Raw genomic sequence first — 57,671 nt, 5'->3', positions numbered from 1 at the left:
GCTAACCAATTGTACGTGACCGGCGGCTCATAGTAACCGTCCGAAAATAACTTCACGTTTTCATCGGACGGTTACTGACAAGCTGTTCGCACAATTCCACTAGCTTAATTGCGAACAGCCACTTAGGAACGGAAATCAAATAGGACAACGACGTTGTTTCCTTACCGTTCCTGCAAACTGACGATGCAATTCCGTGCTTAATTCAGGGTCAGTCCTGATCTCCGCCCTCTGTAATCGGCAACGAGCCGGACCGCCGACCCGCTGCCGCTTCGCGCGATTTCAGATATACTTGCCCCAGGTGACAATGCACCCCTGACCTGGAATCATCACGCGCAACATGGACACAAAATCACTTCATACGCTGGAATTTGATAAGGTGCGGCAGCGTCTGGCGGGTTATGCCAGTTTTAGTGCCGGCATCGACCTGGCCCTCAACATCACCCCCACCGACGACAAACGGGAGGCGGAGCAGTGGCAGGCAGAAACCCGCGAAGCCGTGCAGCTATTCGATAGCCAGCGCGACATCAGCATCGGCGGCTGCCGCGACGTGCGCCGCGCCGCCAGCAACGCCCAACGCGGCTTCACCCTCCTCCCCGAAGACTTCCTGGAAATCCAAAATACCCTCATCGCTTCCCGCACCCTGCGCCGCCAACTGCTGCGCACCGCAGAAACCAACCCCTTCCTCGCCCAGATCGCCGAACTCATCGAGGAATGCCCCGGCCTGGTGCTGGCCATCAGCGCCACCCTCGACGAAAAGGGAGAAGTGCTAGACAGCGCCAGCCCCAAACTCGCCACCCTGCGCCGCGAACTGCGCGCCGCCCACGGGCGCATTCAGGATCGGTTGCAGCGCCTCCTCAACAGCAGCGACGGCCAGTACCTACAAGAGCCGATTATCACGATGCGCAGCGGGCGGTACGTGGTCCCTCTGCGCGCCGACGCCCGCGGTCGCGTCAAGGGCATCATCCACGACCAGAGCGGCAGCGGGGCCACCTTGTGGATCGAACCGCTGGGTACGGTAGAGTTAAACAACGAATACCGCAGCCTGCAGATTCAGGAAGAGCAAGAGATTGCCCGCATCTTGGCGGAGTTGTCCCGCCTGGTGGCCAAGCACGGCGATGCCCTGCAACGCATTGTGGAGCGCATGGCGGAACTGGACCTGATCTTTGCCCGTGCCCGCCTGGCCTCGGAGACCAACGCGGTGGAACCTATCTTCGTCGATTGGCGCACCTTCCCCGAACCACGCCCCCCGAAGCACGCCAACGAGCGGGAGAAGTGGACACCGCCACCGCGCAACCCACACCCCGGCTCCACCATCTGGATTCGCGCCGCGCGCCATCCGCTGCTCGACTCGGCAACCGTTGTGCCCACGGACCTGCTGCTGCATGAGGATGTGTTCCTGGTGCTGATCACGGGACCAAACACGGGCGGCAAGACGGTGAGCCTGAAGACGATGGGCTTGATGACGTTGATGGCGCAGTCGGGACTGCATGTGCCGGCAAATGAAGCGCGCCTCACGGTATTTGACAACGTATTCGCCGACATTGGCGACGAACAATCCATTGAGCAAAGCCTCTCCACCTTCTCCGGGCACATCACCAACGTCAGCCGCATCCTCAAGGAAGTGGACGACCGCTCCCTGGTGCTGCTGGACGAACTCGGCTCCGGCACCGACCCCGCCGAAGGCGCGGCCCTGGCCCAATCCATCGTCAACTACCTGCGCGACAAAGGCGCCACCACCTTCATTGCCACCCATTACCCGGAACTGAAGCTGTACGCCTCGCAGACGCGCGGCGCCACCAACGCTTCCCTCCTGTTTGACGTAGAGACCCTTTCGCCCACCTACGAAATGAGCATCGGCCTGCCCGGACGCTCCAACGCCCTCGTCATTGCCCGCCGCCTGGGGCTGGACGAATCCATCCTGGACGAAGCCATGCGCCTGCTGGGCACGGGCAACTCCCAGGCGGAAGCGATGCTCGATTCCATCTACGAAATGCGCGACAAAATTGTGGCTCAGGAGGCGGGCACGCGCCTCGCCTTACGCCAGGCGGAAATGCAGCAAGAGGCGTTAGAAGAAAGACTGGCCCAGATTGAGCGTGAACGCTTGCAAGTGCTGGCGGAGGCACGCGCGGAGGCGCAGGCGGAGTTGGCGGCCCTGCAAGAGGAAATCCGCCAGGTACGCAAGAAAGTGCGCGACGCTCAGTCCCTCAACGCCCTGAAGAAAGCGTCGCAGGAGACAAAAGCACTCGCCGAAGAACAGGAGGAGGCGGCCGCGGCGGAGCAAAAACGCGCGCCGCGCCGCCGTCGCCAGGCATTGCAGGCGGGGGATAAGGTCCATGTGAAAACGTTGAACGTAGAGGGCACGATCATGTCCGTGGATGGCGCCAACGTGGAAGTCGCCGTGGGGCGTCTGACGATGCGGGCGGATTTGGCGGACCTGGCGTTTAAGGAGCGGCCTGAGCCGGAAGCGCCCGCTCCCTCCGCCGGCGGTGTGCGCGTCCACAGCGCCGCCTCGCCGGGGATGGAGCTTGATCTGCGCGGGCAGCGGGTGGAAGAAGGCTTGAAAAATGTGGAGCAGTATCTGGATCAGGCATTCCTGGCGAATCTGCCCTGGGTGCGCATCATTCACGGGAAGGGAACGGGGCGGCTGGGGCTGGCGGTGCGCAAGCTGCTGCAAAAGAGTGCGCATGTGGTGGCCTGGGAAGAGGGAAAAGATGGGGAAGGCGGCGCGGGGGTGACGATGGTGAAGTTGAAGGGGGAGTGATGCCGGCATGACGGACGACATCCAACACAGTCAGGCCCTGGCCCTCTTCGAGCACGCCCATCGCCACCAGATGCGGCGCGAATACGCCGACGCCATCATCCTTTACAAACGCTCCATCGCTCTTTTCCCCACGGCGAAAGCGTATACCTTCCTCGGCTGGACCTACAGCCTGTTGCACCGGTACGAGGAGGCCATCGCCGCCTGCAAAGAAGCCATCACCGTCGATCCAACCTATGGCAATCCCTACAACGATATTGGCGCTTATTTGATCGAACTGGGTCAACCGGAAGAGGCCATCCCCTGGCTGCAAAACGCCATCACCGCCCCCCGTTATGATTCTCCCCAGTATGCGCACTTCAACCTGGGGCGCGTCCATGAGGCCCTGGGCAAATACGAGGCAGCTCTGACTTGCTACAACCAGGCGCTACAAATTGACCCGATGTACCTCAGCGCCGCGGCCATCAAGTATCGGCTGCTGGGCAAAATGAACTGAGCCGGCCACAGAATAGCCATTTACAGTTCCCCGAAGCGAACCGCTTGCCAAAAGTGGCGCAGTCGGCTGGCGCGTGGGCCATAGCGGGCGTCCAGCCAGGGGCGCTCCGGCCACAGGGTGCGCCAGAACAGGCGCGCCCGGTCCTGGGGGCGGTCCACCAGTCCGAAGAGGAGCCAGTAACCGCGCCATTGGCCGCGCAGTTCTTGCCCGGCCAGGACGGATTGGGGTGAGACGGTGGTTTGCAGCCAGCGATGCCGGCATTCTCCCCCCCCCTGTCGCCCCAATTCCTCATCCGGCACGCCCACCAACGCCCGCGCCAGCCGCAGCACCAGCCAGAGAACCGTCTCCACCCGCCACGCACGCGCGCGTTGCCAAACCAGCGACCAATCCACCCCCCGTCGCGCCAACATCCCCAAATCCACCAGCGCACGCAGCGCCGGACGCCCAAATTTCGGCCCCAGCGCCAGATGCAGCGCCAGATGCAGCGCCATGTCTTCACCGGACAATTGACTCGTCGCCTGCCCGCCCACCGACAATAGCTGCCGCCGCGCCCACACCCCCTCGTCGTCAACCGCCGCCGTCCGGCGCAGCCAATCCCCTTCAAATGGGGACCAGTGTAATTCTACCAGACCATTCTGCCAGCCTGGGCGTAAAAACTGAATTTCGCCCCGATTCAACATTTGCCACGCCAGCGGGCGCTGCTGGTTCAAATACGCCTGAAACCCCAGTTGCCCCATCACGCCAGCCGCGTGCGGCATATCCGCCGCCCGCACCCACAGGTCCACATCCGACATCGGGCGCAAAGCGGGGTCCGCGTAGACGGAGGACGCCAGCGCCGCTCCTTTCAAGACCACCACCGGGATGTTTGCCGCCGTTAATGCCGGCAGCACCTCCGTCAGCAAGGAGAGCAGCAGTTCATTTTCCGCCGCCGCGCGATAATAATCCCCTTGCAGCCGCACCGCCAGCGCCGGCTCCGACGCGCCATAACGGGCAAACGTCAGCGGCCCCAGGTCGCGCGCTTCGACCCAGGCAGCCAGTTGTTGCCGATCAATCGTCGGCGACAGCGGCGGCGCTTCCCCGGCGACCAGCCCGCGCAAAAATATCGCCGCCGCGTTTACGTCCGGCCACGGACCACCATCAAGGCGCATCATGCCTACTCCAACCCGCTAACGCCATCATCGCCCTTTCAGCCCCAGCGTCACCTGCACCGTCTTCAGCAGAATCGCCAGATCGAGGCGGACACCCTGGTGCTTGATGTAGTACAAATCGTATTGCACTTTCATCAAGGCGTCTTCAACGGATGCGCCATAACGATACTTGACCTGCGCCCAACCGGTGATGCCGGGCTTGACCGCGTGGCGTGCCTGATAGTAGGGAATTTGCGCCTGCAATTGCCGCACGAAAACGGGACGCTCCGGGCGCGGGCCAATCAGGCTCATCTCACCACGGAGGACGTTCCAGAACTGGGGCACTTCGTCCAGGCGGGTGCGGCGCAAGAAACGCCCGGCGGGGGTGACACGGGGATCGTTTTGCCCTGCCCACACGGCTCCCGTCTCTTTTTCCGCGTCCATCACCATGGAGCGAAACTTGATCACCCGAAAGGTGCAGCCGCCCTTCCCTACGCGCTCCTGCCGGTATAACAGGTCGCCGGGATTGGTAAGGCGATTGGCGACCCATACGGGAGGGATAAGCAGGAGCAGAAAGAGACAGCCAACAGCAGCCGCGCCAATATCCACCAGTCGCTTCAGGAGCGTGTATAGACGGTAGATTGCGGAGGGAGATGCCGGCAGAACAACCTGGATGTCATCCCCGGCGTATTCAACGGGCACGCGCCCCGTCAATCGCTCATACACGGAAGCCATCGTCGTCACCTGCGCCCCCTGTTCCCGGCAATCCAACAGCGCCTGGAACAGTTCCGCGTGGATCTCGTGGACGTCGGAAATTGCCAGCACCAGTTCGTCCGGTTGATACTGCCGATGCAGCGAAATCAGGTCATGGCGCGTGCCGATCACCGGCACATCGGCGATGCACGTGCCCTGTTTGGCCTCATCGTCATCGATGAAGCCGAGAATGCGATACCCAACGCCGCAAGGCCGGTCCGAATCAGGCTCCCGCAAAGCGCGTACCAATGCCGCCCCGCTGCATCCCGCACCAATCACCAGCGCGGTTTGCTGGAAAGCGGGCTGTGTGAACAGGGTGGCATACAACAACCGCCACAGCCCAATGCCCAACGCCGACAGCAGAGGGAGCGTCAGGATGTAAATACGCCGCGGCAACGGCAACGGCAGCGGCAGTAAGAGGACCAACCAGTACAAACCACTGACGACCAAAGCCGCGCCCGCCGCGCTCCAGGTAGCGTCATTAGGAGACGCGGCACGCACCAGATCGTATCCATCCCACAACGGAGCCGCCAGCAGCCAAAAAACGCTTAACAGGAGGAACCACGTCTGATGTTGCCATGCCCAGGCAAAGATGGGCGTTTCCGGTTGGGTAAACGCAAACAGGACAAGAAGCAACGCCACATTCAGACCTAATAAATCGACAACTATCAACAGAATGCGTCGCTCCGAGAACCTGAGGGGAAAGCGAGGGTTCAACCGCGGCAACGGCGCGACTCGCTCAATCCTATTCGAGTAGCTACTCATGGGGTCTCCTCCGAAAACACCTTGTAGGTATAGTTACAATCATGGTCCAAGAGACCTTCCCGGAAGCTGGACCACAGGCCCAAAGCGTCTCACCATTCCCGTCATCTAGCATCAAAACAACTTCCGGGAAGGGGGTCATAAATAGCCACCCATTTCTGTAAAATTCATGAAGACCTTTGAGGTTAGTGGCTGGCCGCAATCAAGGAGTGGCGATGAAATAAGATACGAAACTGTATCGTCAGTTTGCAGGAACGGTGAGGAGACAACTTCGTTGTCTTATTTGATTTCCGCTCCGTAACTATTCACGTCTCCGAGAGATTGGACCAATTTTGTAGACATCAATAAGATTCAACCAGAGCAAATTGGTCCAATCTGGGCAGATGACCTGTATAGTCACTCCGCTCCTTCGTAATCCCTTTTTTTCATCCATGATGATGCGCCGCGGTCAGGGCGGATGGGGGCGCCAATTGCCGCAAGAGGGCGGCATATTGGCGGGCGACCATGTGTGGAACGTGGTGTTGTTCGACATATCGGCGACCATTCACGCCCATTTCCGCCCGTAGCGCGGGCCGGTCGCGCAAGTTTAGGACGGCGGCGGCCAACGCGGCCGGGTCATCGGGGTCCACCCAGAGGCCACAGTTGGCCTGCTGCACAAGAAGGCGTGTCTCGGCGTCGTGGCTGACGGCGGCCAGTAAGGGACGCCCGCTGGCCATGATGGTGTAGGCTTTGGAGGGGACGCTTTCGCTGCCGATGTCACGGCTGAGGCTGACGAGGGAGACGTCGGCGGTGGCGTATAGGTCGGGCAGACTCTCGCGCGGCTGAAAAGGAAGGAATGTGACGTTATCCAGGGCCATTGCTTGCGCCTGCTGCCGCAGCGACTCTTTGGCGGCCCCGTTGCCGACAAGGAGGAAGTGTATCTGGGGATGGTTTTGCAGCAGCGCGGCGGCGGCGAGGACGTTTTGCAGGTTTTGGGAGAGGCCGATATTGCCGGCATACATCACCACAAACCGCTCCTGCCAACCATGCGCCCGCGAAAACGGATTATCCTTCTCGCCCGGACGCACAAAATCCACGTCGATGAAGTTCGGGATGACCGCCAGCTTGGTCTCCGGCACGCCCTTCTGGTGCAAATTACGCCGGAACCCATCCGACAGCACCGTCACCGCCGCCGCATGGCGATAGACAAAATCCTCCATCCAACGAAAATGGCGGATCAGGGTTGGATTGGTGAGCAACCCCAGACGAATGGCAATATCCGGGTAAATATCCTGCACGTTGTAGACATAAGGAATGCCCCGCAGGCGACTGACGAAGAAAGCGCCCATCCCATTCGTCAGCGGCGGCGATGGGGCCAGGATCACATCGTGGCGAGGCTGCCACGCCGCCACCAGCGCGGAAAGCAGATTAAACGAGAGATAGTTGAGCAATCGCCCCACGATGTTGGTTTTGTTGCCGGGCACGTAGAGGTAGGTGCGGTATACGCAAACCGGACCATGCTGCTCCCGCTGCACCAGTTTGCCGCGATAAGCGTCCCAAATGCGGTTGGTGTCGTAGTGGGGAAAGGCCGCCACCACGGTCACTTCATGACCGAGCGCGGCCAATTGCTCCGCCAGTTCCGTCATGATGACGGCATTGGCGGCGGGGTCCGGGGCAAAATAAAGCGTCAACAACAGGATACGCAATAGGCACCTCCACGAGACATAGATTAACAGCACGGCTACGCGCTTAGTAACCATCCGAAAACAACTTCACACTTTTTGCGGACGGTTACTGACAAGCTGTTCGCGCAATTCCGCCAAACTTAATTGCGAACAGCCACTTGGGACTGATGATGAAATTCGATACGGAATTGCATCGTCAGCTTGAAGGAGCGGTAAGGGAATGACTTCGTCATCTAGTTTAATTTCCGTTCCTTGGGGTCCGCTAAGAACCCTTTCAGCGCATCCGTCAATTCCTCAGCGAAGCCCTTGCTATGTTAACGGATGCGCCCTTATGAGCGTCGTTTTGATGATGCAGCACCTCATAGAAGTGCGTCGCACCTGGCTAGATACAATGACGGTCAATTGGCTGTGGCTCGACAAACATATCACCACGACAGATCAGGCTCGTAACCCAATGTTATCAGGAATTCACCAATCTGACTCTTGAAGTTTGCTACCAGATCAGGTGTAAAACAATTCTGCCAATCGCCGGAAATGCCCTTGCGATAAAAGCCCGTTTGCGCGGTTGTTTCCGCCCGTTGCCGTAGGCGGGCAAACTGATGCTGGTTGACAATCGCGGAAATGGTTGCGTTGCCGGCATCAAGGCCAAAATGGTCGGCCACCTGGCGCATGACGCCGGGCGTGTCCACCAGCATGTCCTCGTAACGAATGAACAGGCACAATTGGGGATCGCCGTTGGCCTGCCAGGAGCGCACCCAATTGGCGTAGGCGGGGAGGCGTTCGCGGGCAAAGCGGGCCAGCCCTTCGGCAACGGTCAGCGCCCGATAGTGGGGATAGTCGGGATGCCAGGGGGTCTGGCGCACGTAGAAGGTGTAGCTGACGGCCACGTCGCGCAGGTCGCGGTAGAGGACGACGTATTTCAGACCGGCATTTTGCAGCAGACGCGCGTTGTGTGGGGAGCCATGGACGTGCATTTTGGTGAGGACGAGCATCTGGCGAAAACGGTGAAAGAAGTTTGGGGGCAAATCGTAGTCGTCGCTGCCGCCGTGCCGCAGTTCGTAGGCGGCGGCCTCGGGGATGAGGAGTGGGTGGAAACCGGGATAACTGGCGAGCATCCGCTCCAGCCAGGTGGTGCCACTCTTGGGCAATCCGGCGACGAAGAGGATTGGTTGCGGGTAGTGGTGATGGAATTGTTGATAACTATGCCGGCATTTCCGCGCCTGCCACCAATAACGCGGATAAACCGCCACCTGCTTCGCCCCGCGCGCCAGCGGTGGCGGCAAATATCGCTGCGCCAGGCGTTCAAGCGCGGGCATCCGTATCCTCCAAACGACGCACCACCACGGCGGGATTGCCGGCAGCCACCACTCCCGCCGGAATCATCCCCGCCACCACGCTGCCCGCGCCAATGACACTGCCTCGACCAATATGGCTCCCCTTCAAAATCAGCACCGACATCCCCACAAACACGTCATCCTCAATCACCACGGGGCGGCTCTTGCCCGCCGTGGGCCGGGCCAGCCGCGCCGCCGCGTCCAGCGGGTGAAAATCAGTATCCACCACAGTGCAATTCGCGCCAAAACGCACGCGGTCGCCAATGGTGATGCCCGTTTCCGCGCAGAGCGTGGTTCCCGTCAGCCCCACCTGGCAACCAACCACGATAACGGCGGCGGCGGAGCGGGTGGCGAGAATGACGCGATGGTTGGGGCCGAGCGGATTGGCGGACAGCCAGCTACGCATTTGCGCCCCCGCGCCAATGGTGATGCGGCTGCCGCGCTGTCGCTGAATGAGGGGCAGGCCGTAGACGCGCCAATCCGCGCCCCAGGCGACGCCATGCGCGGCAAAATAGAGGCGGGCCAGCGGCCACAGCCCCAGGCGGCGCAGTTCGTTGCCCACTTTCCAGGGGGCGGCGCGCCCCTCATCCCACAGGCGTCTCATGCCCATTGCCGCGCCTCCGCGTAGATGGCTTCCAATCGCCCGCCGACGGCGGCCAGGGAAAAAGTGGTTTGCAACAACTGCCGCCCGCCCTGCCGATAGGCGGCGCGGCGCGTTTCATCCGCCAGCAGTTCTTGCATGGCCGTCGCCAGGGCGTCCACGTCCACGGGCACGACGGTGGCAGCGACGCCATCCAGCAGGTGGGCCATCTCGCAGGTCGCCGTGACCAGGATGGGCGCACCGGCGGCGCACGCTTCTACCAGGACCATGGGAAAGGTGTCGGTGCGGCAGGGGAGGACAAACAGGTCGGCGGCGGCCAGGGCGGCGGGCACGTCGGCGGCGGCGATCAGGCCGGGAAAACCGACGGCGTGGCCCAGGTCAAGGCGGGCGGTCAGTCCCTGCACGGCGGCCAGTTGGCCATCATCCGGTCCGGCAATGATCAGATGGGTGTGGGCGCGGATGGACGCCGGCATGCGCGCAAACGCCTCCACCAACAAATCCGCGCCCTTCTTCCGGTTAATCCGCCCCAGGAAGAGAATGAGAAACGCATCATCGGCAACGCCCAGACGGGCGCGAAAAGCGCGCACGGCAGCGGGTGACGGCGGCGTGGGATTGAGGCCATTCGCCAGCGGGCGAATGCGCGCGCGCGGTATGCCGGCAGCGGCCATTTGCTCCACTTCGCTGGTGGTGAGGGCAATGCCCACGGCGGCGCGGCGCAGCAGCGGGCGCAGCAGCAAGGCATCGTAGAGCCGCTTCAGGCGCAGCGAGGCGACGATGTATTGCAGCGTGCCGTGGGGTTGGACGACCAGCGGTTTGCGCTGCCAGCGGGCAAACCAGGCCGCCGCCAGCACGAGCATGTTGCGCGTGCCGTGGATGTGGACGATGTCCGCGTCACGCACGGCGCGCCACAAGCGGCGCAGCGCCGCCGGCGAGAGAAAGGTGGGACCGGTGGTCCCCGGCCACCAGGGGAGCAGGCGCGTGTCCAGGTAGAGGACGGGCAGGCCGTCAACCTGGCGTTGGAAGCTGCCGGGAGCGATGTGGTGGTGTTTGTCAAGCAGGTTGGAGGCGCAGATGCGCGCATCGCCGCCGCGCCGCCGCAGTTCCAGGCTGTTCTGGTGTACCACTTTGACGGGTCCGCCCCAGGAAATTGCCGGCAAAAACCCCAATGTGACGTTCAAAACACGCATTTTTCTACCACCACAACAACGAAGGCCACGCCGCCGGTCGGCCGCGGTTGGCCTGCCGCGCTCTGGCCATCTCCGCCGCCGCCAGCGCGTTCTCGGCAAAAGTCTGTGGCGAAAACGCGCTGATGTGCTCACGCCCGCGGCGTCCCATGCGCGCCCGTTCCGCCGCGGAAAGCGCGGAAAGGAGCATCATCGCATCCGCCATCGCCGCCTCACTGAATGGATCAAACGTGAAACCCGTAACCTGTGGCAGCAACAAGTCCTCCACGCAACCCACGGTTTTGCTCACCAGCACAGGCAGCGCCGCCGCCATTGCTTCATTCACCACCAGCCCCCACTGCTCCGCATGATGGCTGGGATGGATAAACGCTTCCGCCAGGGCGAAGTAGGGAACCAGTTGTTCCGTGGGTAAATAGCCAGGCAGCAAGACGCTGTCTTCCAGGCCGTGCGCGGCGACCGCCTGCCGAATCTCCGCCTCCAGCGGACCGCTCCCCGCCAGCACCAGTGACCACGGCTGCGCCACTGCCGCCCGGTAGCGGGCATATGCGCCCACGAGCCGCCGCAGGTTTTTCTTTTCCACGAAACGGTTGGCGGTCATGAAGTAGGGAGTGGTCAAGCCGAGGCGGGCGCGCCAGGTGGCGGCTTCCTGACGGGCGCGGTCTGTCTGGGTGGACCAGTACGCATTGTCTACCACATCGTATCGGTCAAAGATGGCTTGTGCCGGCATTCCCAACCCTTCCAAATAGCGTTGATGTGGCTGACCACCTACCAGCGCGGCATCAAACTGGCGCACCAACACCCCCTTGAGCGACTCACGCCAGCGTTGCCGCGCAAAATCCGCCGCGCGGCTCTCGCTCATGAGAACGGCCCCCGCGCCGTGGTGATGACACCAGCGCAGCAGCGCCCGCGCATAGCGCGTAGCATACCCCGGAATCAAGATCGCATCGGGACGAACCTCATCAGCACAGCGATAAGTCATTCGGGCTGCCTCGTGGCTGTTGGGCTGTAACGAGGCGGATGGTGCAATGAGTTTTACTTTGTCGCGCAACTGTTCATGATACCCCGATGCCGGCAGTTCAGGTGCGGCGGCGCGCAAAGACCAGAGGTGTACCTGGTGTCCCTGGGATGTGGCCGTTTGCCACAGCGCCTGGCAGCGGGCCACATGGTAATGCAAGTATTCGGTAAAAATGATAGACAGGCGCATCGAGTTTATTGTTCCTCAATGCCGGCATGGCGGCGAACCTTGCCTGCTCCCAAAGCAATCACGAAGAATCCGCCGGGAGGTCTTCCCGCGGCACTGTTTGCCAATGCAACAATCGGTACTGGTCAATGCGACGGCGCAGTTGTTGCCGCTGCCGCCGCCGCGAAATATGCGGCGCTCTGGTCAGCCACCCATGAATGAACAGGTAAGGAAGGTAGAACAGCAACAACTGGTTCAAGCCCGCCTGGAAGATGTCAATACGGCCGAGAACGGTAATCAGGGCATAGGTCGCACCGTACACGCCGTACCAGATGAGGGAGCCTCCCGCCACGGCAGCGCGACGTTCGACCCAGGCCAATACCATGCCGGTAAAGCCAAAATTGAGGATGATACCCAGCCAGCCGCCTTCACTCGCGGCATAGCCGATAGACCCTCTAACAGGACCACTCCACCAGATAGCGTCGTTGTACTCCAGACGGGGATCGTTCCCTTGCGCCAAACCCAGAACATGGCTCCAGGTGAACTCGAGGGGCACGGGCTTGCCCGGCCAGAGAAGACGCGGGATGGGTTTGATGAAGTATTGATAAACGATGTTGGCTCCATACGTTGGCGTGCGGTCCGACAACGTCGCCAGGGTGTACCAGGAACCTTCAAAGCCGGCCAGGTCCCCCAGAATGTCATCCGGCGATTGTGCCAGCGAACGCTGCGCGGCGGTCTGAAAAGAACTGCCTTTCTGCAAAAAGAAGCGATCTCCGCGCACGAGAATGACGTAAGACAGGGCGGTAGCAGCCAGGGCGAAGAGCAAGAATGATTGCCAGGAAATGCGTTTGGCCGGTTTGGGGGCAACCAGCCAGACGCCGAAAAGTCCAACGTAGAGGGCGACGATCATGTAGCGGCTCCAGCCAAAGTAAATCTGGTTGTAGGCCCAGGGAAGGGATAAGAAAAGGGCTACCCAGAGTTTGTTTGTGCCGGCATAAAACAACAAAGCCCCAGAGATAACCAGGTAGTTCGCCAGCTCCACGTAGCCCGTCGTATTGGTGTACACACTCCCCCCGCCCGTATTCAACATGCTGGTAGTGTTTTCCGCCAATCCCACGAACCCACGCCGCGCCAAAAAGAAACTGGCGTAACCAATCGCCACCAGTAACAGAGCAAAACGGGCCGTCTGTTTACGGTAATGCGCATCCGGCGTATCCGTTTCCCGCTCCCCTGCACGCCGCCCATCAGAACGAAGCGCCAGCCGGTAGCCAATGGCAAAAGCCACCATGCTAAGAACAAACGCCGTCGTCATCGGCTGCAAATTAGCCAGAATGCGCGCGGAAACGCCCGGCAGCAAATGCTCCAACGAGATCGTGCCATCCCCGGCGACAAAAGCCAACGTGGGGCGCAGCACATACGTTATAAACATGACCAGGAAGTACAATCCGCCCATGTGTCGCGGATTCAGCACACGCCGCGGACCGACGATGATGATCGCCGCTAACAGCCCCAGCACACTGGCCAATCCGTAATAAATCAATTCATCCATTTACGCCCGACCTGCCCACAGACAAACGTCCGTCCGATTTTTCAGACAGACGCTCACGTCTTTCAATCTCCGCATAGACCGCCAGCAACCCTTGCTGATAACGTTCCCACGTGAAGTGCCGCACCTGGTCACAGGCAGCCTCGGCCATCCGCCGCCGGAGCGCACGATTGTCATACAAAAGCGATAATTTCTCCACAATCGCCGTCACGGACCGCATGGGGATGACAAAGCCATCGACGCCATCGCGCACCATCTCCTTGCTGCCCACATTTTCCGTGACAATGACCGGCAGGCCACACGCCATTGCCTCCGCCACGACCAGCCCCCACGAATCAGACAGAGATGGCAGGATAAACACGGAAGCGGCATTGAACCTCTTGCGCAATTCCTGCTTGGGCACACTGCCCGGCAATTTGATCCGGGCATCATCCTTAATGACACCACGCAAATAGCGATAAAAAGCGTCGTCAATTCGTCCTAGCAAAAGCAACTCGGTGTTTGGCAGTGCAAGTTGCTGAAACGCCCGCACCAGATAATGAATACCTTTCCGTGGCACAATCTGACCGGCATACACGATGCGAAATGTTGAATCCGGTTCCGGGGCAACCGATCCATCTCGAAAAAATATCTCGTCATCAACGCCATAGGGCAGGACAAAAATGCGTTCTTCGTCAAATCCTGCTTCCACAAACGTTCGTTTGGCGTAACCAGATGGCAAGATGAAATAATCCGCCAGCGCATATTCCTGTTTGATCTTGCCATCGTACAACGAACCAGTAATCGCCGTTTTCAATCCCAGATGATGATTCTCCTCCGCCAAAATGCGGCGTTGATAATCAGGATATTCGGTTCGTCCATCACATACCACAACAGCCCCAACTGACCGGGCTTTTCTGGCGGCGTAGAGGCCGACCGAACTGACAAAGTGAAACACATCACAGGCGGTCACATGACGACGCGCCGCCAGGTCAAACAGATGGTTATTCAACCAGTTTCCACGTTCAGACGACATGACACCGAGGCGCGGAAACCCACGCTGCATGAGTTCTGGCAGCCACAGGCTGGTCGTCAGATTTCTGTCGATCCCCGAAATATCGCGCCCCCGGAGTTTGCGCCGCCAGTAGTCAGGCAGCCAGCGCAACCAGGTCGCTTCACCCCGAACGCCCACGGCGCAAATATACCGCTGCAAATGCCCCGCGGACTGGAGGGCCTGGGCGGAGTAGTAATAGTGGGGAATATTGGCAGCCAGAATCGACTTCATGTGGCATCTACCATAGGCGCGCGCATACCGACCGGCAGCACAGCTTCGGAGTACATTTGCAATCCCATGCGCTGCGCCCAAGACAGGATGCGCCGCTGATCATCTTGGGCGAAATACCGCTGCCAGGCCGATAATCTCGATTGGGTCGAGCGACCAGACGCGGCAGACGTCGTGATACTCGGCTGTTCCATCCGCCGACATAATCCTTCAGGGATGGGCAAATCAACATATGCCAAGATGCGCTGCGCCTGTAGCTCAGGAAATAAAGCGATCTCCTCATAAGTGACCATTAAATGTGGTATGCGCGCCAACTGACGGATTGCTATAAAGTTCTCCACCGCCCACCAGACGGCGTGCGCACCCACCGGATCGCGCTCCTGCTCGATTTCTCGCACCCACGGACGCAGATAATCCTCAACCAATGCCTCCTGACGCAGGATATCCTGCACATCGGCGTGCCAGGCGGCATGCAAGCGGGAAGCCACAACCGCGCAAGGATGGCGCACCAGGTAAAGAATCGTGGGTTGAAAATGCTTGTAAACGTAGCCCAGCATCAGGTTCATCCGTATTTCTTTTACCAGAAGCCGCTTGGGGAAAAAGGCGGTCCGTTCCTTTTCCGTCCAGTAGTTGCGATATTGGCCGGCGAGAATTCGCCACAACAGCGCGCGCCATGCAGGATCATGCGCCTCGGCGCGTAAATAAAAAGAACGAATGTGGGGGTCGCTGTCGTCCCAACCCGTGAGATAGCGCACCTCTCTGTTCCAGAGAGGAATCATTGGCTCAAAAATCGCCTGCACCCCCGTTTTGTACGTTAACGTCTCCGTGAGCCATGTCGTACCGCTGCGCCCCGATCCGGCGAGAAGGATCGTCGCGCCGGGGTCGGGCGTCCGCCACAGGTTTTGCGCTCGTTCCCCCAGGCGCAGCGTTTCCACGTACCCCTGATACAGCGTGCCGCCCACGCCGATTCTATTGACCAGGCGCTTGATGAGGGGGTGAACCCGATGCGTCTTCTTTCGTTCCACCGTCACTGTCGTCCGCTCCGTATCAAAATTGTTCATCAGGAAGATGGAACCGCCGCCAACGAACGCCACAAATGGTGCGCCTTGCGCCGCAGAAGGGCAAAATCATCCCGTGTCGGCACCAACAGCGTAAGCGCATGGATGCGTATCAACCGGGACACTTGCAGGAGCAGTACGCCGGTTGTCGCCAGATAACCGAGGAGAGAGGCAATCGCCGCGCCCATGATGCCCAACGGGCGCAGCAGCAGCGCCAGCGCCAGTGCTGTGAATAACAGACCCACTGCTTCCCCGGCCAGGACGGCCTTGGGGGAACCGAGGCCGAGCGCGCCTTCTTGCAGCACTATTTTGATGGCGTTGAACAGGCCGGCAGCGACGAGAACGAGGGAGACGGGAACAGACGCAACAAATGCCGGCCCAAAGAGCAGGGGAATAGCCAGAGGCGTCAACAACATCACCGGTATGGTGACGCCAACGGCCACGATGACGCCCAAATGCGCGCCCTGTACCATCGTTTCCGCCTGACGTCGCGCCGTCGTCTGTGCCGCCACGCGGGGATAGAGCACCTGCCCTATCGCCTGCACCACGGGGCCAACGGCGTTGCTCCAGGCCACGGCCACGGCGTAGAGTCCCAGCAGTTCGGGCGCGATCAGGGCGGCCATGAGCATCTGATCCAGGCGCAAATTGAGATTGCTAAAGATAGAGCCGGTCAGTGAAGGCAGGCCAAATTTAAGCAGGGGGCGGGCGGCGGCGGCGCGAGGGCGGAAGGGGCCAGTTATGCGGCGGCGCAGAACGAGCAGCCGGGGAATGGCGTGCAGGAAGAGAAAGCCGAGGTAGACGAAGGCGAACCAGGTGGCATAGGTGTGTCCCAGGAAGAGTCCCAGCAGCAGGGTGAGCAGCCAGACGACATTCGGCAGGATGCGAAAGAAGTTCCACCAAAATAGTTCGTTCATGCCGCGCAGGGTGGAGGCGGGCAGGATACTGAGCATCTGGATGGGGATGAACAGGAGGAGGTAGCGCTGGGCGGCGACGATGGTGGCGGGGTTTTGGGCGCGGAGGAGGAGGGGGAGCAGGAAGTAGGCCAGGGGCAAAATGAGTAGGGCGGCGGCGCAGTTCAGGACCATGCTGGAGAGGGTGTAGATGCCGGCATTTTCCCTCTCCCGTGCCGCATAATAAACCACCGCCGCCGGCAGCCCCAACATAATCGGAATACTCAAAAAAGGCGCCCACAACTGAATCGCCGCCAACTCCCCCCGGCCCTCCGGCCCCAAAATACGCGCCGAGAGCGGACCGGTGATCAGGATCAACATCGCCATAAACAGGTTCGTGCCCATCGTCAACAGCACGTCGCTGCTAAAAGACGTGGAATGCATCAAGGAGTGAACCAGTCGCCTGAAGTTTCTCAAAATTGACCTTTACGCGGAGCGTTTCCCACAGCACGCCCGTCAATAATCCGGCAACCGTCTCCACTCTCGAAATGCCGCCGCCGACATCCGCCGGCGAAACCGCCGGAACGCGCGTCTGTCCTGTATTCCCCGCACATGTCCCCGCGCATTATCCCAGCGGCGCGTACGCAGCAGCACGAAGAAACGCGAGACAAGAAGCCGACTGTTTTGATAAAACTGTAGCCTATCGGGAACGTACCAATCGTTCCAGAGAACATTGTTGCGCGCACCATAGAAATCCATGCGCGTCCAATTACGCCCCACCGGCGTGCGCACATGGTAGAAACGCAGCTGGGGATAGTGAAAACAGACGCACCCTTGCCGGAAACCACGCGCGGCCACATCCCGTTCTTCCATGAAATGGACCAATTCGTCACGATACCCACCCAGCCGTAAGAACTGGGCGCGGTTGATCAAAGCAGCGCAGCCAATGAACGCTTTTGTCTGGTATGGCTGCGCGGCCAGCGATTTAACCTGCTCCACACCCGCCACGGGGTCATGGACAGGAAAGGTAGCGGCGAGAGCGTTCGGCTGCGTTGTCAAAAAGGCAACTGCCTGCGCCAGCGAACCGGCCACGGGAAACGAGTCATCATCCACCTGCAAGACAAAGTCCGCATTGAGACGGCGCATAAGTTGATTGCGACGCACAATTAGCCCTTTTGCTTCTTCGTACCGTTGCAGGCTGGCGGATGGCAACAGGGCGGCTATGTCATACGGGCAGGGCTGGACTGACCCATCGTCCACAACAGCCACATCATAGGCTCCCAAACCAAACTGGCGCAATTGCGCCAGCGTCTCTGCCAGCACGGGCCAGCGGTCCCTCGTGGTTATGCTAACTTGCACTGTTCGGTTAAGCAAGGACCACTTTTCCTACGCCACGGTTACGGCAGAATGCCGGCATCTGCCCCCTCCCGCAACTGCCGCACCAACACCTCGAGTTCCGCCATGTGCGTCGCCGATGAGCGCGTACTTTGCCTGTACCAACCCAGCGCGCGGGCGAAAGCGTCCGCGGCGGCCAATGATTGCCCCTGCTCCTGCCGCACTCTGCCCAGTTCATCATACGCCAGCCCCTGGAGAAACGCCTCCTCGCCAACCAGCAACACAATCGACCGCTGCAACGCCGTCAGCGCAGCCGTCAACTGCCCATCCCGACGCAGGGCGCTGCCCAGGCGCATCCACAAAATGCCCGCGTCCGGCGCGCGCTCCACCGCGACCTGATAAACACGGGCCGCATTCGCCCAATCCCCTTCCTGCTGGTAGGCAGTCGCCACCCAGGTGTACAGGCGGGGTACTTGCGGCGGGTTCACCATGTCCATCGGTATCAGCGAATGTTCCGCCAGCAGCCGCACCGCCGCCAGGTCGCCTTGCCGCGCCAGGTTACTTGCCTGTGTAAACAGGTAAGCATTGCTGTAGGGCAAAGCCAGCCAATGTTCGAGCGCGGTTTGCCATCCACCCTGCGACCAGGCCAGTTGCCCCGCCCATTCGTGCAGCAGCGCCGCGCGTGGGCAGGCAACCTCGGCCTGGACTAACAAGGGCTGCGCCAAACCTGCTCCTTCCACGGCACAGGCGAGGCGGCTCTGCAAGAGAGGGAGGCAACTGTTGCCGGCATCTCCTCCGACAAAATCCAATCGCTGCCTTCCGCCCCCCTCTTCACCGGCGGTCATGTTCACACACAGGTCGGTGCGTGGCAAACCGGTGGGATCCGCGAGCAGCGGCAGGTGGCGCAGAACAACGGCGGCGGCGAGGTTTTGTCGGGCAAGTTGCAGCAAAGCGGCTCCAGCGGACAGGAAAAACCAGGCAGCAAGGAGAAACCCGCCTGCCCGCCGCCACCCTTTTCGTTGCGTGCTGCCGGCAATCTGGTGTGTGTTCATCTTGTCAGGGAGCGGATAATGCCGGCATCTCCTCCCCCACCTGCCGTTCATACCACGCAATCGTCTCCCGCAACCCCTCCTCAAACGGCACCTGCGCCGAAAAACCAAACAACGCCCGCGCCCGGCTCACATCCAGCTTCCGCCGCGGCTGCCCATTTGGCCGGAATGTATTCCACTCAACCAGCCCCTGAAAACCCGTCAGCGCCACAATTGTCTCCAACAAATCGCGGATACTGATCTCATAATGGCTGCCGATATTCACCGGCTCCGGCCCGTCAAACCGCTCGCTCGCCAGCAGAATCGCCTCCGCCGCATCCGCCACATACAAAAACTCGCGCGTCGGCGACCCATCTCCCCACGCCTCAATCATCGGCAATCCCTGCGCCCGCGCCTCCAGGCATTTGCGAATCAGCGCCGGAATCACATGCGACTTCTCCAGGTCAAAATTATCCCCCGGCCCATACAAATTAACCGGCACCAGAAATATCGCATTATAACCATACTGCTGTCGGTACGTCTGGCTCTGCACCAACAACATCCGCTTCGCCAGACCATACGGCGCATTCGTCTCCTCAGGATACCCATTCCATAAAGACTCCTCCCGAAACGGAATAGGCGCGAATTTGGGATACGAGCAAACCGTGCCCACGCCCACAAACTTGGGTACGCCGACCCGGTAGCTCTCATGCAAAAGCTGCACGCTCATCATCAAATTGTCATAAAAAAACTCGGCGGGCGCCGCCCGATTGGCCCCGATCCCCCCCACGTGGGCGGCCAGATGAATGATAATGTCTGCTGGCCGGCTGCCGCGCCTCGTGTCGCGCAACAACTGGACGATAGCCTCCTGCTGGCGCAAGTCATAATCCCGCCGGCGCGGCACAAAAACCTCCGCCGCGCCGCGCTCGTGGAGTTTATCCACCACATATCGCCCCAAGAAGCCGCTCCCCCCCGTCACAATCACTCGTTTATCGCGCCAAAATAGTTCACTCTCAATCCATTCTGTATTCATGGCATCTCCTGCAACGTTACATCCGACTCCAACGTCTGGCCCGGCGGGCAGCAACATAACACCCACTGTCAGACGGCGGCAAGTCTATCCCATTTCCTGTCGCCGTAACTTGCAGTTCCGGTGCAGATTTCTTCAATCCAACTTGAGTCTGGCGAAAACCACCATTGGTGATCGACGTCGAGGCTTGAGGTGGGTCAAACCCCATAGGTGGGGCGGCCCAGGCCTCCACGCCAAAAACGCCAGTGTCCTGAACCGAATCACGCCTTTTGCGCGTTGGGTGTTTTCTGGCGTTCTTGTTCGTCGGGCAGCACGGGAATCAACCGACATCATCCAACACGGCAGAAGTCAGATTACTGGACACCCGGCCATCACAAACGCACAATGCGCGGGTTGTTCGTCGGTATCGCATTGCGCGTGTCCAGAACGAGACGCGCCCAACGCGCCACCTCATCCCAGGCAATCGCATGGTGATTGGTCACGACCACAACGCAGTCGGCGGCTTGCAGGGCCATGGCATCCAGCGGAACGGATTGCAGCGCGTACCCCTCCACTCCCAGGTCCGGCACAAACGGATCGTGGTAACTAACCTGCGCCCCTTTCTCCTGCAACAAGTGAATAATGTCCAGAGCCGGGCTTTCGCGCATGTCGCTGACATTCGGTTTGTAGCTCACACCCAGAAGCAAAATGGCGCTGCCGTTGATCGCTTTACACTGGTCGTTTAACGCATCGGCAATGCGGCTGACAACATATTCCGGCATGTGCCCATTGATTTCCGCCGCCAGTTCGATGAAGCGGGCGGTGTAGTTGAGCGTGCGCAGCTTCCAACTCAGGTAATGCGGGTCAACAGGGATGCAGTGCCCGCCCAACCCGGGGCCAGGGTAGAAGGGCATGAACCCATACGGTTTGGTGGCCGCCGCGCCCACGATCTCCCACACGTTCAGATTCAGTTTGTCGCACATGAGGGCCATTTCGTTCACCAGGCCAATGTTCACGGCGCGGAAGGTGTTCTCCAGAAGTTTGACCATCTCCGCCGCGGCCGGGCTGGACACGGGCACGGGTTCGGCCACGACGGTGCCGTAGAGAGCCAGGGCCGCTTCGAGGCAGGCGGGGGTGACGCCGCCGATGACTTTGGGTGTGGTGTAGATGGTGTAATCGGTGCGCCCGGGATCAATGCGTTCGGGCGAAAAGGCCAGGAAGAAGTCTCGCCCGACTTGGAGGCCGTTGTGCCCCAGGCGGGGCAAGATGATTTCTTCGGTTGTGCCGGGATAGGTGGTGCTTTCCAGGACGATGAGTTTGCCGGCACAATCATGAACCGTGATGCTGTCCGTCGCTGCGATGATGTAGGAAATGTCTGGATCTTTGGTCTTCCGCAGCGGCGTGGGCACGCAAATAGAAATGGCATCCACGTCCGCCAGCGCCGCATAGTCTGTCGTGGGCACAAACGCGCCATTGGCGACCAGCGGGGCCAGGGTGGGCGCGGGCACATCTTCGACATAGCTCTCGCCGCGCGCCAGCGTGGCAATCTTGCGTCCGTCAACATCGACGCCCACGACGCGGAAACCCGCGGCGGCAAAAGCCACCGCCAGCGGCAACCCCACATAACCCAACCCCACGACGCCTACGCGCGCCGTACGATCTTCGATTTTTTGTAATAATTTCGATTTTTGATCCATACCGGTGGCCTGTCAGTGAAGGGGGATGCTCTCCCAAAACCCTTTATTTGATTTTTGTGATGTCGTCTTTGTTCAGGCGCACCGGTTGCGGATGCTGGCTGAGAAAAGCGAGCAGCACCTGTACTCGTTGTTTGCCATCCAGGCAAAGATCAAAGATGGCCTCGTAGCCCTCCAGCGGGCCGCGAATAACCCGAACGCGGTCGCCCTGGCGAAACGTCTCGCCGGGCAACTCTCCAGCCGCCTGAATGCGGCCCAGCCGCAGCCGCAGTTCACGCACCAATCGTTCGGGAACAACGGCTGGCTCGCCGCCAAACGTGACCAGGCCATAGACACCCGGTGTCCAGCGCAGGGCGTTGCGTCCCATTTCTCCCAGGTCTACGCGCACAAACAGGTAGCCGGGAAAGAAGGGGCGCTGCCGCGCCGCGCGCGGGTTTTTCGGTTTTACATCCAGCTTGGGAAAGAATGTCTCAATGTTTAGGGTGCGCAGATGTTTGTGGACGGTCCGTTCTTTATGAGCCTTGACGTGTAGCGCGTACCAATACATTCCCATAAGAACCTGTCTCGCTTGATCAGGGACCCCTATTTAGGACTGACGATGAAAAAAGATACGGCATTGCATCGTCAGTTTGAAGGAGTGGTAAAGAAGTGTCCAGTTGGTGACTATACAGGTCATCTGCCCAGATTGGACCAATTTGCTCTGGTTGAATCTTATTGATGTCTACAAAATTGGTCCAATCTCTCGGAGACGTGAATAGTTACCCCAGTTATTTAATTTCCGCTCCTAGCAAGCAAGGTCACCAATTCCGCGGCTTGCCGCGTGATGATGTGCGGGAAGAGGGCAAGGGCCACACCACTGAGGAGGAGCAGGACGAGGGCGAGAATGGCGGGCCAACTGACAACTTCGCGCCATGAACGGGTTAATTGTAGGGGATCTGCCGGCATTTCCGCCAGAGAACGGCCACATTTTACCAATCCCCCCACACCCGCGGCAACCGACAGCAGTACTAACCCCACCCAGCGCCAGCCACCCGCCTCCCGCGCCAATAGCGTCACCAGCCCCCATCGCGGCGCAAAACCCGGTGTCAGCGGGAACCCCGCCAGTGACAAGGCCCCATAAAGGAACGCCGCCAGCCCCAGCCACCACGACAAGGTGTGGTTTTCTTGCTGGCGGCTGCGATGGAGCACGGTGATGCCCACGCCGGCGCTGATCAGCGCGCCAAAACGGGTGAGCAGCGCGGTCAGTGCCACCCCTGCGCCGTCGGACCCCATCGTCAAAAGCATCAGCACCGCCCCCATGTCTAGCAGGAGCAGGGAACCGAGGACGCTGCCGGCATTCCGGCTCGTCAACGCCAATGCCCCCCCCAGCACCAACGTCAATAACCCGCTCCATCGCAGCAGAGACAGAAAACTGGGCACATCCGCTACCCAATTATTCTCCCGCAGCAGCGCCAGCACCATCATAAATTGGGCAAACTGCATCAGGCCAAACTGGAAGGCGGGCGTTAACGACGAAGCCGTGAGCACGATGGGACGCACCCAGACATAGAAAGGAAACCCGGCCAGCAACATGGCAAAGCCTACCAGCAGCAGCCGCCAGACGGCGCTTTGCAACGACAGTTGGCCGGAATCCAACATCCACCCCGCCACCAGGAACAGCGGGGTAGCCAGAGCAACAAAGACGAGATACCGCAAGGCGGCGTCCGAAGAACTCGGTAGATTGGCCTGGATCACGGCTGTACTCACGGCTGCCGCCGCCAGGAGAAGCAGCACGCCAAAGGAGAAGGGGCGGGCCATGATGGCCGCGGACAGCAGCGCCAGCACGGTGAGGGATGCGGGGATGAAATCGCTCCCTTGTGGCAGCCAGACGGCCAGCAGCAGCAACACCGCCAGGCCGGCGAACAGCAGCGCAAATGCCAGTCGCACGCCCTCCGTCAAGACGAGAGAGCGCCCCAACAGGGTCAGGGTGTCGCCGGCAAACAGGCCTAATGTGGGTGGTTGGTGCGGAGCCAGGGGGACGACGGCGATGAACCGCCAGAGCAGCAGAGCGCTGGCGCTGCCCACGGCGGCGGCAACGCGCGGCCAACGGCGAATGATGGCTGTCAGCAATGCCGGCAGCAGCGGCCCCAAAATCAACAGTAGTGGCGCAGGCAAACGCATCGCATCCTCGAAAACTAGTCAAACAACGCATCTGGCGCGTGGCGGATTTGCGTCAGGTAGGCAACGGTCAACGCCAGCACCAGGTTGGTGGCGGCCAACGCCGCCAACATTAACACCGACTGCTCCAGGGCGTGATAAAACAGCTCAAAACCGGCCAGGAACATGAGCAGCCCCATACCGGCCTTCAATGGCTCCGCCGTGAGGCTGACTTGCAACAAGCCCATACCGGCCAGGGCATACATCGCCAGCGTCAGGTGGGGTTGCGTCACCGCGGGCAGTTGGAACGCCGGCTGCTGCCCGATGGTCCATATGGCCAGGGCCATCATCAAAGCCAGGAAGAGGCGGAATGGAAGCGTGGTGGGCAACAGATAGGGGCCAAAACGAATTTGCCGCTCCGCCCGCGGTTGCACCGCTTCTACGGGCAAAACATCGTCGGGCAGTTGGCCCCAGGCAACCTGCCGTGCCGTCACGTAGAGGATGAGGCAGACAAACATGCCCGTGAGCAGTTTGACCACGGCCAGACGAGGGTCAATGAGTTCGACAAAGAGGAGGCCGGACACCAGGTATTGCCCCAACAGAGCCAGCAGCGAAATGCGCCAGTCGCGCACGACGACGATGATGATGGCGGTGAGGAAGACGAGATAGGCGGCGGGGAAACCTTGCAGGAATTGGAATCGGGCCAGCCAGTCAAAAATAGTAGGGAACTGAGTGAGCATAAGGTTAGTGAGCTTCCGGGAAGCTGTTGCCGGTGAGCTTCCCAGAAGGTTTGTCATCGTTAGCGCGCGAGCCAGAAGATAACGAGGAAGAGCAGCAGCCACAAGATGCCGCCTTCGCTTTCTAAAATGCCGGCAGCTTCACGCAAAGCCGCCCCGATTCCCGTCAATACCGCCCGCGCGCCGGCATTCAGGGAGTGCCAGGGAAAGCGCACCCGCAAACTCTGGCGCACAATCTGGGCCGTTTCCAGGGTGGAACCGGTATAGCGGCTGAGGAAAATGCCGGCAGCCAGCGGCAGCAACACCAGCACCCAACTCAACCAGCCCGCCTGCGCCAACCCCGCAAACGTCACCAGGGCCACTGCCGGCAGCAAGAGCCCCACCTGGCGCACGATAAAGGCGGGCCGATTCGTGGCCGGAAGGGTGAAGGAAAGGCCAGCAGCGGGTGCGCCTCGCCAGACGCCGGCCAGTGCTCCGGCCACCAGGAGCACGTGCAGCAGCGCGGTCACGAACAACAGCACCGGGCGGCCATCCCTGATCCAGGCGTCGTACAGGGCCGTTCTGCCGGCAAAACCGGCCAACAACGGACCCGCGCCCAATGCCGCCACCGCCACCGCCGCCACCAGCCGCGCCACGGGTGTTGGCGTCGCCCGATGCACTACCAGGAGCAGCCCAAACGCCAGCAGCAATACGCGCGCCTCCGCCAGCACCACGGCCCCCCCCCCCCACGATGACGCCAGCAAAATCACGCCCGCCTGGCTCATCACCAGGGCCGCCGCCAGGCGGGATGGGTCATCTAGCGCACGCCACGCCGCCAACACACCCGCCAGCAGGCTGAGCAAGCCCACACCCGTCAGGGGCAGCGAATAGGCGAGTACGGCGGCTGTGTCCACGCCAATGCGCGCCAGCAGCGCCGCACCACCGTAGGCGGGCAGGAGGAGCAGCAGCCCACTCCAGGGAGTGTGCAGCGCCGCACCGGTCGGACGCCAACCGTGTAGCGGGAACGCGCCCAACTGCACGGCTGCCGCCAGAAGCAGCCAACCTGCCGCGCCTGTCGCCGCACCCATCCCCAGGCAGAAGAGGGCAGCGCCCAGACCGGACAGCCGCCACCACAGGCGGGTTCCCACCCGCTCCGCCCGTTCGCTGCCCAGCCACAGGCCGACCGCCCAAATCAGGCCAAGCAGCGTCCAACTTGCGAGTAAAGTGCCGGCATTTTCCGCCCACAACGGCAGCAATCCCGCCACCCCCATTGCCAGCGTCAAACCCAGGGTAGAAGGGGCGCGCTCGTCCGCGTCCGGCCAGACGCTGACAACAAGGAAAAGGAACAGCAGCAGCCACAGACTCATCTGCCAGGCGAGTTGGTCCACCTGCCAGCGCCAGGCCACCCCACCCCAAACGGCATCCGTTTCCACGCCCGGCGTCGCCATCAGCAACGGCAATTGCGCCCGCGCCAGCAGCCAGACCAGCAACGAGGCCGCCACGGCCCCCCACGCAATCCAGTGCGCCCAGCCGGGCCAACGACGCGCCGAGGCCACAATCGCCCCCGCGCCCGCGAGCAAGATGAGCAAAACCAACAACAGAATATCCATGGGCACTTACTTTCCCATTAAAAACGGTAGCTACTAACGCTCTCTGGTGATTGGACCAATCTGGCCTAGCAGTTACTAAAAACGAGCCATTGTAGCCCGTACCGCCCCCATGAGCAATCCGAGAGGACGCAGGCAGGGTTTTTTCAGTAGTCTGGAATTCCGCTATGCGAGAGCGAATTGGAACGAATCGCGCTTACTTCTCACTCGTGTGGCAAATCACCGCAACTTCGGGAAAACCCGCCTTCGATGCGACTGTCGGGAAAGAGGCACTGTTGTTTCCGGCCCATGAGTTAGCCGCCGCGGTTCATGACCTCACCACTGAAAAACCCTGGGGACAAAGGGCGGGCAACGAGAGGCAGCCGAGCAACCCCTCATCCCTCATCCCTCATCCCTCGTCCCTCATCCCTCCCCCTCCCCCCTTGTCATTTACTCATGATTAGCTTATGATGGCGCGCAATAATAAGGACTGACGATGAAATAAAGTACGGAATGGCGTCGTCAGTTTGAAGGAACGGTAAGGAAACAACTTCGTTGTCTTATTCAATTTCCGTTCCTGGGTGGCAACCTGGATGTGGTCATTGGATGGTCCAACGTATGAAATTAACGAGAAGCGTTTTCCTTTTTTTACTAACCGGCACGCTTTTGCTGTGCGCGTGTAACGCGCCATCGCTGCCGACGCCAATCCCCACGGTACTCGTGCCCACGACAACCCCCACAAACGCGCCGCCGCTGCCTACCCGCGACCTGGCGCAAATTCCGGTTGCTACAGCCACGCCGCTGCCGGCATTCCCGACGCCCCTGCCCCCACATCCCACCGACACGCCCACCCCCATCGCCCCCATCATCTCCATTGGACAACCCACGGCGGACGTTTCCCTCGTGTTGGGCAGCGAACTCACGGTATCCGGGCTGGCGCAGCGCAACGAAGGGCAAACCATCTGGGTGACACTCATCACACCCGACCGCGTCCTCCTCGTCGATATGCCCGCCGAAGTCAGCCAAAGCGGCGGCAACACGGACGGCTGGCGCGCCTCCTTCACCGTGCCCGAATTCATCATCGGTCCCGCACAGATTCAGGCCACCATCCGCGACAGCCAGAATCAAATCATCACGGCGCAGGCGCTGGCCGTGAACCTGGCCCTGGATGTCAACCGCACCCCCCGTTACATCACGCTTGACCACCCACTCACCGACCAGATCGCCGTCGCCGGCTACTACTTGTTCATGGATGGACTAACGGGGCTGCCCACGGGCGGGCTGCTCACGATGAAAATTCTCATGGATGATTGCCAGACGGAGACGGCAAAGTTCAGTTTCCCCATCACCGGGGGATATGGCGGCTACTGGTACGGCTACATCGGCGTCCCCCGGAATGTGGCCGGACCGGCTTGCGCCGTTGCCACATTTGGCACACCCGGGGAGGACACCTGGCGGCAGGCACTGGTTCCCATCAACATTTTGCCGAAGACGGACGAGGCGGCTGCCGGCATCTTCATCGTCAGCCCCGCCAGCAACAGCACGGCCCTCGCCGGGAAAGGATTCGCCCTCTCCGGTCTCGCCTACAACGCCATAGACGACATGGTCCTGGTGACCATCACCCTGGATGGCGGGCAGGTGCTCAGCCAGGGCACGGCCGCCGTGGACGACTTCGGCTATTGGGAACTCACCCTCACCCTCCCCCCGGACGTTGAAGGCAGCGCCGACATCAGCGTCATCACCGGCCTCCCCGGTGACGAAGGCTACGCGGAAACGCATCTGCTGATTACTATTTTGCCGGCAGAAGGGTAGGCGAGGTATGAGTATATCGCTGGGCCACTTGCTGCTCGCCCCTCGTCTACTCGCCCACTGCCCCCACATAGCGTACAATTCGCGGCCAGATGCCTGATAACATCAAGCATTCCGCACTGCACTTGCCTGGTAAATCATGAACCTCAACCCTACAGGTCTTGGAGACCTTCAGGACTGACGATGAAAAAAGTACGGAATGGCATCGTCAGTTTGAAGGGACGGTAAAGAAACAACTTCGTTGTCTTATTTGATTTTCCGTTCCTGAGTAATCGTTCGGAATCAAGCTCGCGGAGATTGGTTCAATCTGACAGATTGAACCAATCTGCAAATCGCTAAGTTGTTTTTGAACGAGTAACTATTCACGTCTTCGAGAGATTGGACCAATTTTGTAGACATCAATAAGATTCAACCAGAGCAAATTGGTCCAATCTGGGCAGATGACCTGTATAGTCACTTGAACGATTACTTAGGGTTTGGTAAACCTGACATTCGCCCGACATGGTATTTTCGAAGGAGACTCACACATGGCGACCAAAGCTGTTCAGCCCTTAACCCCTACCGTGCATACGCGCGCGCCCTACTGGGCGGATGTACCCGATGAAGATTGGATGAGTTGGCGCTGGCAGATGGCTCACCGCCTCAACAGCGTGGCGGAATTGGGCCGCGTCATCAACCTGACCGAGTCGGAAAAGAAGGCCCTTAGCAGCAAGGGGCTTTTCCGCGTGGACATCACGCCCTATTTTGCCAGCCTCATTGACCCCGACGACCCCACCTGCCCGGTGCGCCGCCAGGTCATCCCCACCGACAAGGAGATGGTCCCCTTCCACTCCATGATGGAAGACTCGCTGGCGGAAGACAAACACTCCCCCGTTCCTGGCCTGGTCCACCGCTATCCCGACCGTGTCCTCATGCTCGTCACCACGCAGTGCGCCAGCTACTGCCGCTATTGCACCCGCAGCCGCATCGTCGGCGACCCCACGCAAACGTTCAGCCGCGCCGAATTCGACGCCCAAATTGAGTACATCGAGAATACGCCCCAGATCAGGGACGTCCTCCTCTCCGGTGGCGACCCCATGGTGCTCGCGCCGAAGCTGCTGGACATGATTCTGAGCCGCCTGCGCGCCATCCCGCACGTAGAAATCATCCGCATCGGTTCCCGCGTGCCCGTTTTCCTGCCCATGCGCGTCACAGACGAGTTCTGCCAGACGCTGTCACAGTACCATCCGTTCTGGCTAAACATCCATGTCAACCATCCCAAAGAGATCACGCCGGAACTGGCCGCCGCCTGCGACCGGCTCACACGCGCGGGCGTGCCGTTAGGCAACCAGAGCGTGCTGCTGGCAGGCGTGAACGATTCCGTCCACATTCAACGCAAGCTGGTGCATGAACTGGTGAAAATTCGCGTGCGTCCCTACTATTTATATCAATGTGACCTGGTGGAAGGCGCGGGACATTTGCGCACCTCGGTGGCGCGGGGCATCGAAATCATGGAAGGCCTGCGCGGCCACACGTCTGGCTACGCCGTGCCTACTTATGTGGTGGACGCCCCCGGCGGCGGCGGCAAAATCCCCGTCACGCCTAATTACGTTGTCTCGCAGGCCCCGGGCAAAGTGGTACTGCGCAATTTCGAGGGCTTCATCACCACCTATTCGGAGCCGCTGGACTACGATCCGCACGAAATTGAGGGGCAGGCGTCCCTGGTGGCGCGTCGCCCGGAACCGGGACAGGAAGGGGTTTTGGGTCTGTTGGAAGGGGGGCGCATGTTCATTGAGCCGGAAGGCTTCAGCCAGACGCACGCGCGCGGCGGCAAGGAGCATCGCCTGCGCAGTGGCGACCTGACGCAGAAGTGGCAACCATTGGGCGTGGGAGCGATTGAGTCGGAGGCGGCGGCGCTGGAAAGCAGAGACGTACCCCTGCTGCCGGCATCGGAGAACGGTGAAGCATCGTAGTAACCGTCTAATACAATCACGAAAAATTGACATAAAGGGTGTATTCACTTCTTCCCGAAATCTCGTTGTCGTACGAAGTATCCGTCCGGAAACGTAACTGCTGAGCCAGATGGGCAGTTATCGAGCTGCTCCAATCCGGGAAACGGGAGCAGTCTCGCAGGATTCGAGGCCTATGAATCACATGAGACATCGTTTGCCTGTTGTGTTACGCATGTTTTTGCTGCTGTGCGCGGTGGTGGTGTTGGGGCGCGCCGCGCCGGCAGCGCAGGCGCAGGAAGGGAATCTGCTGCGCAATCCCAGCTTTGAGGGGAATTACTCTGCCTGGCTGCCGCAATATGGCACGGCGCAGATGGCCGCGGACTGGACGCCGTGGTGGGTTGAGGATGGGGGGCGCGATCCGATTTGGGCACAGCCGGAGTATAAACCGGCGGAGCGGGCTATTTATCCACGGCGGGTGCTGGATGGGGAGCGGGCGCAGCAGTATTTCACGTTTTTTAAGTCGCATTATGCCGGCATGTACCAACAAGTCTTCAACGTCACCCCCGGCACAACCTACCGCTTTACCGTGTGGGTGCAGGTCTGGTCCTCCATTGACGACGACGCCAGCCGCTCCAACACCCCCGCCAACCCACGCCTGCACATCGGCATCGACCCCACCGGCGCGGCCTGGCCCGGCTTCGTCGGCGGCGCGCCGGCCACCGTCGTCTGGTCCGGGGAAGCCCCCATGGACTGCATCATCGACCAGTGGTGCCCCTTGAGCATCGACGTGACAGCGCAAAACAGCACCATCACCGTCTACATGCGCTCCTCGCCCGACTTCGCCAACAAGCACAACGACCTCTACTTCGACAACGCCAGTCTGGTCGCCATCGGGCCGCCACCACCGCCCACCCTGCCCCCTACGCGCACGCCAGACCCCAACGCGCCCACAGCGACATCCATTCCGCCCACGGCCACACCCGTTCCGCCGACGGAGACACCTGTTCCGCCGACGGAGACACCCGTTCCGCCCACGGAGACGCCAATTCCGCCCACGGAGACGCCAATTCCGCCCACGGAGACGCCCATTCCACCGACGGAGACGCCCATTCCGCCGACGGCAACAGCCGTTCCACCCACGGAAGACACGGCTCCGGCCACGGCGGTTGCCGTGGTTGCGCCCAGCCCGACGCCTTTGACGATTGTGGTGGCGGAGAATGCCGGCACGAACGACAACACCCTCACGATCACCATCCTCGCCCTCGGCGGCCTCACCCTGCTGGCTGCCGGCGCGGCCATCGGCTACCTGGTTCGCGGTGGGCGTCGTTGACCGTCGGCGCGACACGCACGGTCTTACTCACAACGCATACATGGAACGAAAACGAAATGCCCTTCTCTTACGCATCGGCGGTGGCCTGCTGCTCATGCTCATCGCCTTCTTCATGCTCTGGTTCAATGAAGGGCGGGTTAATCTTGCCGATGTTGCCCGACGCAGCCAACCGGTAAATGCCGGCACAATCCGTACCACCGCGACCGAGGCAAACGGGCAGTTCGTCTCCCTCACCGGCCAACTCGCCGCCGCCGCACGCCTGGGGGACGACCTGTACCTGCGCCCGGGCGACTACGTGCGCGTGGAGCGGGAAGTGGAGATGTACGCCTGGAAAGAATCGGAAGATTCAGACGAAGACGGGACCAGCTACAGCTATGAACTCACCTGGACCAACCGCGTGTTGGCCCCGGAGCAGTTCCACAAGCCCGAAGGGCATGAAAACCCGCCCCTGCCCTTCAGCGAGCGCACGCTGCTGGTGCGCCAGGCGGCCATTGGCGCGTACGCGATTGACCCGGCGCAGATCGAACTGCCGCGCGGCGAGCGGCTGCCGCTCTCGTCGGAAGTGATAATGGAGTCGCCGGACCCCATCGTGGAGGATTATGTCTTTTTGGGTGAGGGGACAATGAGCAAGCCGGAACTGGGGGACGTGCGCGTGAGTTATTTCGTGGTTCCGGCCAATGTGCAGGCGACAGCCTTTGGCCGCCTGGAAGGGGAGACACTGCAACCGTATTACCACAACGATAAGGTCAGCCTGTATCGGGTGCTGGTGGGCGACCGCGTGGCGGCGCTGGCGCAGCTTCAGTTTGAGTATCGCGCGGCTTTGTGGGGGATGCGGTTTGGCGGGTTTATGTTGATGTGGGGTGGAGTGGCGTTGCTGCTGAGTCCGCTGAATTTGTTGCTGGGGTGGCTGCCGGGTTTGCGGCGATGGGGGCGGTGGTTGACGGGATTGGTGGCGGGGGTGGTTGCCGGCATTCTTTCCCTCATCACCATCCTCATCGGCTACCTGGCGCACAACCTGCTGGCGCTGATCATCGTCCTACTGCTGCTGGCCGCCGGCTTCTACCTCTGGCAGCGACGCTCACAAGCCGAGGTCGGCGCGAATTTGCGGTAGGCACGCCTGCGCCGCCTCCTGCCCCAACGCCAGCAGACGTTCCACCTGATTGAAACGCAAGAAGGAAATACCGCTCAACCGGGGCGCGATCAGGCAATCGACATGGTTCAGGCCGCCACCCGCGCGCCGGATGAGGGTTTCGATGCCCATCAGCCCCGCGCCCAGGGGACCGAGTCGCCTGTCCCAATGCGGGGCGAAGATGTCCACGCCAATGACGTAATCGGCCCCCATTTCGCGCAGGATTTCGGCGGGCAAATTGTCGGCAATTCCCCCATCGACCAGTTGCCGCCCATCCTTCTCCGTGGGCACGACGAAGCCGGGCACGGAACAACTGGCACGCACCGCCTGCGCCACGCGCCCTTCATGCAGCACAACCGGTTCACTCGTCTCCAGGTCCGTAGCCATCACGGCCAATGGCGTGCGCAAGTCACAAAACCAGAGATCGCCCAGAACGCACATCATGCGGTGTTCCAGCCGCGAAAATGAGAGCAAGCCGTGGCGGGAGAGCGTGGGCGCGGCCACGGTGCGCCAGTCTGCATGCCCGGACATTTTCTCAATGTCGCACAGGCCAAGCCCGGCGCAGTAGGCAGCGCCGACGATGGAGCCGGCGCTAGTCCCGGCCACGGCGTCAATGTGTAGTCCCGGCTCGCGCATCAACACCGACAGGACGCCGACGTGAGCAATGATGCGGGCCACGCCGCCGCTGAGCGCCAGCCCGACGCGGGGGTGTCCGTTTCGTTTGATAGTGGGCAAAGACATAGCATCACCACCGATTCGTGGCTGTCCGCACAGAAGTTAGCGGAAATGTGCGGTCAGCGGCTATCCGCGATAGCTTGTCAGTAACCATCCGTAAGAAGTGCGAAGTCAGTTTCGGACGGTTACTAAAAGTCAATGGATCGCCCGTCGTAGGCGTATTCAAACAGGCGTTGCACTTCTTCGGTTTCCGGGAGGCGGCGGCTCATGAGGATGTTGGTGTCGGTGTCGGCGCGCTCGCACATGGGTTGGAGGTTGGCGGCGAATTGGTCGGGGGAAATGCCGGCATCTCTTAAACACAACGGCAGCCCCACTTCCTGCATCAACCGCCGCACCGCCTCCGCCAGACTGGCCGCGCCCTCGGCTTCGCCGGCTGCCGGCAGGCGCAGCATGTGGGCAATCTCCTGGTAGCGCGCCGTCCCCACCGGAGCCACAAACTCAATCGTGTAAGGCAAAAACAGTGCCGTAATGCGGCCATGCGGCAGGTCGTGGAAGAGCGCGCCCGCGCTGTGCCCCAGCGCATGCGCCAGCGCCACGTTGCTGTTGCCCAACGCCAGTCCGGCAATCGCCGCCGCGTTCGCCATCTTCTCCCGCGCCTCCGCGTCCGCCGCGCCCTGCGCCACGGCACGCGGCAGGTAGCGAAACACCAGGTCAATCGCCTTCAGGCAAGGGCCATCCGTAAAATCGTTGGCCCACTGGCAGGTGTACCCTTCAATGGCGTGCGTGAGGACGTCAATGCCCGTGTCCGCCGTGGCCTGGCGCGGCAGGTGCAGCGTGAAGGCGGGGTCCACTAGAGCCAGGTCCGCCGTGGCTTCCGGCGAGCCGAGCGTCAGCTTGCGCTGCTCCACGGTGTCCGTGAGGACGACGGCGTAGCCCGTCTCCGAACCGGTGCCGGCCGTGGTGGGGATGCACATGAGGCGGGCTTTTTGGCGCAGGCCCAACAGTTCCATGGGGCTGATGGCCGCCGGGTCGATGTCGGGGCGTTCGTAGAGAATCCACATGGCGCGGGCGGCGTCCATGCAGGAGCCACCGCCGAGGCCGATGACCCAGTCGGGGGCGTAGTCGAGCATGGCGGCGGCGCCGCGTTGCACGGTTTGCAGGGAGGGTTGGGGTTCAACGGCGGCGAAAATGGTGGAGGAAATGCCGGCATCCTCCAAATACGCCTGCACCCGCTGTGGGAAACCCAACCCCAGCAGCACCTCATCCGTAACGATAAACGCCCGCCGCCCCTGCACCTCCGCCAGGTGCGAGAGTGCATCTTCGCCAAAATATACGTGAGGACTCCTAAAAAACCACATAGCCACCTACGCCCTTACGCCGTCACAACGCGAGTTGCGCGATTTCATCCCGGATCCGCGCTTGTCCGCATCCTCCCTACTTGGGCCACTCCGTTTCCACATGCTGCGCCGCCGCTACCAGTTCCGTGGCCGCCTTGGGCGCTTTCATGATTTTCATCATGTTGCCTTTCAACTTCAACTGGCGCGTCACCAACCCCTGAATGGGGTCCAGTTTCCCGGAAAGCACCCGCTGCCACACCGGTGCCGGCGCGGACAGCACAAATGCCGGGTTCATGGCGTTCACGTCATCCACTTTGAAGGCATCGCGGCAGGCCCCATGGTGCAAATCCAGGTAGAGATAGGTGTCGGCGGCAAATCCCGGACTTTTGTTAATGACGAAATAGAAGTCCCCTTCCCAATCGTGTGCCGCGCTGCGGTACTTTTCGCTTTCGTTGACGGCAACCATCAATGATTTTACCCATTCATCCGTGCCAAAAGTGAGTGCCATGTTGTTCTCCTCCGTTGATTGTTGATTGTTTGGGAATTTATAGCAGGCCTTGTTCGCGGAGAATGCCGGCATAATGCCTTTGTCCCTGGCGAAATAATTCCACCATCGGCATCGCCTTGATAAAGGGGCCATTCATCGTGACTTGTTTGCTGCTCACCGCCGTGCGCAGCGACAATTCATCCAGCAAAATCTGGTGAAACGTATCCGCCGCCAGGGACACATCCAACGTGGGGCGGACCGGCGTGGGACCATAAACCACCTGCACCGGATTATGCCGCGCATCCACCGTCACCTCTGCTGCCGGCAGCGTGTATTGCAGCCGGATCACCAGCCGCGAGCTTTTCAAAGGCCGCATCGCCCCATCCTGCTGCCGCAGCCGCTCAAACAACAGGCGCAAGCAAGCGTAGAGTTGTTCCGAATCCTGATAAATGGGCATGATCACTTCAGTTTGTCGCTGGTCGCCGGCGGCTGGCCGCGGAGAGAAAAAAGAAACACACCGCCAACACCTACAAATAATAAATCTTTCTCCCCCGTTTGGCAAAAATCCCGCTTCCATAAGCGGACAAACCCGATTCTTTCCCAAAATCGGGTTTCTGATCCGTCGCCATTGCCGCCTCGTCCTGTCTATTCTATACTGTAGGTAAGCTAGAGGCCACCTTAATAAAAACCTTTATGATTTCTTCTATCCAAAGGACCGCTGCTTCAGCAGATTTTTTTGTACATCGTTTATTTCATAATGGTGTGCAACCGAATTACGTAATTCGCTAAAATGGCCCAAATGCAAGCTCAAGGTCTCTTTTTGCCTGAAAATACCGTCAAATACTTGCCAATTATGGTTAATAATTCTTCCGTAGTCTGCAACATCACAAAAAGTCTAGCCGACGGCGGCTATTGTAGAAATCACGCTTATCTAAATAAGGATGTTGATTCAACTGTTTGTCAATGCGCTTCTTTACTCTGGCTTTCACATCACCTGGAACATATTGTTTCCAATAATTTTGCGGCCCTGCTTGCTTGGCCAAATGAGTATCAATTAGCTCCCGCAATCCAAGTTCGATCCTTTTTACAGTTTCAGCCTCTTCACCTTCATAAGCAAAGTTCATTAGGGTGTTAGTCAGGTACAAATGACCCAAGCCGTAAGAGTGAGCCCAAACTCTCAATGATTTGTTATCCGTAGGGGGATAAAAAGTAGGGCCTTGCTCGCCACGTTTAACCAAAACGATATTTGATAAATCCAGCAAATCTAATAGTGACGGAGAGTGGGTTGATAAAACGACTTGAGATTGACCTGATTGCACAACCCCCTTGATTTCCTTTGCTATAAGCTGAACAGTACGGGGGTCAAGACCATTTTCTACCTCTTCTATAACAATTAAAGGCGGTGGTTGGGGATGTCGTAAAACAGCTAACAATGATACTAAGCGCAGTGTCCCTGAAGAAAGCAACCACCCTGGTATTTTTGCTTCCCCCTCGGTCAACTGCAAATACACCATCCGCTCTAGCTCGCTCGTCACAGTTGGCTGTAAATCACGAGCATAGTCTAAGATATACTGTAAGCTTTCAATAATACTATTAAATGCTGTTGTCCCGTAACGCAAGTCAAGATTTCGGATGTCGAGCAGGTATTCGGCAATGTTAGAGCCATCTTTATTTAATGTAATCAACCCACCTGTACGCCGTCGAGATGTTGGCTGCCCTATCTCGTTGGGGGTTAATAACAAAAACTGCCAGCGGCTGATGAACAATTTTAATCTATCAGGCCATGCTGATTGACCGTTTTCTACTATTGCAGAAAGCTGGTTTTCTCTAATAACCTCCCCTTTCGCATTACGGTCAGTATGCTTCTTCCCCTAAGAGAAACGCTTTCCTTTTGAATATAGATTTCTTCGCCATTCGGATCAACATTGACAAACATACTGGCCTGATAATATTGTTTTTCCGAATTGTAACCGCGTAATCGAAAACTTAAGGGATTGCTATGGTAAGGACGAGGTATTTGTTTTGTTTCAATTAAGTGCTGGTCGTGGAGTGTTTGTTTGTTCCAAATGTGTTCTATCCCACGCCATCTTTGGAGTGCAGAATCCAAATCTGCCGAGATAATGTCTTGTAAGGTTTCTAAGGCTTCAAGTAGGCTGCTTTTACCTGAACCATTGTAGCCTATCAAGGCAGTCAACGGGCTCAGATTGACCTGGTTGCTGTCTTGGATAGCTTTGAACTGTTCGACCCTAAATGACTTTAATGCAAGTTTAGACTGGCTCATTTGATTAAACCTCTGGCAACATCTCGGTACGCATTGCGCGTGGCTACTTTGACGGGTTCAGAGACAAGTGGGAAGGTGCTGAGGATGTGGGCATACTCCTCCTCCGTGAGGCCGTAGACGTGGGCAATGAGGCCGTCCAGTTCGGCGCGAAGTTGGGCGCGCTGTATCGGGTCGGTGACGCCTTTAGCATGACTGCCCAGGCCAACCTCAGCCGCCAGCCCATCAAATTCGGGCGTGGTGCAGATAAGTTTAGCGGCGCGGGTAACGATGAGGTGAAAGGCGAGGTCTGTGCCTGTGAGACGCGGAATTGGTAATTGATAAACGTAAAACATGTTAATGTTTGCCGTTACCCTTTGCCTGAGTCCGAAGTCAAGAACAAAATTGTTCAAAATACTGGCAAGGCTCAATAATTCAGGTATAAGATGCAGAATGCTCGCTCGTAAATAAAGTTAACGACTCTGCCGGGCGAAACATTTTTTGGCAGAACAGTAGCTATCATTGTTCTTTCATCTGTATTTCGACCTATGCGACGGAACCCTAGCTGTAAAAATCTTCATAACCCAGAATTTGCCCATTATCTTCGCCATACGTTTAACCCCTTCTGTAGAAAAATTCGACCTTCTTGTTCAACAATCCAATAACGTGCAGACGTTTCCCACTGGTGGGTAAATTGATGCATCATTTTGCCTTCAATCAATGGTAACCGATCTTCTGTATTTTCAGTTCTGAATAAGTAGCTTTGGTTAGTCATATGAAAGCCATTTGTTAACGATACACCCCATCTCTTATCGCCTAGCAACGGAAATTCGAGCATTTTCTCGGCAATTTGCACATCCATCTGATTGTTAAATTCCATGACTGACAAGGGTTCCGGTGATAGTCGGCGTATCAAGGACAAAGACATTTCCAACGTGTTATCTGGGAAATTGTCCAATTCAGCCACGTCATGTTGCATAAAGGTAGCCGGAAAGCTTTGTGTTTGCCCTCCCTTGCGAAAAGTCAATACCACAAACTTATAGCTTCGATGTACGCCTTCAAAAATGGCATTTCGGTTCTCAAATCCAAATAAACCCAAGACTTCCGTTTGTTCAAACAGCATCCGGCGTAAACCAGTAGCACCTAGATCTGTGTAGATGCCACTGGGAATAACTGTGCCACACAAGCCTCCCTTACAGAGCAAGTTGTTGCACTGTTCCGTAAACAGTTTGTATAGATTGAGATCACTACCCGTTTTACGTCCGTTGACAATGGCCGCTTGATTGCGATACTGCGTCGCGCTGCGAAAGTAAGCACTCTGATGTGGGAACCGACTTAAATAATCCAGCCAGGCATTTTGAATATCAGACTGTTGTAACAGTTCCTCCTGGCTCTTTTGGAACGCCTCTATCCGCATTTTGTTCTTGGTCACAACTTCAGAGTATTCAGCAAAGAACTCTTTCGCCTGGGGCTTCCAGATTTCCCAGGGCGGGTTGGTAATGATGGCATCAAACCCGCCGCGCGTGTTCATCACTTCGTCAAACTCATATCCCCAATGAAAAGGCTGTAAAGCAGTAATATCGGTCAGCTTCAAAGCCCGCTTTTGGGGTCTCCCCTGTTTGTTCTTTTTGCTGTCCCAGGTTGCCCGCTCGTACCTGATGCCCAGTTCGCCAAACTCGTTGAGCAAAATCTGGTTCAGCGTGGCCTGCGCTTTTTGGCGATGCGTTTCAATATCCTGCCGCAGCTTCTCCACATCATCGGTCAACGTACTGGCCAGCCGGTAGCTTTTCACCAGCCGTTCCTTCTCTTCCACCATCTGCCGGTAAGAATGCTGCCCGGCAAATGCAAACAAGCTTCCTTGTTTACCAACGGCATGTTTTTCTGTTTGACCAGCTTCCTCTGGCGACATTTGGTTAAAGGTATCCTCATCCACTCGCAGCAGACCAATCAAGGAGTTGCCCGGCAAAATATTGAAATCGATATTGGGCAGTGGTTCCAAATCTTCTGGTCGGCGAATCGTCGCCACCAGCGCCAAAAAGAGGCGCAGCCGGGCGATTTCCACCGCCTCATCCATAATGTCCACGCCAAACAAGTTGTGGCTGATAATCTTCTTGCGAATGTAGTAATTCTTGTTGGGGTGGCCTTTTAATTCACCGGCCACATATTGACGCAGCGCCGCGTGCTCCAGATACTCAGCCCGCCCCAATGCGCTCTGGTAAATGGCCGCCAGCGTCTTCAACGCCGCCACCAAAAAAGCCCCGGAGCCGCAAGCCGGGTCAAGCAAGCTCAGTTTGGGCAAAATCTCCTGCAACAAAATTAAGGCTCGCTGCCCGTCCATCTTGCGCAGCAGTTCATGCACATCTTCATATTCCAGCGGCGGCAGCACGCCCAAATCAAATTCCTCCACCTGCCGCATTTTCTCCACGATAAGCCGGTGAATCGTCTGCTCACACAAATATTCGGTGATTTCCGGTCGCGTGTAGTAAGCGCCAAACGCTTTCTGGTTGATGTACTTTTCAAAAATATACCCCAAAACGTCCGGGTTAATTTCGCGGTTATCCCGGCCCGGACGATCATCCAGGTGCCAGGTGTAGCCGTCCAGCAGCGCAAACAGTTCTGCAAAAGCGCGATCAGGAATGGTAATGCGCCCTTCATATTTTATTTCAACCGCATGGTGTAAAAAGAGGCCGCCGTTGAGATAGGGAATAACGCCCAACACCTTTCTGGCGTGCGCTGACCGTTTACTTTCCGGCAAGGCAAAGCCTTCAAAGAAAAGGGGACAGAGAAAATCGAGGTAATAGCGGTCTTGCCAATCCCGGTCCTGTAGTTTGTCATGCAAATAGTCGGTCGCCCGATTATCAATAAGCTGCTGCCGCTGCAAAAAGTAGATGAACATGATGCGGTTGAGCAAAGCCGAGGTATACCAACGGCGGTCTTTTTCATCTGGGATACTTGACTCCAGATAAACCATGAAATTGTCATGAACAGTCTGGAATTCACCGTAAAACTTCTTCGTGACCCGCTCAATGTCCAACGCCGCCTGCACGCGCTTTACCACGCGCGTAATCTCGATGTGTCCTTGCGGATCCAATTCGCTCATGGCCACAAAGAGGCCGCTCACCTTGCCCAGGTGGAAGTCCGGGTCTTGCCAGCGGTCGTAATGGTGGGTGCGGTGATACAGCTTATTGTTTTCCCGCTTCACCCAATACCAGACACTGTGCGCCCGCGGCTGGTCCACAAAAATGAGCAGGTTTTCATGGTAATTGGTCGCAATTTCCTTTTGCACCGCCGCCCGTGTTTTGCTGTCGGGAACCTGGCCGTCGGCCGCAGTCACCTCAAACACCATCATGCCCGAAAGTTCGGCAATGGGATGACAGGCGAATTCGGCATCTTTCACTGTCAGCTTTATCGTCTGTGAAAATGGCGGGTAGTTCCAGCCCAACTCTTCAATGAACAAACTTTGAAAGAGAAAATCCTTCAACCATCTGCGGGAATGGGAGATGTTGAATTCCACCATATCTTATCCTGTGGGGGCCAAGCCTAACGAGCAAATGATTTCCGGCTCGTCATCAACTTCATCTTCATCCTGAACCAGGCACAGCCGCCCTTCTTCATACAACGTCACTGCCAATGTGGACAGCGCCTCATCGGTGATGTTGCTGCGTAACTGCCGGTTCAACGTATTTTTAGCCGCTTCCTGCAAAGGAAAACGGAAGATTTCGTCCAATGCCTTTACCAACGTTTCCGCTTCATGAGCAAACAACGTTTTCTGCAAACGTTCCGCATACGCTTTCAATCGCTCATAGGTCTTAAACCGCGCTCCAGAGGGACGCCCCAACTGCCCACCGATGACCGTACGCTCGGTCATGACATGCTGCACGGCTCGTTGGACCAATTCGTGGTGACTTTCTTGCCGGGGCAAGGCAGGCGTATTCAGGGCACAGGCCGCCGCCTTCAAAATCGTAAACTGCGATTCGGTGACACTGTTCCCCTCCGGGTCAATCCAGGCGAGAGCGTGATTGCCGCGTGACGTATTCATGTACACCAGCACCCCTGGCGGCCCGGCGACCTCGGCATCATCGTATGCCTTACTGGAATAAACCACCTGGGGCAGCTTAGGAATAACATTGCGCAGCGTGGGATTGGCGTCGGTGGCGTTTTTCCAGATTTGAAAGGCATAGGAGACCAGATCAATTTCCACTTCCCCACCCGCTTCCTCGTCCAACACGCCGGCCTTTTCGTGATACAGGTCGAACAATGGCTGGTTGCTGCCATCCTCCTCGAAAAAGGCTTCGTCTGTCCCCACCACCTCCGCATTTTCCTGTAAACGTTGGCGCAAGCGCTCCCGCAGGCGAATGATACGCTCCACCCCTTCGGTCGGCCAAAAGGTATAGGAAAGAATGTCAGCCGCTTTTTGACCAATGCGATCCACGCGCCCAGCGCGCTGAATCAGGCGGATAATGGCCCAGGGCAAGTCGTAATTGACGACAACGTGACAATCCTGCAAGTTCTGTCCTTCGCTAAGAACGTCCGTGGCGATAAGCACACGCAGTTCATCGTCTGGGTCAATGGCTTCACGCTTGCCGTTGCTCTCCGGGCTAAAGCGCCAGGCCAACGTCGTCGGGTCATCTGAATCACCGGTCACGCCGACAACGCGCTGCACGCCGCGCAGTCGCAGTTGTTGCTCCACGTAATCTACCGTGTCGGCAAACTGGCTGAATACCAGCACTTTTTCTTTGGGATGTGTTTGGGTCAGCAGTTCTTGTAGGGCATTCAGTTTGGCATCTTCATTGACTGACCAATCACTAAACCGTTGTAAGATACTGAGCAAAGCGCGAGCATCGGCCAGCAGGTGCTGCCTCAGTTTCTTGTCGAACAAGTCGGCGCGAATCCATTTGAAACGACTGCGGTAACGACCAAAATATTCGCCGTAAATGGTCGCCGCCCGCTCCAAGAAGGCAGCTTCGCCGCGCAGTGGAGCCATGTCCAGAACAACGGTTGCACCTTCCAAATCGCCGGTATCATCATCAAAAAGTTCATCGGTGGCGTAGTCAATCGCTTCGGCATCTTCATCCTCGAAACGAGTATCCAGCATCTCGGCGCCCTGGGTGCCAATAGGTAAATCCTGGTTGTTATCCAGAGCATGGATAAAGATGTAATTGCGTAAGATGTGCCGCTCCACTGAAAGTAAAAAGGCATAACCGCTGCTTTCCAACCGTTTGAACAAGTTGGTACGGCTAAAGCCCATCAGTCGGCGGCCGCCACGAGACAAGTCGTCAATTATTTTCGCCTCGCGGTGTGTCGGCGGTCGGGAAGGTTTCTTGCGCACGTAATTGCCCAACCCGTAACGTGGTAGATTCAGCCCGTTGATGGCATTTACCACACTGTCGCCGTACATGCGAGCGTACTGGTCAGCGTGGGCATCCTCATCAATCAAAAAAGTGGCCCGTTTGGGATGGCGGGTGGGGAAATAAGCTCGGCTGCCATCCGCAAAACTGAGGTATTTACGACCGTTTTTTGGATCGGTTAAAGCGTAATTATCACGGATGAAACTGCGCGTGCGGCGCACCATGAACAAGCTCATCAACTCGCGCCAATCGTCGGGATGGTCGCTTTTCTCGAAAGCTTCCAATGAACGCAATGAAGCCTGGTAGCGGCGGACAAATTCCACTTCCGTGATTTCACGCAGTAAATGCTCTGGTCGAATACCCAGGTCGGCCGTTTCGGGCACAAACAAGCGCAGTTGGCTAGATAAATCTAAATAAGTTTTGTTGTAAGGCGTAGCCGAAAGCAAGATACAGCGGCTGTCATTTTTCTGAATGTATTCCTGAATTGCCCGGTAGCGTTTACCTTCCCGGTTGCGCAAATTATGGCTTTCGTCAATCAGCACCAGCCGGTAACGGCGCAGGTCGGGTAATTCTTGCTGCACCCGGGTGATGGGTAACACTTTGGCGTGTAGGCGATATTCAGCCGCGTACCATTCCCACATCTTCACCAAATTCTTGGGGCAAAGAATAAGGGTATCCATGAGGTAATCTTCCTCAAAAATTTTGGCGACAGCCGTGGCCATAATGGTCTTGCCCAGGCCAACCACGTCCCCAATGAGCACCCCGCCTCGCTGGTTGAGATGGCGAGCGGCGATTTTGACGGCAGCGGTCTGGAAGTCAAATAGCTTGTCGCTAAATTCGCGGGGGATCGTGAACTCGCTCAGGCCAGCGCGCGCTTCGCGGGAGAGATGGTAAGCCATCTTCAAATAAATGTGATACGGCGGGATCAGTCTCTCTCCGGCCCAACTTTCCTCGATGATTTCGACTAGCTCATCGGAAATGTCAACGCACCAACGGTCATTCCAACGCTGTTCAAACCAGTCAGCCAACTTATTGGCTGCATCTTGTTCGACGACATCCAGGTTTAACTCCCCTTGCCCGGAAAGGCCGGAAAAGGTCAGGTTGCTGCTACCGGTGTAACCAATAATGGGCGTGATGCTGTCGTGGCGAAATAACAGATACAACTTGGCGTGGAGCGGATGGCGCAGAAACAGTTTGACGCACAGCTTTCCTTCTCGGATTTGCTGGGCTAATCGGCGTAGCCCGGCTTCATCGGCATTGGTGGGCGCGCCAACCATTAACTGTTCGCGGAATTCTTGAGCCAATTCCTGGCGAAGGCGAACGGCCGTTTTGTTATCAATCCGTTCGCCATCCTGGTTGAACGAAAACGCGGCGCGTAATTCATCTTGTGGTCGACGGTGCATACCCACCAGCAAGCGGCACTGCGCCCCTTCTCCACCCGTCCACTCCTCAACCTTTTTGTCTATTTCCCGCCAGCCGCGAAGATTAAAATAGCCAACAGAAAAATCGGCGCGAAATGATACCTCAAGGGTTTGTTGCAGCGCCGGTAAAAGTTTTCGCTCAATGTTATCGAATATCTTGGGCAAAACTCACCTCCAGAGAGGCATAGATCGATAATCATGCTCATCCAATATCTGGTTATCCATCTTACCAGTCTTTTCAGGATTATAAATCAAATGTAACTATTCACGTATCCGAGAGATTGGACCAATTTTGTAGACATTAACAGGATTTAACCAGAGCAAATTGGTCCAATCTGGGCAGATGACCTGTATAGTCACAATCAAATTAAGTTTAGTTCGACAATGTCACAATGGACAAATGTTCTGCAAAAGAGCGCTTTTCAACACACTTGAGGGTGGTAGTGGATGCCGGCAAAACGTTCCACCGTACGCCGCGACCACAGGGGTTGCAAGTTGCGTCCACCACTGCTCAGGAACATCTGCCGTCGCGGATTTGTTCGATGCACCAGCGGCGGGACCAAACAGAATGTGGTCGGGATCGTCCCGATTCCACCGGGAGGCTCGGCAGGAACAACGGTAGAGGCAGCGCCACTGCGCCCCGCCGTCGTCGGAGTGGTAGAGGCCGCCGCCGGTCGCGGCAAGGACGTGTCCCATGCCGCAAGCACAGCCTGCGCACCCGGTCCGGTAATTTTGGCGGTTTCTGACCATCGCCATTGCCGTCTCGTCCTGTCTATTCTATACTGTAACTGGACTCTGGCGTTTCTGGAGTGGAGGCTCCAGCCGGTCCACATATGGTGGTTGACCCGGCTAAAGCCTCGACTCCGATCACCATACGTGGATTTCGCCAGACTCGAGTACTGTAAGCAAGTTAGAGATGCTAGGCTCAGACCAGTTAAGCCACGATGAATGAAAATGATCCGGATTGCGCAGGTGGCGCGGATTCCTGTTTTATCCGCGTTTTCCGCGTTCATCCGCGTCCTCATCTCAAAGGAGACTCATCATGAAAATCGGACTACAAATTCCGTCCTTTAAGTACCCCGGCGGTACGGCTGTCATTCGTCCAAAATTGAAGGAAATCGTCACCACCGCGGAAGAAGCAGGCTTTTACAGTCTGTGGGTGATGGACCATTACTATCAAATCAAGGGCTTGTTCGGTGAAGCGTATACAGACCCGATGCTGGAAAGCTACACGACACTTGGGTATTTTGCCGGCATTACCGAAAAAGCCTATCTCGGTGTCATGGTCACGGGGATCATTTATCGACATCCCTCCGTGCTGATGAAAATGGTCAACACCCTCGACATTCTCTCCGGCGGCCGTGCTTATTTCGGTGTTGGCGCGGCATGGTACGAAGAAGAGGCGCAAGGCTTTGGCATTCCCTACCCTTCCACATCGGCGCGCTTCGAGCAACTAGAGGACAATCTGCAACTGGCCAAGACGCTCTGGGACAGTGACGAGACCTCTTTTGCCGGCCAGCATTTTTCGGCCCCGGCCATCACCAATAATCCCCGCCCGCTCTCCAACCCACATCCACGCATCTTGATTGGCGGGATGGGACCGAAGAAGACGCTGCGCCTGGTCGCGCAATACGCGGATGCCTGCAATTTCTTTGAAGGGGCAGGCATGGAAAATATGGGGAAAGCACTGGACACGCTCAAAACGCATTGCGCGCAACTGGGGCGTGACTACGAAGCCATTGAGAAAACGTCCCTGGGTACGGTGCATCTGTCCGGGAAGGATACGGTAGAAAGCACCCTCAATCGTCTCCAGAAACTTTCCGAGATGGGCTTCACCCACGCGATATTCAACATGCCGGATGTTTACGCAATCACGCCACTTGAGACCTTTGCCAAAGAAATAATGCCGGCAGCAGCAGAATTCTAACCAAAGAGCGGTTTTCGGGTCAACGTCGCTTGCTCTGGCGGAAGTGTCGGGAGCTTCTAACTGCGTGCGCTAAAATCGGATGAAGCGGAGGCTTCCGCAACCGCGTTTAGCGCATTCCGAGACAAAGGGGGTTGCTATATTTTCCTGGCACCCCCCCTTCGGCATTATCAAAGTGAGCGTCTACAGATCACTTGCCGTTTTGGGAACTGCTAACCCTCTCGTGAGCTGAGCAGGTCGCCGCCCATACTGCCTTCGACAGGCTGAGACAACGGACGAAAGGCTCAGACGTTCAGTGATTACCTATGCAACAATTGTCATTTTTTCGAGACGTAGAATCTAAAAATAGCCCTGTGCGTCATCAGTTCTCCCATAATGGGGTTTGCAACGAAAACGCTCGGATTGCCTTAGAAGAGAGGTACGCTCATTTATTTGAGGAAACTGATATATTTAACCGGCAACTTGTTAGCTTTCAGGCTAACAAAACCGAAGTGCTGCATAGTTGGATGAAATACCGGGAAGGTTTTTCGGCAAGTTTGGTTGAACTTTTGCTGAAAGAATTGGACATCAAGTCAGGCGACTGTATCCTTGACCCTTTTGCCGGTTCGGCCACAACCTTATTAACCGCTAAAATGCTTGGCATTAACGCAGTGGGCATTGAACTTTTGCCTCATTGCCATTTAGCCTGGGAAACTAAATCAAAAGCGTTTGATTATGATGTGGATGAATTGCGATATATACGTGGTCTGATAGAGCAAACTGCTCCCCCGGAGACAGGTCGTAAATTCCCCCATTTGACCATTACTGAAACGGCATTTCCCCCGCAAGTTGAAAGAGATTTAATGGCTTATACGCAATGGTTTGAAACATTGGAAGTTAGCCAAAATGCCAAAAACTTATGCCACTTAATTTTGATGAGTCTTTTGGAAGATGTAAGCTATACCCGAAAAGACGGTCAATATCTTCGGTGGGACAGCCGGGCGGAGAAGATCCGCCGCAATAATAAAAAACGCCTCGCTCAAGGGAAGAAACCCATCCAAGGAATACACAAAGGCACTTTGCCTCATCTCAAACAAATTCTATTAGAAAAGTTAAATAGAATTATCATCGACATTGCCCAATTGCAACGGGACTACCCCTCACCAGGGCATCACAAACTGATTGCCGGCAACACCCTTTACACCCTGCCTACTCTGCCCGAAAATGAGTTCTCTGCGGTTATTACCTCGCCGCCCTATGCTAACAGGTATGATTACACCCGTACTTATGCTTTAGAATTGGCCTATCTGGGCGTAGATGAGGAGATTTTCAACTTGCGCCAGAGTCAACTTTCTTGCACGGTAGAGAATAAATCAAAAGAAAGTGCGTTAGAGATATTTTATCGGTCACTAGGGCAACAACATCGCTTTCAACAAATTCTGGCTGTGACCCAAGAGAACAAAGCCCTTGCCGAAATAAACGACGCTCTGATTGCCCGGCACAAGCGGGGTGACGTGAATAATCGGGGTGTTATATCAATGATTGATCAGTATTTTACCGAATTGACTTTTGTATTTGCCGAGCTATCTCGCGTTTGCCGCCGGGGGGCCAGGGTTGTGTTTGTCAATGACAATGTTAGATATGCCGGAGAGATAATCCCCGTTGATACATTGAGTACAAATCTGGCCGAACAGATTGGATTTACGCCTCACAAAATTTATGTCTTGCCGCAGCGCAAAGGTAATAGCAGCCAACAAATGGGCAAATTTGGCCGCGAGGCCCTTCGCAAAAGTATCACCATCTGGGAAAAATCATGACGGTCAGTAAAAAACGAAGCTGGTCCATTGACCAACTGGCAAAAAGCGAGTTCTTTCATCAAAAACTCCACGAATGGGAGCTATTGGAAGCCGCTGAAAAGATTGAGGACATTAAAGGAGAAAGCCTGAATTGGAATAGAAGTCGCCTGGCAATTTCTGACAAAGCCTGGAATAAAGTTATTCATCGGGGAATCAAGCCTATCACCGTTTTTGCCCATCCAGATGTGCTGGTGAATGTTTCTCGTTCAACCGGTTATTACAGAATGTTGGCGATGGTGTCGCAAAAATCAATGAATCAAGTTGGCTTGTCTACGATGCGCTATGAAAAAGGGAAGCTACCAAAGCCTGCGACCGCCGAGATAATTGCCCAACACCTTAACAACATCATCAGCAAACTGATTGAAGCTGGTGAAAAGATTGACGCCCGTGAATTTGACCTGTGGCGGGGTATGGCGGCGGGTTCACAAGCGCAAGGTTCGTGGCAAAACACCAAAGGCCGTAAAATGGAGATCGTTCTTCAGGGTATCATCCGCCGTAGATTGCGCGAAAGTGGGTTAGTGGCAGAAGAGATTGATGATAAACCGCGCATGACATTGACGGACCATCGAGTAGTGGTGTTTGCCGATGAGCCGGACATTGGGTTTTATCAGGACGACAAAATTGTGGCCACTATTGAAGTAAAGGGGGGAATCGACAAAGCTGGTGTTTTGGAACGAGTAGGAGCCGCAATCAAGAGTTTGAGCCGGTCTAAAGAAGAAAACCCCGACTCGGTAACAATTTTGATACTGCAAGAAGTTTCGATGACGCCGCAGTCGGTTATTGATCTGCAAACGAATCAAAAAAACGTCAATCATTGGTTCACGATGGAAGATGTTTTAGAAAGCGAAGAAAAAAGGGGGGAGATTTTTGCGCTCTTGCGTATCTGAGTAACCGTCCGAAAATAACGTCATGCTTCTTACGGACGATTACTGACAAGCCGTCCATGATAGCCACTGTCCGCACAATTCCGCCAACTTATTCGCGGACAGCCACCAAGTAGCGGAAATTAAAGAAGACACCCAAGTTGTTTCCTTACCGCTTCTTCAAACTGGCGCTGCAATTCGAGTTTTATTTCAGCGCCAGGCCTAAACAATGCCGGTTTCTTCATTATGGATGTTTTTTTCCGCCAGATTAAGCAAATAGTACAATGCTACTAGAGAAGGAGCATTTACATAGCGAACCCATTTGGATAGAATTGCGAGCCACAATGATCTCATGCCAACACACAACAACAGAGGAGTAATAAATGAAGAAAGTCAAAATCCAAATCCGCAAACTTGAGAAGATCGAGACAACTGGTGCCCGGCATGCGCAAGGGGCGGGCTGATTCTAGTTGAGCAATCTTGTTGGAAAAACCATTGTAAAGCAAGCAAAAATCAAGATTCATATCCGCAAGCTTGAAAAAATCGAGACAACTGGCGCCCGTCACAAGCAGGGTGCCGGCTAAGAAAGTCCCTAACCAAATTGCAAGCCGTTTGTTGGCAAGAGTCCCCAAAACAGCAGGAGAATTGTATGGTTCTCCTGCTATTTTTTTGGTAACTATTCACGTCTCCGAGAGATTGGACCAATTTTGTAGACATCAATAAGATTCAACCAGAGCAAATTGGTCCAATCTGGGCAGATGACCTGTATAGTCACTTTTTTTGTAACTATTCACCACCATCTACCATCTTCCCGGAAGCTGTTTGCCTGTTAAATGACCCGAACAACAAGACGCTTTTGGCCTGAAATTGAGCTACCGGAAAGGTTCGTTGGACCATGCCCCCGGAGACCGAATAGTTACGATTCTTTGGCATCTGATTGGGTTTTGTCATTCTGAGCGAAGCGAAGCATCCTAACGCCGCTGCAACGCTTGCCTACCCTGAGCGAAGCCGAAGAGTCCAGCACGACATGCGTAAAAGCCCGCGAGATCCGAAAGCCGTTCTTGTTCAAAGCGCATCATTCAGGAGTAACAGGCTCAATGAGACTACCAAAAATCAAACTTGTGCATAATCCCATTCGTTTGTCCGAAAATCGAATCCGTGTTGGCACGATCCAATATGGCGTTAGTTCCGAGATAATGGATGATGAGGCGGGAACTATCTGGCACTTAATGCAATTGATGGATGGTACCCGAACAACAGATGCAATAGTTAACGACATGCAAGGCATCTTTCCTGAACTTGATGCGGACAGTCTGCGAGATGCTATCAGCGATCTTATAGAGGCGGGCTTTGTTGACGATATGGGGGCTGATCCCCCGTTGGCGTTTACTCCAGATGAATTGGAGCGTTACAGCCGGAGTACTGAATACTTTAGCTGGGTGGACGCGACTCCTCGCAGCAACAAATATGAGATACAGTCGAAACTAAAGACAGCACGAGTCACCCTTTTGGGACTAGGCGGATCGGGATCGGCTGTGGCAATGAGCCTTGTAGCCGCCGGTATCGGTTCGTTGCACGTTGTTGACTTTGACAAAATTGAAGTTTCTAATTTGAATCGCCAGTTACTTTACGTTGAAAATGACATCGGTTTACCTAAAGTCGAACAAAGTATGCGTCGTTTACGTCAGATGAATTCGCATGTCCAGATTACAGGTCAAGAATTAAAAGTACAATCCGTTGACGAGCTTGTTCCTCTCATGGAAAGTTGTGACTTGCTCATCCTTTGTGCCGACAAGCCCCGAGAACTTATTTTGCGTTGGACAAACGAGGCCGCGCACATAACCCGAACCCCTTGGATGATGTGTCTCTATGCAGGACCTATGCTTGTGGTTGGAATCTTCGATCCCTTTCATACACCATGCTATGAGTGCATGAACCATGATGAGAATAACAGAAACTTGATACGGGATGGCCGCGACTCCGAATATCTTTACGACATATTCGATGTGAATGCCGTTATCGCACCCACCGCGAGTTTAACCGGACATTTGGGTGCTCTTGAAGCCATTTACTTCTTAACGGATTTGCAGCCACAAACATTAGGACGTATATTCCATCAGAATTTGATGATTTACGATCATCTTTACTATATTGAGCCTCCGTTTTGGGTGGATTGTCCGGTATGCGGGAAGAATCCATCCTAGTGCCCGTCTAAAACAACTTCCTATTTTCCGCAGACCCTTTCGCCCAAGATTTCCTCTGGATTGTCCAACAAGCAAGAACCCTTCCCCGCGCATCCGTTGGTCCCAAATCTATTGACGGATGTGCCCTCATCCATTGCATAAAACCACACATGACAGAACAAAATGATTTGAACCCATACAACCTTCAACCGGAAACCCGTCTAACGACACATAACTTAACCATGCGTGTCGAAGATGGGGATTACATTGTTGGTCGAATGGAAACGGGTGAATTCGTCGCTTTGCCAGAAGTGGGGAAGCTTATTATTGAGCTATTTCAGAAAAACAACTCTATACAGGGAATAACCGATTTTTTGACACAAGAGTATGAGTTGGATTTTGATGTCGAGTCTTTTGCGGAAAGTTTGATCGAACTTGGTTTTATCAAAGCTATTGATGGGCATGTTTTGAACATCGGTGCTGAACAAAAATCTGCTTTGCCGTGGCTCCGGGCACATCATGTACAATGGCTATTTAGCATGCCAATGAAGATTCTATACGCTGCTTTGTTAGTAGCGGCGGGTTTTTCTCTAGCTACTCAGCCCGAATTAATTCCTGGCTACAACGATTTCTTTTGGACGAATATCGGGAGCCTTGTCATACTTGTCAATACCACTTTATTTATGACAAATTTGGCTGTTCACGAAATAGCTCACCTTGTCGCTGCCCGCTCTTTGGGTGTGCCGGCATATTTCAGCTTAGGCACACGTTTATATGATTTAGTTGTGCAAACCAATGTAACGGGGCTTTGGGCCATACCGCGGCGGCGACGTTATCGTGTATATTTGGCCGGAATGGCCTGGGACCTCATACCTATCTCGGTAGCAATCTTATTGTTAGCGTATGGCAATTTGCCAGTAATCATCAACAAAATATTATCTTCTTTGATTCTGTTGATTTTTTTTGGCGTTCTCTGGCAATTCCAATTTTACATGCGCACGGATATATACTTCGTCGTCTTAGACCTATTGCATTGTTACAGCTTATTTGACGATTCGCTTGCCTATTTGCACTATTTATTTGATCAAATCAAACGGTTCCTATTGCCAAAGCAAGCGGGCAAAGTCCTTTCAAATCCACTCGATCTTTTCTCATCTGAGGATCAACGGAAAATCAAAGCCTATACCATCTTGATGGTGCTTGGTTCGGCCATTTCTACCACTGTCTTTGTTTTCTATGGCGTCCCTATTCTGGTCACGTTATTCGTAGAAGCTTACCATTCCATTCAACAAGGAGTCATCTTAGGACAAATCCTACTTGTGATGGATGGGCTTCTGGTCATTTTGATTGAAGGTGGTTTCCAATTGAGTTTTCTTGTGGTATTCGTGAAAAATCGGAGAAAGTGGCTATCATCTCTATGGACTGCGGTAAAACATCCATAGTCATTACTTGGCCCGTTACCGGAGCCTTTATAGCCCGTTGCCGGAGCCTGCCGAAGGCACCATGTGGACTTCGACAAGCTCAGCTCCTGGGAGGGTCCTAAGAGGGTTAGCAGTTACCATCCGTAAGCATATACCTGCAAACCGGTTCAGGCATTAGTCTTTGTAGTAGCTGATTTCATGCAAAGTCTCGGCAACTGCTTGAGTCAGTTTCTCCTCAATGTCCTGTTGGTACATTCTAAAATATAGGCTTCGTAGAAAATTCTTGACATTGAGGTGCGTATGGTTTGCAGGCGATGGCTCTGTTTTTTGCACTCGCGTAGCAAATGACCGTATCCAGTTTTCCACGTCTGTTTCGTCAAGCAGTTGACGCCGCAAAATACTAACCACAGCCGTTGTCATCCGTTCATCTTCCTCATGAACATACGGGATGCTATCAACACATATCTTGGCAGCGATGGCTTCGAGAATTTCCGACAAGTCCGCTGATTCCACCTCCAAACACTGGGCTAAATCATCGAACACATCACCCACGTGAGCAACGGCATGTGCCCAGCCTTTCCCCTCTACATATCCTCGCAAATCCTTCTCCGCAAAAAGATATTGCAGCAATCTCTCTTTTATTCGCGTTATTTCCGATTTAGGCAAAAATGGCTTCTGGCGATGGGCAATCAAAATAAGTGGTAGCAGCAAAACAGAGAATGAGCGTGTAAAGATCGAATCAGTGTTTGTTTCGCCAATAAAATAGAAAATGTGTTGATCATCCAGAGCAATCATCAATAGTTGATGCAACTGGTCACTGTCAAAAAGATGGTTTTCTAAAATCCATGTTGCAAAAGCAGTATAAATGAGATCATCGCGGAGTTGTTTGTCCGGCGAACCAATATGATCCATCATCCGCAGCGCAAGTGTAAATAGCTCAATATGCTCCGGGATAGCAAAGTCATTGGAAGCAATCGTTTGAAGCTGTTCTTTCAAATCTGTTGTTGTAGACAAAATTCTCCATCCTATTCAGCCTCAGGGCCACATGTATCAATAAACCACCCGGAAGCTCAATTTCAGGTCAAAGGCGTGCTTAGTATTTACCCGAAAATAACTTCACACTTTTTACAGACGGTTACTTAGAAACGGAAATTAAGCGAGACAACGAAGTTGTTTCCTTACCGTTCCTTCAAACTGACGATGCAATTCCGTACTTTATTTCGTCGTCAGTCCTTAGGGGAAAATGCCGGCATCTATCACAAATGACAAGATACCAGATCAACCGGGAAGCATTGTGGACAAGAAACCCGATTTTTTCAAAAAACGGTTTCTGCTATCCGCGAAAGATATGGTCACGGCGGGCGAGACGGTGATAGACCATCTGCTGTACCGTGTGGCGCACCTGCTCGCTGAGGCGAGCGCGCAACACCGCATCTTCCGCGGCGGCGGGGCCGTGGTCCGCCAGCGGCAGCGGCGGGCCAAAGTCAATGTACCACTTCGTGGGCAGCGGCAGCACGCCCAGCAGCCCCAACCAGGGGAACATGGGCGAAATGGGGACGTAGGGGAAACCGGTAAGGCGGGCCAGCGTTTTTGATTGGTGCAGGGAAATGTACGTTTCCTCCGCGCCCACCACGGAGACAGGGATGATGGGGGCCGCCGTTTGCAGCGCGGCGCGCACAAAACCGCCACGACCAAAACGCGCCAGCTTGTAGCGATCCTTGAACAGTTTGCCTCCCCCTTTGAACCCTTCAGGAAAGACGATAACCAGTTCATCCTGCTGCAGCAGGCGGGCGGCGTTCTCCTCATGCGCCAGCGCCTGCCCCGTTTTGTCAAACAGGATGGAGACAAAAGGCAGGGTGGCAAACCAATCGGCGTAGAGGGCGCGCGCCAACCGCTGTGACGGATGTTCGGTGAGGATGGCCGCCTCAATCATGGCCGCATCGAAGGGGATTTGCCCGGAGTGGTTGCTCACCAGCAGGCCCCGCCCGTAGTCGGGCACATTCTCCAGGCCGCTCGTCTCCACGCGCCAATAGACACCATACATGAAGGAAAGAAACGGGCGCACGGCGTCCAGGAATTCCCAATCCAGCCCCCAGGGGTCCGTTTCGTATTCGCCCGTGAAGCGGCGCTTGACGACGCCCGCCTGGTATTGCAGCGAGTAGTTGAGCATGTACCAGATGCCTTGCAGCGCCTCTTTATCCAGACCTTCCTCGCTGATCGCGCCACGTAGTTGGCCGATGATGCTGTCGGAATCGGGCGCGGGCAGCAGGCGGTCCAGCCCCTGGCGCAGCCGTTCTCCCAGCGGATGTCGGGCCAGCGCCGGGGGGCGAAAATGGGGCCGCAGCGTTTGCAGCCGCCGCACGAGGTCGTTGAGTTGGGTCACGTACTGGCGCAACGGCTCCAGCGGGGAGACGGCAACAGGTTGTCCATCCACGGCGCGGTCATCATCCCGTATGGGAAAGGCAACGGGTGGAGGGGAAGCCGCCGCCGGCCGGTGGTAGTGACAATAGTCGGAGCCGGGGGAGGCGTAGCGGCGGCATGGCTGGCCGGCGCGGGTGGTTCCCTGGCAACGGTGGGGGGTGTCTGCGCTCATTCCGCATCCTCCCGTGGAGTCTCCTGTGGAGCCTCCTGTGGAGCCTCCTGTGGTTGGCCGCCGCTGCGTTGTCTTTCCAGCCAGCGGCGCAGTTGTTCCCCCTGGTTGACGGCTTGTTCCACGATGGCGGCCAGGAGGCGATGGCCGCTGCCGGCATCAAACATACGTAACGCTTCATCGGCGGTGATTGCCGGCATAAAGCCCAACACCTCACTCATCCTCTCCGTATCCGCCACGCAGCGATAACGCAAATCATCCAGTGGCAGCGGCGCATAACGGGCCACGTCCGGCGCCACCGTCGCCCCCCAATACGCCAGCGGATGCGGCAAAACCACAGGAATCTTTTGCGCCAGCGCCAACGCCCGCGTCAGCGGCAACGGCGGCGGCGCGGCCACATTGAACACACCGGTCACATCCGTGAGCAGGGCGTGCGCCAGCGCCTCCACCACATCATCCTCGTGAATAAACTGCATCATGGGATCAAACCCCAGCAGCACGGGTGCGCCCGCCTCGCGCAAGAAGTGCGTCATGCGCGTGTCCGCCGTGGGACCGACGATGTGGGCGAAGCGCAGCACCGTCAGCCGCGCTTCCGGGTCGGTGTGCGGGAATTTGCGGCAAAAATGCTCGATTTCCATCTGGTGGCGCACCGTGCCCGTGTGCCGACTACCGCGCAAAGGGTGTGTTTCGCGCAAAAAGGCGGGGTTATCGTGGCGCGCGCCATAGACGGCGGTGCTGCTTTTGACCACGATCTTGCGCACGCCGGCTTGCGCGCAGGCGCCAAACAGGTTGATCGTGCCCATGACGTTGCGCTCAAAGGAGGCTTCGCTGTGGACGGGCGCGGGCTGGAAACTGAGATGGCAAATGGCGTCTACGTCGGCCTGAGCCAGCAGGTCGGGGAGGTCGCGGTGGCGCAGGTCGCTTTGGAGGTAGGAAATGCCGGCATACGGCTCCGGCACCACCTCCTTATCCAACCCCACCACGCGCAGGCCCGGCTCCAGCAGCAGCCGCCGCGCCAGGCGACGACCCCAGTAACCCGCCGCGCCCGTGATCAAAACAGCACGGGTGTCATTCATAGGTCGTTTCCGGGTTGAGGTCACCTGGGGAACCATCCACTGCTGTTTGCGCATTGGCGGCGGGTGGTTGGCCGGCGACGCGCCGCCAAAAAACAAGGGCCAGTATGACGGTGAAAACCGTCAGCAGGCCGACGATGGTCCAGGCCGCCTGGGAGGAAAGCCGTGGCGGCTGGATGGAGACGATGGGCTGTTTGCGCATGACCGTCATGGGCGAAGCCGCGCCATCGTCGGTACGGCCATTATTCCAGTTATTGTTGCTCATATTGCTCCTCCGACTGCGCCTGTTGGCATTGCCGCCACGCGCGCAACAGTTCGGCAACGCCCCACGCCTGCGCCGGACAGCCGCGCGGCGTAAATGGGGGGTCGCCATCGAAAATCTCGCTGACGCTGCCGACGCCGTGGTCATCAAGTTGATGCAGCAGCGGGCGCAAATAGGCCAGCGCCTGCCGCGGGTTACCGTAAACGCGCAAATGGGCGCTGACAAAGGGGCCGATCAGCCAGCTCCATACGGTCCCCTGGTGATAAGCGCCGTCGCGGGCGTAGGGGTCGCCGCCGTAGTGGCCTACGTAGGCTTCGTCGTCGGGAGCCAGGCTACGCAGGCCATGCGAAGTGAGAAGATGCGCGGCGCACACATCCACGACAGCCTTCTGCCGCGCGGGGGGCAGGGGTGTATATGGCAAAGAGACGGCAAAAAGTTGGTTGGGGCGCAGGGCGTCATCGTGCCCGGCAGGGCCGTCCAGCACGTCGTAGCAGCAGCCGCGCCGGTCGTTCCAAAAGCGGGCAAAACCGGCGCGCGCGCGGTCGGCCAGGGTGTCGTAGGGCGCGGTGTCCATTTCCAGGGATCGGCACAAATGCCCCATCACCCGCAGCGCATTGTACCAGAGCGCATTCACCTCCACCGGTTTGCCGATGCGCGGCGTCACCACCCAGTCATCCACTTTGGCGTCCATCCACGTTAGTTGAACGCCCTTCTCACCGGCAAAGAGCAGGCCATCTTCCTCATCGACATGAATCTGGTAGCGCGTGCCTCGCTGATGCCAGGCGATAATGTCCGCCAGCACCGGTTGCAGCTCGCGCACCAGTTCCAGGTCGTTAGTGGCCGCGAAATAGGCGCGAATGGCCTCAAAATACCACAAGGTGGCGTCCACCGTGTTGTATTCGGGCGTTTCGCCGGCATCCGGGAAGCGGTTGGGCAGCATCCCCCGGTCCACAAAACGGGCAAACGTGCGCAGAATCTTGGCCGCGTCCGCCGCGCGCCCGGTGGTCAGGGTGAGTCCGGGCAGGGCGATCATCGTGTCCCGCCCCCAGTCGCTGAACCAGGGATAGCCAGCAATGATGGAGCGGCCTTCGGCGTCGGCGGGCGTGGCGCGGCGGACGATGAACTGGTCCGCGGCCAGCGCCAGGTGGCGCAAGCGGGGCGCGTCCAGCGCCGGCGCGCGCCGCGGCAGGTGGGCTTCGTACGTCTGCCGGGCGATTAAGGCCGCGCCGCCATCCGGGTTGGGGGTGGGTTCGGTGCTGGCGATGATGGTCGCGGAGTCGCCTGGTTTTAGTTCAATTTCAAATGTGCCGGGATAGAGGTGGTCTTCGGTGACGTCGTTGAAGCCGCGATACTCTTCCACGCTGAGGAAGAAGTCTTCGTACCAATACCAGTCAGTTTCCGGCCAGGCTTTGCCGGCATCACACAAAAGATACAGCGGTGCGGCTCCGGGAAACGCCGTAATCTTCATTCCCGACTCGTGCAGGGTTTCGATTTGGGTGGCCCAATCGGCGGCAATCGTCGTCGCGTGATAATCACGGTAGTTGACGAACGCTTTGGCGTACATCTTCACGGGAGCAAGGCCCCGCGCCATGGTGTAGCGGATGTAGGTTGTGTTCGTTCCGGGTTGCATCCAGATGCGTTTTTCCAGCAGGGCATCCGCCAGGGCGTAACACCAGAC

Annotated in this window: 42 protein-coding genes and 1 pseudogene (1 of these 43 running past the window's edge); 11 read left to right on the top strand and 32 right to left on the bottom strand. The window is 57.0% G+C overall.

The window, feature by feature from the left end:
• Window positions 1-337 precede the first annotated feature (337 nt).
• The gene (locus H6650_04585; protein MCB8951273.1) at window positions 338-2,761 is read left to right on the top strand and encodes a Smr/MutS family protein; all 2,424 of its coding nucleotides are present in this window, start codon (window positions 338-340) and stop codon (window positions 2,759-2,761) included.
• 7 nt (window positions 2,762-2,768) lie between these two features.
• The gene (locus H6650_04580; GenBank protein ID MCB8951272.1) at window positions 2,769-3,254 is read left to right on the top strand and encodes a tetratricopeptide repeat protein; all 486 of its coding nucleotides are present in this window, start codon (window positions 2,769-2,771) and stop codon (window positions 3,252-3,254) included.
• Window positions 3,255-3,274: 20 nt separating this feature from the next.
• Here the strand turns inward: H6650_04580 and H6650_04575 are convergent, their stop codons facing one another.
• The 19 genes from H6650_04575 to H6650_04485 all read right to left on the bottom strand — a co-directional run bounded on the left by H6650_04575 (window position 3,275) and on the right by H6650_04485 (window position 26,142).
• Window positions 3,275-4,405: a nucleotidyltransferase family protein gene (locus tag H6650_04575; protein ID MCB8951271.1), complete on the bottom strand. Its 1,131-nt coding sequence runs from the start codon at window positions 4,403-4,405 to the stop codon at window positions 3,275-3,277.
• A gap of 24 nt (window positions 4,406-4,429) precedes the next feature.
• Entirely contained in the window at window positions 4,430-5,899 is a 1,470-nt protein-coding gene (locus tag H6650_04570) for a sugar transferase (GenBank protein ID MCB8951270.1), read from the bottom strand.
• 422 nt (window positions 5,900-6,321) lie between these two features.
• Window positions 6,322-7,581 carry a glycosyltransferase family 4 protein gene (locus H6650_04565; protein ID MCB8951269.1) on the bottom strand — a complete coding sequence of 420 codons (1,260 nt, stop codon included), beginning with the start codon at window positions 7,579-7,581 and terminating at the stop codon, window positions 6,322-6,324.
• Window positions 7,582-7,985: 404 nt separating this feature from the next.
• On the bottom strand, window positions 7,986-8,876 hold the full coding sequence (locus H6650_04560; protein ID MCB8951268.1) for a sulfotransferase domain-containing protein: 891 nt from the start codon (window positions 8,874-8,876) through the stop codon (window positions 7,986-7,988).
• A complete protein-coding gene (locus H6650_04555; GenBank protein MCB8951267.1) occupies window positions 8,863-9,504 on the bottom strand; it encodes an acyltransferase in 642 nt (213 codons plus the stop codon). The genes H6650_04560 and H6650_04555 overlap by 14 nt, the downstream gene beginning before the upstream one ends.
• Window positions 9,495-10,682 carry a glycosyltransferase gene (locus H6650_04550; protein ID MCB8951266.1) on the bottom strand — a complete coding sequence of 396 codons (1,188 nt, stop codon included), beginning with the start codon at window positions 10,680-10,682 and terminating at the stop codon, window positions 9,495-9,497. The genes H6650_04555 and H6650_04550 overlap by 10 nt, the downstream gene beginning before the upstream one ends.
• A gap of 4 nt (window positions 10,683-10,686) precedes the next feature.
• A complete protein-coding gene (locus H6650_04545) occupies window positions 10,687-11,883 on the bottom strand; it encodes a glycosyltransferase family 4 protein (GenBank protein MCB8951265.1) in 1,197 nt (398 codons plus the stop codon).
• 58 nt (window positions 11,884-11,941) lie between these two features.
• On the bottom strand, window positions 11,942-13,408 hold the full coding sequence (locus H6650_04540) for a hypothetical protein (protein MCB8951264.1): 1,467 nt from the start codon (window positions 13,406-13,408) through the stop codon (window positions 11,942-11,944).
• A complete protein-coding gene (locus H6650_04535; protein ID MCB8951263.1) occupies window positions 13,401-14,669 on the bottom strand; it encodes a glycosyltransferase family 4 protein in 1,269 nt (422 codons plus the stop codon). The genes H6650_04540 and H6650_04535 overlap by 8 nt, the downstream gene beginning before the upstream one ends.
• A complete protein-coding gene (locus H6650_04530) occupies window positions 14,666-15,727 on the bottom strand; it encodes a sulfotransferase (protein ID MCB8951262.1) in 1,062 nt (353 codons plus the stop codon). The genes H6650_04535 and H6650_04530 overlap by 4 nt, the downstream gene beginning before the upstream one ends.
• Window positions 15,727-17,061: an oligosaccharide flippase family protein gene (locus H6650_04525; GenBank protein ID MCB8951261.1), complete on the bottom strand. Its 1,335-nt coding sequence runs from the start codon at window positions 17,059-17,061 to the stop codon at window positions 15,727-15,729. The genes H6650_04530 and H6650_04525 overlap by 1 nt, the downstream gene beginning before the upstream one ends.
• 69 nt (window positions 17,062-17,130) lie before the next feature.
• Window positions 17,131-17,988: a glycosyltransferase family 2 protein gene (locus H6650_04520; protein ID MCB8951260.1), complete on the bottom strand. Its 858-nt coding sequence runs from the start codon at window positions 17,986-17,988 to the stop codon at window positions 17,131-17,133.
• A gap of 23 nt (window positions 17,989-18,011) precedes the next feature.
• The gene (locus tag H6650_04515; GenBank protein ID MCB8951259.1) at window positions 18,012-19,052 is read right to left on the bottom strand and encodes a tetratricopeptide repeat protein; all 1,041 of its coding nucleotides are present in this window, start codon (window positions 19,050-19,052) and stop codon (window positions 18,012-18,014) included.
• The gene (locus H6650_04510; protein ID MCB8951258.1) at window positions 19,006-20,010 is read right to left on the bottom strand and encodes a GDP-L-fucose synthase; all 1,005 of its coding nucleotides are present in this window, start codon (window positions 20,008-20,010) and stop codon (window positions 19,006-19,008) included. The genes H6650_04515 and H6650_04510 overlap by 47 nt, the downstream gene beginning before the upstream one ends.
• Window positions 20,011-20,378: 368 nt before the next feature.
• Entirely contained in the window at window positions 20,379-21,683 is a 1,305-nt protein-coding gene (locus H6650_04505; protein MCB8951257.1) for a nucleotide sugar dehydrogenase, read from the bottom strand.
• A gap of 43 nt (window positions 21,684-21,726) precedes the next feature.
• Window positions 21,727-22,233 (bottom strand): hypothetical protein, encoded by a 507-nt coding sequence (locus H6650_04500; protein MCB8951256.1) that lies wholly within the window; start codon window positions 22,231-22,233, stop codon window positions 21,727-21,729.
• 218 nt (window positions 22,234-22,451) lie between these two features.
• Window positions 22,452-23,834 (bottom strand): hypothetical protein, encoded by a 1,383-nt coding sequence (locus H6650_04495; protein ID MCB8951255.1) that lies wholly within the window; start codon window positions 23,832-23,834, stop codon window positions 22,452-22,454.
• A gap of 20 nt (window positions 23,835-23,854) precedes the next feature.
• Window positions 23,855-24,556 (bottom strand): hypothetical protein, encoded by a 702-nt coding sequence (locus H6650_04490; protein MCB8951254.1) that lies wholly within the window; start codon window positions 24,554-24,556, stop codon window positions 23,855-23,857.
• 59 nt (window positions 24,557-24,615) lie between these two features.
• Window positions 24,616-26,142, bottom strand: coding sequence for a hypothetical protein (locus H6650_04485; GenBank protein ID MCB8951253.1), 1,527 nt, complete (start codon window positions 26,140-26,142; stop codon window positions 24,616-24,618).
• A gap of 594 nt (window positions 26,143-26,736) precedes the next feature.
• Here H6650_04485 and H6650_04480 point away from each other — a divergent pair.
• The 4 genes from H6650_04480 (at window position 26,737) to H6650_04465 (ending at window position 32,299) form a co-directional block, all read left to right on the top strand.
• Window positions 26,737-27,930, top strand: coding sequence for a hypothetical protein (locus tag H6650_04480; GenBank protein MCB8951252.1), 1,194 nt, complete (start codon window positions 26,737-26,739; stop codon window positions 27,928-27,930).
• 524 nt (window positions 27,931-28,454) lie between these two features.
• Entirely contained in the window at window positions 28,455-29,879 is a 1,425-nt protein-coding gene (ablA, locus tag H6650_04475; GenBank protein ID MCB8951251.1) for a lysine 2,3-aminomutase, read from the top strand.
• A gap of 172 nt (window positions 29,880-30,051) precedes the next feature.
• Entirely contained in the window at window positions 30,052-31,188 is a 1,137-nt protein-coding gene (locus tag H6650_04470; protein MCB8951250.1) for a hypothetical protein, read from the top strand.
• A gap of 40 nt (window positions 31,189-31,228) precedes the next feature.
• Window positions 31,229-32,299, top strand: coding sequence for a TMEM43 family protein (locus H6650_04465; GenBank protein ID MCB8951249.1), 1,071 nt, complete (start codon window positions 31,229-31,231; stop codon window positions 32,297-32,299).
• Here the strand turns inward: H6650_04465 and H6650_04460 are convergent.
• The 8 genes and pseudogenes from H6650_04460 to H6650_04425 all read right to left on the bottom strand — a co-directional run bounded on the left by H6650_04460 (window position 32,267) and on the right by H6650_04425 (window position 44,007).
• Entirely contained in the window at window positions 32,267-33,058 is a 792-nt protein-coding gene (locus H6650_04460; protein ID MCB8951248.1) for a patatin-like phospholipase family protein, read from the bottom strand. The two genes, H6650_04465 and H6650_04460, sit on opposite strands and share 33 nt — an antisense overlap.
• 122 nt (window positions 33,059-33,180) lie before the next feature.
• Window positions 33,181-34,350, bottom strand: coding sequence for an iron-containing alcohol dehydrogenase (locus H6650_04455; protein MCB8951247.1), 1,170 nt, complete (start codon window positions 34,348-34,350; stop codon window positions 33,181-33,183).
• 76 nt (window positions 34,351-34,426) lie between these two features.
• Entirely contained in the window at window positions 34,427-34,837 is a 411-nt protein-coding gene (locus tag H6650_04450) for an SCP2 sterol-binding domain-containing protein (protein MCB8951246.1), read from the bottom strand.
• 37 nt (window positions 34,838-34,874) lie between these two features.
• Window positions 34,875-35,273 (bottom strand): SCP2 sterol-binding domain-containing protein, encoded by a 399-nt coding sequence (locus H6650_04445; protein ID MCB8951245.1) that lies wholly within the window; start codon window positions 35,271-35,273, stop codon window positions 34,875-34,877.
• A gap of 427 nt (window positions 35,274-35,700) precedes the next feature.
• The gene (locus H6650_04440) at window positions 35,701-36,648 is read right to left on the bottom strand and encodes an ATP-binding protein (GenBank protein ID MCB8951244.1); all 948 of its coding nucleotides are present in this window, start codon (window positions 36,646-36,648) and stop codon (window positions 35,701-35,703) included.
• On the bottom strand, window positions 36,621-37,097 hold the full coding sequence (locus H6650_04435) for an AAA family ATPase (protein ID MCB8951243.1): 477 nt from the start codon (window positions 37,095-37,097) through the stop codon (window positions 36,621-36,623). The genes H6650_04440 and H6650_04435 overlap by 28 nt, the downstream gene beginning before the upstream one ends.
• Window positions 37,094-40,590 (bottom strand): annotated as a pseudogene (locus tag H6650_04430) (ATP-binding protein). The gene H6650_04435 and the pseudogene H6650_04430 overlap by 4 nt, the downstream one beginning before the upstream one ends.
• Window positions 40,591-40,593: 3 nt before the next feature.
• Entirely contained in the window at window positions 40,594-44,007 is a 3,414-nt protein-coding gene (locus H6650_04425; GenBank protein ID MCB8951242.1) for an NgoFVII family restriction endonuclease, read from the bottom strand.
• An 877-nt stretch (window positions 44,008-44,884) separates the two neighbouring features.
• Here H6650_04425 and H6650_04420 point away from each other — a divergent pair.
• From H6650_04420 to H6650_04400, 5 genes are all read left to right on the top strand, one after another.
• Window positions 44,885-45,769, top strand: coding sequence for a TIGR03560 family F420-dependent LLM class oxidoreductase (locus H6650_04420; protein ID MCB8951241.1), 885 nt, complete (start codon window positions 44,885-44,887; stop codon window positions 45,767-45,769).
• A 302-nt stretch (window positions 45,770-46,071) separates the two neighbouring features.
• A complete protein-coding gene (locus H6650_04415; protein ID MCB8951240.1) occupies window positions 46,072-47,562 on the top strand; it encodes a modification methylase in 1,491 nt (496 codons plus the stop codon).
• The gene (locus tag H6650_04410; GenBank protein ID MCB8951239.1) at window positions 47,559-48,488 is read left to right on the top strand and encodes an XcyI family restriction endonuclease; all 930 of its coding nucleotides are present in this window, start codon (window positions 47,559-47,561) and stop codon (window positions 48,486-48,488) included. The genes H6650_04415 and H6650_04410 overlap by 4 nt, the downstream gene beginning before the upstream one ends.
• Before the next feature lie 1,073 nt (window positions 48,489-49,561).
• Window positions 49,562-50,668 (top strand): ThiF family adenylyltransferase, encoded by a 1,107-nt coding sequence (locus tag H6650_04405; GenBank protein ID MCB8951238.1) that lies wholly within the window; start codon window positions 49,562-49,564, stop codon window positions 50,666-50,668.
• A 149-nt stretch (window positions 50,669-50,817) separates the two neighbouring features.
• Window positions 50,818-52,089, top strand: coding sequence for a PqqD family protein (locus H6650_04400; GenBank protein MCB8951237.1), 1,272 nt, complete (start codon window positions 50,818-50,820; stop codon window positions 52,087-52,089).
• 153 nt (window positions 52,090-52,242) lie between these two features.
• Here the strand turns inward: H6650_04400 and H6650_04395 are convergent, their stop codons facing one another.
• From H6650_04395 to H6650_04375, 5 genes are all read right to left on the bottom strand, one after another.
• Complete coding sequence (locus tag H6650_04395; GenBank protein ID MCB8951236.1) at window positions 52,243-52,983, bottom strand: DUF2785 domain-containing protein; 741 nt, start codon at window positions 52,981-52,983, stop codon at window positions 52,243-52,245.
• 418 nt (window positions 52,984-53,401) lie between these two features.
• On the bottom strand, window positions 53,402-54,238 hold the full coding sequence (locus H6650_04390) for an acyltransferase family protein (protein MCB8951235.1): 837 nt from the start codon (window positions 54,236-54,238) through the stop codon (window positions 53,402-53,404).
• Between the two features lie 419 nt (window positions 54,239-54,657).
• On the bottom strand, window positions 54,658-55,734 hold the full coding sequence (locus H6650_04385; GenBank protein ID MCB8951234.1) for an NAD-dependent epimerase/dehydratase family protein: 1,077 nt from the start codon (window positions 55,732-55,734) through the stop codon (window positions 54,658-54,660).
• A complete protein-coding gene (locus tag H6650_04380) occupies window positions 55,727-55,996 on the bottom strand; it encodes a hypothetical protein (GenBank protein ID MCB8951233.1) in 270 nt (89 codons plus the stop codon). Before H6650_04380 ends, H6650_04385 begins: the two co-directional genes overlap by 8 nt.
• Window positions 55,983-57,671, bottom strand: partial view of a glycogen debranching enzyme family protein gene (locus H6650_04375; GenBank protein MCB8951232.1) — the 3' portion only. It continues 312 nt past the right edge of the window; the window shows 1,689 of its 2,001 coding nt (coding positions 313-2,001); the start codon falls outside the window, past its right edge — the gene reads right to left on this strand; its stop codon occupies window positions 55,983-55,985. Before H6650_04375 ends, H6650_04380 begins: the two co-directional genes overlap by 14 nt.

This window comes from Ardenticatenales bacterium (assembly GCA_020634515.1).
GTDB lineage: Bacteria > Chloroflexota > Anaerolineae > Promineifilales > Promineifilaceae > JAGVTM01.
The sequence above is the reverse complement of the archived record's forward strand: the minus strand, read 5'-3'. Positions and strand labels throughout refer to the sequence as shown.

Coding starts and splice junctions, on each gene's coding strand:
- H6650_04585 (MCB8951273.1), top strand. CDS start 338: ATGGACACAAAATCACTTCATACGCTGGAATTTGATAAGGTGCGGCAG.
- H6650_04580 (MCB8951272.1), top strand. CDS start 2,769: ATGACGGACGACATCCAACACAGTCAGGCCCTGGCCCTCTTCGAGCAC.
- H6650_04575 (MCB8951271.1), bottom strand. CDS start 4,405: ATGATGCGCCTTGATGGTGGTCCGTGGCCGGACGTAAACGCGGCGGCG.
- H6650_04570 (MCB8951270.1), bottom strand. CDS start 5,899: ATGAGTAGCTACTCGAATAGGATTGAGCGAGTCGCGCCGTTGCCGCGG.
- H6650_04560 (MCB8951268.1), bottom strand. CDS start 8,876: ATGCCCGCGCTTGAACGCCTGGCGCAGCGATATTTGCCGCCACCGCTG.
- H6650_04555 (MCB8951267.1), bottom strand. CDS start 9,504: ATGGGCATGAGACGCCTGTGGGATGAGGGGCGCGCCGCCCCCTGGAAA.
- H6650_04550 (MCB8951266.1), bottom strand. CDS start 10,682: ATGCGTGTTTTGAACGTCACATTGGGGTTTTTGCCGGCAATTTCCTGG.
- H6650_04545 (MCB8951265.1), bottom strand. CDS start 11,883: ATGCGCCTGTCTATCATTTTTACCGAATACTTGCATTACCATGTGGCC.
- H6650_04540 (MCB8951264.1), bottom strand. CDS start 13,408: ATGGATGAATTGATTTATTACGGATTGGCCAGTGTGCTGGGGCTGTTA.
- H6650_04535 (MCB8951263.1), bottom strand. CDS start 14,669: ATGAAGTCGATTCTGGCTGCCAATATTCCCCACTATTACTACTCCGCC.
- H6650_04530 (MCB8951262.1), bottom strand. CDS start 15,727: ATGAACAATTTTGATACGGAGCGGACGACAGTGACGGTGGAACGAAAG.
- H6650_04515 (MCB8951259.1), bottom strand. CDS start 19,052: ATGAACGGCAGGTGGGGGAGGAGATGCCGGCATTATCCGCTCCCTGAC.
- H6650_04510 (MCB8951258.1), bottom strand. CDS start 20,010: ATGAATACAGAATGGATTGAGAGTGAACTATTTTGGCGCGATAAACGA.
- H6650_04505 (MCB8951257.1), bottom strand. CDS start 21,683: ATGGATCAAAAATCGAAATTATTACAAAAAATCGAAGATCGTACGGCG.
- H6650_04500 (MCB8951256.1), bottom strand. CDS start 22,233: ATGGGAATGTATTGGTACGCGCTACACGTCAAGGCTCATAAAGAACGG.
- H6650_04490 (MCB8951254.1), bottom strand. CDS start 24,556: ATGCTCACTCAGTTCCCTACTATTTTTGACTGGCTGGCCCGATTCCAA.
- H6650_04485 (MCB8951253.1), bottom strand. CDS start 26,142: ATGGATATTCTGTTGTTGGTTTTGCTCATCTTGCTCGCGGGCGCGGGG.
- H6650_04480 (MCB8951252.1), top strand. CDS start 26,737: ATGAAATTAACGAGAAGCGTTTTCCTTTTTTTACTAACCGGCACGCTT.
- ablA (MCB8951251.1), top strand. CDS start 28,455: ATGGCGACCAAAGCTGTTCAGCCCTTAACCCCTACCGTGCATACGCGC.
- H6650_04470 (MCB8951250.1), top strand. CDS start 30,052: ATGAATCACATGAGACATCGTTTGCCTGTTGTGTTACGCATGTTTTTG.
- H6650_04465 (MCB8951249.1), top strand. CDS start 31,229: ATGGAACGAAAACGAAATGCCCTTCTCTTACGCATCGGCGGTGGCCTG.
- H6650_04460 (MCB8951248.1), bottom strand. CDS start 33,058: ATGTCTTTGCCCACTATCAAACGAAACGGACACCCCCGCGTCGGGCTG.
- H6650_04455 (MCB8951247.1), bottom strand. CDS start 34,350: ATGTGGTTTTTTAGGAGTCCTCACGTATATTTTGGCGAAGATGCACTC.
- H6650_04450 (MCB8951246.1), bottom strand. CDS start 34,837: ATGGCACTCACTTTTGGCACGGATGAATGGGTAAAATCATTGATGGTT.
- H6650_04445 (MCB8951245.1), bottom strand. CDS start 35,273: ATGCCCATTTATCAGGATTCGGAACAACTCTACGCTTGCTTGCGCCTG.
- H6650_04435 (MCB8951243.1), bottom strand. CDS start 37,097: ATGAGCCAGTCTAAACTTGCATTAAAGTCATTTAGGGTCGAACAGTTC.
- H6650_04420 (MCB8951241.1), top strand. CDS start 44,885: ATGAAAATCGGACTACAAATTCCGTCCTTTAAGTACCCCGGCGGTACG.
- H6650_04415 (MCB8951240.1), top strand. CDS start 46,072: ATGCAACAATTGTCATTTTTTCGAGACGTAGAATCTAAAAATAGCCCT.
- H6650_04410 (MCB8951239.1), top strand. CDS start 47,559: ATGACGGTCAGTAAAAAACGAAGCTGGTCCATTGACCAACTGGCAAAA.
- H6650_04405 (MCB8951238.1), top strand. CDS start 49,562: ATGAGACTACCAAAAATCAAACTTGTGCATAATCCCATTCGTTTGTCC.
- H6650_04400 (MCB8951237.1), top strand. CDS start 50,818: ATGACAGAACAAAATGATTTGAACCCATACAACCTTCAACCGGAAACC.
- H6650_04395 (MCB8951236.1), bottom strand. CDS start 52,983: ATGATGGATCATATTGGTTCGCCGGACAAACAACTCCGCGATGATCTC.
- H6650_04390 (MCB8951235.1), bottom strand. CDS start 54,238: ATGCTCAACTACTCGCTGCAATACCAGGCGGGCGTCGTCAAGCGCCGC.
- H6650_04385 (MCB8951234.1), bottom strand. CDS start 55,734: ATGAATGACACCCGTGCTGTTTTGATCACGGGCGCGGCGGGTTACTGG.
- H6650_04380 (MCB8951233.1), bottom strand. CDS start 55,996: ATGAGCAACAATAACTGGAATAATGGCCGTACCGACGATGGCGCGGCT.